Here is a 57,155-nt window from a genome sequence, read left to right as displayed (position 1 = left end):
AACAGCCGAAGCCATGGCCATCAGTGTGGCCCGAGCCCTGCACACCTCCATGCTCTACGAGCAAGAAGCACACCTGGTCGAAGAACTACGTGCCCTGGACCGGGCCAAGAGCGACTTCCTCTCAACCGTCTCCCACGAACTGCGCACCCCGCTGACCAGCATCGTCGGCTACATCGAACTCCTCGAAGACGAAGACACCGGCCCGCTGACCGACACTCAGCACAAGATGCTCGACGTCATCGCCCGTAACGCCCACCGCCTGCGCACGCTCATCGAGGACCTGCTGACCCTCTCCCGCATCGAATCCGGCAAGTACACCTCGCACAAGAAACCGGTCGACCTGCGCCACCTGGTGACTGCCGCGGTCGACGCCATCCGGCCCGCCGCCGAAGCCGCCGCCGTGCACCTCGACGCCGACTGCCCCGACCGGCCGCTGGTCTGCGAAGCCGACATCGACCAGCTCGACCGGGTCCTGATGAACCTGCTCTCCAACGCCGTCAAGTTCACCCCCCACAACGGGCAGGTCCGCGTCCATGCTGCCCAGCAGGACGGACACGCCGTGATCAGCGTCAGCGACACCGGCATCGGCATCCCCGAAGCCGAGCAGAAACAGCTGTTCACCCGCTTCTTCCGCGCCTCCAACGCCAACGACGCGGCCATCCCCGGCACCGGTCTGGGCCTGACCATCGTCCGCACCATCATCGACAACCACGGCGGCACCACCGAAATCCACTCCCGCCAAGGCCAGGGCACCACCGTCACCGCACGCCTGCCCCTCACAGCCACCGACCAGGCCACCACAACCCCCTGACAGAGGTGGCCATGAGACACGAACGGCGCGCTTCGAAAGGCCGGACCTGCGCGTCTGCCGTATCTGTTGTGAAAGGTGATCCCTTCCCCTCACAGGAGGACGTCATGAGAAGACACATCCCCGCGGTCATAGCCGCTGCCGGCGCTGCCACGCTGCTCACCGTCGCGGTGCCCACGAGCGCCCACGCGGCGACCGGAACGTTCACCTACACACACGCCTACACCAAGCTGCCCGTCACGCTGAACAACCCAGCCGACGCCTCGTGCATCCAGACCACCGCCAACGGCCCGACGACCAACAACACCAGCAGCAACGTCACGCTGTATCCCAGCCCTGCCTGCCAGGGCGAGCCGCTGGGCACGCTGCCGCCGAAGGGCTCGGCGAGCCTGGCCTTCGCCAGCGTCGTCTTCACTGCACCCTGACCCACCACCGCACCTCACCGCGAACCCCCATGGTCGGCGCGGCCGTCGCCCCGCCTCGCACCGTCCCGCTGGTCCTGGACATCGACCGGTGGCCCCTTGGACTTCGGGTACAGACCGGCACCCTCTTGGACAAAGCTGAGTGCTGCTTGAACTGCGGCAATGGGCGGCGCTCGACGCAATTCTGGGGAGGAGCTGACCGTACGCGCCCGGCAGGGCCGGCGCATGAGCAGCCCCGGCCGCGAGAGGCACAGAGGGTCCGTGCCGACTTCGTCCGGAACGGACCCTCGTACAGCCTCCAACGCCCGGCTACGCCGCCGCCCCACTACAGCACGAGGCCGGTGAGGGCATCACGGCCCGCATCACCCTGTCCGGCACTCAGCGATACCGCCATCAGCGCAGCCGACGTGACTTCATACAATCCGGCTGAAGAGGTGAGGCAGGACCCCGGCTCCCTCTGCCATGACAGCGCCGGGGCCCCGCGCTGTGCCGGGGAGGCATTCTGCTCAACGAGCCGTGCACCCGGGCGTCACCGCGCCCGGCCGGTCACTGGTTGGTGTGGCAGACGATGACGCTGCCGGCCATAAGACGGGAGCTGCTGGCGCACTGAGCCGGGCACGGGCAAAGTCCCCGACCGGGCAAGGCCGGGCCTACAGGCACAGGCGCCCTGCTTTACGTCCTGGCGGACTTCCTGACCGCCGTTGAGTCCGCTGGTCGGATCCGCAGGCTGCTCGGCGTCCCATCACACCTGCACGATCGTGTCGGCCCGGATCATCTGCACGCCCATGGCCTCGCTGTGCAGTTCCACCCAACACGTCCGCGAGAGCGATCAGGCTCCCTTGTGACGGACGCCGGGGCGTCATGCCGATCGCGTAGGACGTGGTGTGTCCGGGCCGGAGTCAGATCTCTCCGGCCGCCGCGGCGGTGAGCCAGTCGGCGGCGTCGGCGTCGGTCAGAAGCAGTTCCTGCGTCTGGTGGGCAGTGCCGTCTGGACGACATAGACACGGGCCCGGGATCGGGCTGCTCTTCCGGGCTTGGGCTGGCAATCGGGGAGCCGATGCCGGGTGTGGGTGCCGATCCGCGAAGGATCATGGACTGCTCATGGGCGGGGAGTAAGGCCGCGCCGGGGGCTGAACGGTTTTTGTGCCGCCTGGCCCGCCTGGAGGCCGGGCTGATCGACTGGGCCTGCTAGGCCAAGGCAGGCGCGCTCGCCGCCATCGTGGGCCAGCCTGCTCCACGAGAGCTGTCTGAGGAAAAGGGGCTCCGAGCGGTCAGGCGGCCTGTGCGGCGTCGGGGGTCAGCAGAGCGTCGGTCTCGGTCAGGCGCAGCACGCTCGCGGGCTGGGTCTGAAGATCGGTGATGAGGAGCCGGCCGCCCTCGGCCAGCAGGCGGCGGCGCAGGTTCAGCAGGAGGTTCAGGCCGACGGAGTCCATGAAGGACACCCCGGACATCTCCAGGTGCAAGGTCTTCCCGGCGAGGGGGATGACCAGCGTTGCTTCTTCGAGAGCGGGGCACGAGTCGAGATCCATCTCCCCGGCCACGGTGACGACGGTACGGTCTGCGTGCTGTTGGGTCGTGACGGTGAAGTCGTTCATGGTTCGCCCCTCTCGCTTCCAGGGGGTCGAGCCCATCACACCCCGGATTCGGGGGTATCAAGCGCGTGACGTGGGGGCACGCACAGTCGAGCAAGACAACCCGCACCGCCGCCCGGCCACGCAAGGTGACCTTCAGGGGAGGGCGCGAGCCTCCTACCAGACCAGGCTGGTGGTCCGTCCAACGTCGCACAGACTGGGCATCGGCCGCCAGCAGGCATCGGTAAAGGCTGTGCATCCCGGCACACATCGGCCAGGGGCAGAAAGGGTCACAGGCGCGGAACATCGTGCGCGGCTGAGTGGGCAGCAAAAGCGCAGAATGAGGCGGCTGTCCGGTCCGGACAGCCGCCTGACTCATGCAGCGGCGCAAGACGGTGGGTCGATCCTTTCCCGGCGCTCTACCGCACTCGGCGACCTCACACGCTGGGCACGCAACCGGCCCGGCGCCGCCGTCGGCACCACCGACCTGGACTAACCCCGTTTAGCACGGCTTGGTCGATCACCGGTGATGGCATCCCACTGGTGAGGGCTGCTGCGGCGAATATCTGTGGCCTCGCATCGTCGCCTCCGTACTCGCCCAGCAGCATGTGAGTCGGGGGCGGCGGTCAGTTCGGTGTGGTGTCGGTGGGCAGGGTGAGCACGGCGGTGGTGCCGCCGCCGGGTGTCTCTTGGAGGCGGAGGGCGCCGCCGTGTGCTGTGGCGATCCGCTGGCAGGTGGCCAGTCCGATGCCGGAGCCTTCGACGTCCGGGTGCACACGGGTGAAGAGGTCCATCACACGCTGCCGGTCCTGCGGCGGGATACCCCGGCCGTTGTCGATGACAGCAATCTCCCAGCCGTGCCCGTGTGCGTGGGCGGTGATGACGATCTGGCAAGGGCGGTCGGGCCTGCGGAACTTCAGAGCGTTGCTGACGAGGTTTTGCAGCAGCACGCGCAACTGGGTCCCATCCGCGATCACGACGGGCAGGTCCTCGACAGTGACGCGTGCACGGTGGGTGCGCATGGGGCTGTCGAGGTCCTCGATGACGGCGTGGACGAGGGCGTTCAGGTTCACGGGCTCAAGGTGGAGTTGTCCCCCCGCGCTGGCCAGGGCGAGCACATCCTCGATCATGGTGCGCATGCGATGGGCGGAGCCGATGACGCGTTGGGCGCAGAAGGAGGCGTCGGGGTCGTTGGCGATCGCCGGGATGTCGATGAGATTCTCGGCGTGGCCGAGGATGCCGGTCAGCGGGTTCCTGAGGTCGTGGCTGACCTGTCCGGCGAACTGCTGCAGGGCCCGGTTGGAGCGTTCGAGTTCCGAGCGTGCCACATCGGCGGCTTGCAGTGCCTGATGAAGCAGTGCCTGGTGACGGTGCAGGTCGAGGACGTCGACGACCATACGGGCCAGCTTGTCCAGCGCGCCGCGCTGCGAGGCGGTCAGCTGGCGGACCTGGGTGTCGAAGACGCACAGGGTGCCGAGGACCGGTCCCTCGGGGGTGCGCAGCTGGGACGCGGCGTAGAAGCGGATGTCGCCGAGGTCACCACTGACCCAGGGGTTGTCCGCGAAGCGGGGATCCAGCCGGGCGTCCGGGACGAACACGGGGGCGGGCTCGACGATGGTGACCGCGCACATGGAGTCGCTGCGGTCACACACCGTTGGTTCAAAGCCGACCGCGGCGATCAGGTTGGCGTGCTCGGCGGACATGATGTTGATCACCGAATGAGGGACCTGGCAGACATAGGAGGCGAGTTCCACGATCGACGCCAGGTCCGGCGGGACCGGTGCCCTCAGGATGCCGTACCGCTGCAGGACTCGTAGACGCTCGGGCTCATCAGCGGGTACCGGGAACGATGCTTTGGCCACGATGACCGTCCTTTCCTGCCTGTGGGGTCGAAAGATCGTTCCCCGTGCGACACCCACGGCCACGGAGCCGGGGTGCGGATCACCCGACGGGCAGAACACCTTCGGCGGGGCAGCGCCCGCCGCTCACCTTCTGCAACGCCCACCCCGAAGGACGGTGCTCCCCGAGCACCTCGCGGACGCCGACTTGGGCGACGGCTCCAGGCGCTCGGTGGCGACCTGGTCGTAGTCGGCACCGTCGACCGGCCGCACATGGTCGGGATCCCGAACCCACACACCCGGTACTCCGCTGCCTCCACAACTCATCAACGAACGGCTAGAGATGCCCGACGTGTACGCGGGCTCCGCGCTGCCGTCCTCACGGTCTCGGTACGAGGGCAGTCCGATCAGGTAGGCCCAGCCCGACTCCGTTTGCCGCCGCTTCCACAACGGAGAACAACTCTCCTCCCCGCCCGGACGGGATGAATCGTGTGACAGGGTGGCGGGTCGCCGCACTCATCGGACAGGGCGACGGCGCAGCCTGCCGACGAGGCACACCGCGACCCGATCCTCCGGCACGACCTCCAACTGCCGGACTCCTGGTGGGCCGACCTGACGGCGGCGCTGGAGCAAGCACACGATCACGGTGGTGGATTCATCGAGCCGCACGGTGTGGTCCCGATCAGCTACGACCGGCCGTACTACATCGCTCCCGCATCACGGCACGCGGACCGCCCATACGCGCTGCTGGTGGAAGTTCTCTCCAAGACCAGGCTCGTTGGCCAAGGTCGCGATCCGCAACCGCGAACGCCGGGCGGTGGTCAACCCGTACCGGGGACTGCTGCTGTTGCAGACCCTGCGCTGGCCCGTCGCGCAGGGCTTCGAGCTCCAGCGAGAGCCGGTCGGCAAGCGCATTACCGCCCGCATCGCCCTGCCCGACGACCCCGGCGGCGACGTCACCGGACGCCGCCCCCAGTAGCAACCGGCACTCCCCTTGCCCCCTTCCCTGACGGCCTGCCGCAAAGCGGCGCGCTGCAGGGGGGGAGGTCCGGGCGGGCGCGGTGCCAGCGTGCGGGTGGCGTCACCGTTCGGCAGCGTGGCGGGCGACGGTGTCCCCGTACCGGAGGGGCGTCCGGCATCACGCTGCCCTTGCCCTAGGGACTGATTCCGCCGGGTCCACCCTTGTTCCCTCTCACACGTCCTTCACGGTGGACTCGCCGATCCGGCCGCCAGCCGGAGGAAGCAACAATCGATGACCGTTCCCCACCCGTCCGGCGTGCCCCGTCCGGCCGCCGCAGCGGGCAGCTGAGCCGTCGGCCGCCCCCTTCGGGCCTCTGCGCTAGTGTTCGCGCCGATCTTGTGGTGCGCCGGGCGGCTGACGATCGACACCGAGACGGACGCCTACGAGCAGGCGATAGCCGCCGTCCAGGCCGCGTATGGCTTCCCTTTGGCCGACCCGCCAGCGGACTCTTGGCCTGGCCCGCAGGACGCGGTGTCTCGGCGGCAGCGATCGACGGCCAGCCAGGCACTCAACTTCTGCTGGGGAGGGGAAAGCCGTTGGACCTTAAGGCCGCCGGCGGCCTGGACGTGACAGTCCTGAAGAGTGGCGTTGTCACCACAGGGTCAGCGGGACTCCCGCTTCCTCCGCGGCACGGATTCTCTCTTCGATGCGATCTCGAGATTCGTCGGCTCTGAGGCCCGCCAGGATCGCCGAAGCGATGGCCCGTGTTCGGCCAGCAGCCCCGCGTACGTCTGCGAGTGGACCATGGGGATTGTGCCGCCGTCGCGACCACTCGGCTCGGTTCTCTGCAGCTGTCCCAAGCCGCAGGTGGGCGGGGTTGGTGCAGCCGTGGAAGTCACAGGTGTGGCAGATGACAGGATCCTCAGCGGAGGACCATCCCGTCCGGGTGACCACGCCGTTGGCCAACTGGTAAGCGAAGAGGTGAGCTGGCACCGTGCCTCTGCGAGATGGTCCCGGGAGGCTAGCGGCGCGGAATGATCCGTGGCCGGTTGAGCTGACGGCGCCCAGCCATGGCCAGCATTGCGCCGCTGAACGGACGTAGCACTTGGCCTTGAAGCGAGCGACTATGGCCTCGTCAGTCAGCCAGCTCAACCACAGATCGGCCGGCAGTCGGACCGGTGTCGGGTGTCCCAGAAGGGACAGCTGCTCTCCTCGGGTTGCCGGGATCTGTCGGTCCTCGCCGATGTCCAGCAGCGGGAGTTGACCGGTGTACGCCGTCATGGTGTCTGGTCCCCGAGCTGCTTCAGATTAGGCGGATAGCCCTTGGCCCGGAGCCAGGCGTCGAGGGCCAGGGCGACGATGTCCCCGTGGGGTATCTCGGTGTCGGCGTTGCAGCGGCGGATACGCCGTTGGAGCTGAAGGACATCCGGGACGGCGTAGTTCAGCTGGCCGCGCTTGGTGTGCCGACTGTTGAGGACCTTCAGGGTGTCCGGATGGGGAGCAAGCGGATCACCTTGTGACTCCGACTGTGCTTCAAGGGCGTCGGCAACAGCGCGCAGCTGGCTGGCATAGGTAGCGAGGTTGCGCACGGAATGGCTCCCGTCGAGGCGACTAGGCGGCTAGCTAGCCGCCTAGTGGACTAGTGGAATAGTCGCCGAAGCGGGGCGACCAGCCTTTGTGCCGGCGGGTCGCCCCGATCGACGAGCGGTCGTCAGAACCCGCGGCGGCTCAGCCACTCGTCCACTGCCACGCAGACGATGTCACCGATGGGCAGGTGGTCGAGGTCGTTGTCGAGCGCGAAGCGCTTGATCCGCTTCTTGAGCTTCAGCGCTGCGGGGACGGAGGCGTCGAGGCTCTCGCGCGCGATGTGGCGCTGATTGAGGACTGCGGCAGCCTCTGGGATGTCCTTCGGGCGGCCCGCCCCCTGCGTCCACGGCGCACCCTCATCGGATGTCGCCTCCGGTGGAGCCTCCCTCTCGTACGGAGGAGCTGCTGCTCCTGCCCGCATGGGGAATGACGGTCCTTGTGCAGTCGGCGCAGAGTCCCGTACGGCCACTTCGGAGGAGCCGTACGCCGGGGTCGAAGGAGCACCGGGAGAAGGCGGAGCGGAGGCCTGCCTGCTGCCCTGGGGCAAGGGGTCGGGCGAAGGCGCAGTCGGGGGACCCGCCGGCAGCGGCCCGTCTTCGGACAGTCCGGCATCGTCGTGCCGCGTTTCACGTCCCTCGGACGGTGCCTCAGCAGGAGCGGCAACAGGGAAGGCACTCGACGCGCGATCAGCGTCTCCATCGGGCTCCGCGGCGGTCCGCACCTGCTCTGGCTCCTTCGTCGCGGAGGCCTCGTGCGTTGTCGCGGGCGACTCAACGCGGCCGGCAGCCGGCCGAGGCGGGAGTCCACTGTCCGCCGCGGAGGGCGCCGCGAGATCGGTGTCCGCGGGGTGGGCCTGCTCGGCAACCAGGTGCTCACGGGTCAGCTCGGCCGGCGGCGGAGGCGCGGCTGCCGCCTTCTTGACGCCGCCGAGCACGTGGCCCTTCGGGCGGGGGCGCCGAGTCGGAGGCTTCAGCTTGTCGTTGTTCTCGGTCACGCTGCGTCCAGCTCCTTCATCAGCTCGGCGTACTCGCTCAGCTCGGTCGGCACCTCGCCGAAGGCCTCCATGTAGTGCACCCAGGAATGGATCACGGTGTCCGTCAGGGGGAACGGTCCGTCACGGTCCTCGCCGAGCCCCTCGCCCTTCGGGGGGTTCAGCAGGCTTTCCTTCGCCCTGCGGGGCAGGCTGGTGCGGTCGTCCGCCTTGACCAGCACCACGTGGGCGGTGACGTCACGCTCGTTGCGGGCGGCGGCGCGCTCGGCTTCGTCGAAGGTGGCCACGAGCTTGCGGCGCTCGATCTTGGTAGGGGCGACGGGCACGATCAGCCGGTCCGCCTCGGTAACAGCCTCGTGGAAGATCCTGGCGCTGCCGCCGCCGGCGTCCACCACGATCGCGCCGAACTCGGCGCGCTTGGTCTGGATGTACTCGGCGATGTCGTCGAACGGGTACCGCTCGACCACCAGGTTCTCCGGGATCTCGAAGCCCTCCGCCTGGGCGACCTTGAACCAGTCGTAGGCAGACTGGCTGATGGCGTCGGCGTCCAGCAGCAGCGTGCGCAGTCCGAGGACCGCGGCGTAGTAGAGGGAAATGAACCAGGCCGATGTGGTCTTGCCAGCGCCGCCCTTCAGCATTCCGACGACGACCACAAAGGCTTCCCGGCTGCTGGTCTTTGCTGCTGCCAGCGTCTTCTCGCGAGTGAGCTCGTTCACGTGTGCTTGTACTCCTAGAATGCGAAGTTGAGTTCTTTCGCCAGGCAGCGGACAAGGCTTTGTGTGGAGCAACTGCCTGACGGGAGGCCCTCCGGGTGCCTGCCGTTACGGGCAGGCGCCCGGAAGTCGAAGTGATCGCCGGTCCTCGGCGGAGGCCGGGCCGGATGCGGTGATACCTGCGCGTTCTGACTAGGCCTGCTGCGCGGAGTGAGACGGACGTGCGTCGGCGTCTGTCTGATCACGGGTCGGTCCTGTCCCGACGCTGTCCAGCAGCACCGTGCGGCCGCATCTGCGTCTTGGCCTGGTGGAGGAGCCGATAGACGGTTGCGACGGATAGGTGGTGCTCCGCGGCGAGACCCGAGACCGCGGCTCCGTTTTCGTACTTCTTCCGCAGCGCCGTCATCAGCTTCTGCCGTTCGGCGGCCCTCGCCGCGGATCGAATGCGCAGGGTCTCCTGCGCTGTACGCGGCTTGCCGCCGGCCTCGATCAGCAGCTGACGGGCGGCACGCTTGGTCTTGGCCCCCGCGAGAGCGAGCTCCGCTAGGGTGGCGCCGTGCTGTTCGTACAGTCGACGCAGGTGAGAGGCCAAGCGGCGGCGAGCCGGAGCCTCACGCATCCGGCGCGTCTCCCACGGAGTGCGCATCACCGTTCCGGCGCTACGCAGTCGGTTGATGACCGTGCCGTGCGAAAGGCCGCTGATCGCCACGAGTTCCTGGACTGTGGATCCGGCCTCGTAACGCTCCCGCAGGGCCTCGGGAGTGCTGGGCACTCCATGGTCGCCCGGTACTGGGCGTGGTTCGGTCATGCGGCGGACTCCCATTCTCTGAGTGCATCCGTGTAGGCGGCGGTGAGTTCGTCGTACGAGCGCTCGTCGCGCGGGGTGATGAGGATCAAGCGGCCGTCAGTGGCGATCCGCCATTCCGGGTCCGGTGCTCCTGTGACCGGGTCCAGCACGCTTCCGCGAGGCCCGCGCCACTCAGCTGAGACCTCGTCGGGACGGGGGGAAGGAACCAGCACCTGTCGGCCTGCGCGAACGACGACCAGGGCCTTGGCGCGATGCTCCGACAGGCCTTCCAGCGCCTCGCGGTACGCCGCCCTCTCAGCAGCGTGCAGCGCCTTGCGGTTTGCCGAGATCCCTGCGGTTCCGTACTGGTCGGCAATCCGGTCCCAACCGCTCGCAGGTGTGCCTCGGTGGTCGGTAACAGCGTCCGGGTGACTGTTACCGACGCCTTCGAGGGCCTGCGGGGCCAGTGACCAGGTTTCGCCGGTGTGGCGGACCAGGCCATGGGCCAGGAGCCGGTTCAGGGCTCGATAGGCGGTGGCCCGTGAGACGGATGCCGTGACGACGAGCTCGCTGACGGTCTGGTGGGGACGGGCGTGCAGAGCACCGATCACCATGAGTGCCGAACTGCCGAGCGCGTGGTGCGTGAAAGCATCGTGTCCCATGAGGCGACCGATGACGACGGAATCGATGTCGGCAGAGAGGCCCGTCTCAGAGGTGTTCCACTCCTCAAGTGCCGGGTCGGGGGGGAACTGAGTGGTACGGGAACGAGATACGGGTGACTGGATGGCAGACCCCGGCCCGTCACCGAGGTACCAAGTCGAGCCTTCGCGGCCGTGTCCGACCTTCAGCCGGCGCAGCCACCCTCCAGGCTTGAGGACGGTCTCGTACGCCTTGCGCAAGGTCTGCCTGGACACCCCGGCCTCTTCGGCCGCTTGGCGTTCGCTGGCCGCATGCAGGCGCCCGCCGGCGATCTCCGCGAAGTTCAGATGGGCTCGAAGGACACGTAGGGCGGTCCTGCCCCGTTCCCCGCGCCACGGGGTCGTCTCGATACGGGCCCGCAGAGCTGCGAGGTCCTCATAGGACTGTTCGCGTGACTCGACCCTCGCGGTGCTACGGACCGTTTCGCACGCCCTCTCCCAGACTCGACGGATGTATGCGAGGGCGCGAGCCTGTCCGGAGCGCTGTGCTATGTACTGCGGATGCCTACCGCCCTCGTGGTCCGGGTGCATGAGAAGTTGGGTGAGCTGATCAAGGGTTCCTCCGCAACGTGCGACATGGCAGGCGATGGCGGCAGTGACGCGATGCCCGTGCTCAGACAACCCCTGTCGGGCAGTTCGGCGAACGACCTCTCCGTCACGGCCGAGCTTGCTGTAGCTGCCAGCGGCGTAGCGACCAGTGAGGTCACCGAGGAGCACCAAGTCGGCAGCGGCCGACGGGAGGTGGGCGAGCCCCAGGGGTGCGGTGTGACTGTCTGTGACTGCCTCTGCATTGGTTCTTCCTGGAGGTGAAGCCTTCAGCGAGTGCTGCGAATGGGGTACGTCGTATGGCATTCTGGGGTCGTCTCGCGAAAGACATGGACACCACCTTGGCCCGCGAAAAACCACGGGTGATGTCCGGAACCGACCTCCGATCGGTGCCAGCGAAGAGCCTCCAGGATGGCCGTCCTGGAGGCTTTCGTGTGCCTGGCTCCGGGGGAGGCAGGCAGCCCCATCGCGGTTCGACCGGGGAGACCGGGAAGGAGCCCGAGTTGTCGGCCTGTCCGTCCCCGGACTTCCCAGGTCGCTCAGACGGCAGGGACAGAGGGGTTGCCTCTGGCTGCCTCTGAGCGACCCGGGTCGATCCGGGGTCGAATCAGAGCGATTTCCTCTGACTGCCTCCGATCGCCTCTGCGACCCGTCCTAGCAGGTCACAGCCGGTTCGGCCCGCAAAGCCGCAGGTCAGAAGGATGCGTCTGGAGAACCCGGCGTACAGCCCGACTCGTCCTGTCGCACCCCTCTGGCCCAGGTCAGAGGGGTGTCCACGCTTCGGGGCCGGGCCCGCGCACTTTTCGGGGGCCCGGCCCCGACCCCAGCGAACCGGCGCTGCCCGTCCTGTGAGTCCCGCAGCCCTTGCAACTCGGCCGAAGTGCCCAGCAAGGCGGGCCAGTTGCGGTGTATCCGCACGTGATTGGTAAGTAGGCTGCGGCAGTTGCATGTCTGTGGGAGCGTCGGTGCCTCGGAAAAGGCGAGGGGGGACGAGTGACCAACGAGCCACAGCGGCATGTCCGCCTGCGTCTCGCGCGTCAGCGCACCGCTCCGGTCCGCGTGAGAGCACGGATTCCCGAGGAGCCACCCGCACCCGCGCCCGAGCCCGAGGACGAGTCATCGCGAACACTCTGGCAGCGTCTACGTGGCACTAGGTGGTCGCATCACGTCACAGTGGCAGCAACAGTGCTCGGCGCGGTAGCGGCCATCGGCGGCGGGGAATCCGCCTGCTGAGGCTGTCCACGTCGTGAACAGGTCGCCCGACGCGATTTCTATGGTCTTCATCACCATCACAGTCGGTGCCGACCAGGACCAGGACGCGATGCTCACAGTGAAAAAACTCCGCCCCTGCGCCGAGGTCGTGTACCCCGCGGCACAACTGCGATTGTCAGCCAGCGACGGCAGCAGCTCCAAGGGGAAGGAGCAGCTCCTGTCCGATACGAACTGGGAGGTTGCCCGCATGACCTTCGCCGATCGCGACGGGACGGTCTGGGATCGATCGTTGAACGAACTCTCAATCGCTCAGCCCCATGAACTGACAGCACTGGACATCAGCCCGCTCCGGGCGCCGCAGGTGAAGCAGGTTGATCAGTGCGGGAGCTGACGGCTGGGTGAGAAGGTGGGCTGACCGGGACTACCTCGTGCATGCTCGGCCAGCCCCGGATCACCGGGGCTCGAACCGGGCAGGCGGACTAGGGCCCGAACCGGGCAGGCGGACTAGGGCCCGAACCGGCCCCACATGATGACCGCGGCGACGATGAGCAGGATCGCGTTGAACCCGATGGCCTGCGGTTCCTTGCGGCGGGCGTGCAGGCCCATGGCCAGGACCATGATCACAGCCAGGCCGGTGGCGGCCAGCGGGGTGAGCACGGTGGCGATGTCGAGAGCACCCGGCAGGATCAGCCCGAGCGCGCCGGCGAGTTCGGCCACGCCGATCAGACGCACCACGGGTGTCGAGACGTCACTGACCCACGGCAGCTGGGACATGAGCTTTTCGCGGGGCTGGGTGGACTTGGTGACGCCGGCGGCCGCGAACAACGCGGCTAGGACGCCCTGCAGAATCCACAGGAACACGTTCATCCGAGCGGGAACCTTCTTCTTCGGTCGCGCCGCGGCGGGGATCGCCGCGGCGGATGAGGATTGAGCGGATCAGGATTCAACGGGGGAGCGCCGGGAGGAGTCAGACGGGGAAGACGCGCTCGGCTTCGTCGCGTCGGGTGTGCAGGTCCCAGTAGAGAGGGGCGATGTCCTCGGCCTCGGCGGTCGGGACTCCGGGAGGGCCGCCGGCGCCGATCCACGCGCCGATGGCGACGTGCGCGGCCTGGATACCGGTGCCGGCCAGCTCCTTGTGCAGGTTGAGCGCCCAGTTGCGCAGCGCCGCCTGGGCGGGGTTGACGTTGCCGAGCATCGGGATGGGGTCGACCGAGCCGGCGCCGTTGGTGAAGAGCAGGGTGCCCGCGCCGGCCTCACGCATCGCGGGCAGGACGGCCTGGGTGGCGGTGATGGCGCTGGAGAGCAGGAGGTCGATCCATCTCTGCACATCGGAGGGGCTGGTCTGGGACGGGGAGGTGAGGTTCACGGAGTCGATGGCCGGAGCGGGGGAGTGCTCCAGGACGTCGATGCCGCCGAACCGGCTGGCGGCGTCCTTGAGGGCCTGGGTCAGCGCGTCGTGGTCGAGTACGTCCGCCGGGAACGCCGCGGCGGTGATGCCCTCGGCGGTGAGCCGGCCGACCAGGTCGTCGAGCTTGGCGCGGTTGCGGGCGATGAGAGCGACGTCGTAGCCGCGCGAGCCGAAAGTGCGGGCGATGGCGAGGCCCATTCCGGGGCCGGCTCCGACGATGGCGATGCTGGGCACAGTGAATCCTTTCGTGGGAAGGGGCTGGGGTACGGACTGGTCAGGTGACGGTGATCGCGATCGCCCATGTCACAGCGCAGCGCATGGTCATCAACTCCTTGACATCCGTGTCGCTCGATACGGAAAGGGTTATCCGGTTCGAGATCCGGAAAGGCCTGTCCGGTTCCGCGGTGCCTACGATAACACTGAAACTGGATAGGTCATTCCGATTCGGTAGACTGGGTGTCATGAACCTCGGCGCCCGATCCAGCGATGCCCCAGCCGCACAGCCTCTGCGCAGCGATGCCGAGCGCAACCGTGCGCGGATCGTCGCCGCCGCGCGCACGGTGTTCAGGCGGGACGGCCTGAATGCCTCCATGGCTTCCGTGGCCCGCGAGGCGGGGGTCGGCATCGCCACTCTGTTCCGCCGGTTCCCGACCAAGGAGGACCTGGTCGCCGCGGTCTTCGCCGACCGTATGGACGCCTACGTCGACGCGGTCGGCGTCGCCCTCGACGACCCCGATCCCTGGCGCGGTCTGGCGGGGTTCATCGAAACCGTCTGCGCGATGCAGGCCGCCGATTACGGCTTCGCCGACGTGTTGACCATGACCTTCCCCACAGCCAAGGCTCTGGAGGAGCGCCGAGACCAGGCGTACGAGGGCGTCGTCCAGCTCATCGGCCGCGCCAAGGCCGCAGGACGTCTGCGTGAGGACTTCAGCCCCGAGGACCTGGTGCTGGTGCACATGGCCACTGCCGGCGTCGTCAACGCCACCGGCGACGCCGCTCCCGACGCCTGGAAACGCGTCGTCGCCCTGATGCTCCAGTCCTTCGAGGCCCCCGCCCGCGGCCCCCTGCCCGACCCGCCCGAGCCCAGCGCCCTCTATGAAGCCATGCTCCGTGCCAGTCAGGCGTGCTCCGCCTCGCCGGAACCACACAGGAAGGACTGAGGGGCCACGTCCGCCCGACTGTGCATCGTGAGCGTGTGTGTGAGCCGAGTGCGTGGCGGGCCGCGGTTTCGTTTGGATCACCGGTCAGACCCCACTGCTTCAAGCGGTTGATGCACCGCTCGACGGTGTTGCGCTGCTTGCAAGCCTCGCGGTCGAAGGCCGGTGGCCCGCTGGTCCGCCGGGGCGGGAGTCACTGCCCGGGCACCTGCGCAAGCGCGGCATCTCGCGCCCCAGCCGCGTGCTGGTGGGCCGCACGATCGTGAGTCCGCCGAGAGGACCCAGTCGAGGTCCTCGTCGGTGTCTGCCCGGACCATCATCCGAGCAAGCGAAACGGCCCAAGCCACCGGCCAAGGCATCGGATCCAGGCACGCGCCGGTCGCCCGGAGGGTCGGTGCGGTGAATGCGGGTACCTGATCACCTGCCGACAGTGGAGGTGGCACATGGATCAGGGGCTGGTGCTTCTCGCTGCGTGGGGCCAGTTGATCGTGCTGCTGGCCGTCGGCGTCTACTTCGTGGCCAGGGGCCGGTGAAACCCCGCTCACGGCGCGCTGCCGCGGCCGGTGGGCTGGCCGCCCTCCTGTTCCTGGCCGGCTGTGCGGGCTCGTCACGTACGGATGAGGATTACCGGCGTAAGGCCGCCAACACGGTCGAGGCGGCTGCTTCCGCCGTGAACACCGCCCTCATCGGTGTCCATGCTGCGGGGAAGGGCAACGTGACCGGGCCCTACATCTCCAGTCTGCTCGGGGAGGCGGAGACGGATCTTCTGGCGGCGCAGAGCACGTTCGAGTCCCGGCAGCCGCCGAGTGAGAAGGCCGACGCCGTGCGTGACCGGGTCGGCGAGGTTCTCGGGGACGCGGCCGACGCCCTGGCGGACGTCCGGATCGCCGCCCGGCGCGGAGAGGTGCGTGACCTGCCCGAGGCAGGCACGGCCCTGCCCGGTGTGGCGAAGCGGCTGGACAGCCTGGAGCAGGAGCTGTCGTCGTGAAGCGCCTGTTCGCCGTCACGCTCGGCATCCTGACCGCGATCGGCGGCTTCGTCGACATCGGTGACCTCGTCGCCTCGTCGCTGGTGGGCGCGCGCTTCGGCTTCTCCCTCGTATGGGTGCTCGTGCTGGGTGTCGTCGGGATCTGCGTGTACGCGGAGATGGCCGGCCGGGTCGCGGCGGTGGCCGGACGTCCGACCTTCGACCTGGTACGCGAACGCCTCGGGCCCCGGGTGGCACTGGCGAACCTGGTCGGCTCGCTGCTGGTGACGGTGTTGACGCTGGCGGCGGAGCTGGCCGGTGTCGCCCTGGCCATCGAGCTGATCAGCTCCGTCGCCTACCTGCTGTGGGTACCGGCCGTCGGGTTGGTGGTCTGGCTGGTGATCTGGCGGACGAGGTTCGAGACGATGGAACGGGTCTTCGGTCTCGCCGGGCTGGCGCTGATCGTTTTCATCGTCGCCGTCCTCCGCCTCGACCCGTCGTGGAGCAGTGTCCTGCACCGGGTCACGCACCCCGACGTACCAGTCGGGGAGGGCCTGCCGACGTACTTCTATTACGGCATCGCCCTGTTCGCCAGCGCCATGACACCGTACGAGGTGTTCTTCTTCTCCTCCGGCGGCATCGAGGAACGCTGGGGCCGCAAGGACCTGATCACCGCCCGGACGAACGCGTTCATCGGCTTCCCCCTGGGCGGGCTGCTCGCCCTGTCGATCATGACTGCCGCCGCGCTGCTGCTGCACCCGGCCGGGATCGCGGTCGACCACCTGTCGCAGGTCGTGCTCCCCGTCGGATACGCGGTGGGCAAGATCGGGCTCGGGCTCGTGCTGATCGGCGTCTTCGCCGCCACGTTCGGCGCCGCGCTCGAGACGGCGCTGTCCTCGGGATACACGGTGGCCCAGTACTTCGGCTGGATGTGGGGAAAGACCGCCGCGCCGCGTACCGCCTCACGGTTCCATGCTGTGATCATCGTGGCGCTGATCGCGGGGATGATGCTCATCCTCACCGGCGTGGACCCGATCATGGTGACCGAGTACTCGCTGGTGTTCGCGGCCGTGGCGCTGCCGCTGACGTATCTGCCCATCCTGGTCGTCGCCAACGACCCCGAGTACATGGGCGCCTCGGTGAACGGCCGACTCGCCAACATCATGGGCGGCCTCTACCTCGTCGTCGTGCTGCTCGCCGCGGCCGCCGCCATCCCGCTGATGCTCGCCACCAAGGCAGGACTGTGATGACTCGCCACGAAGACCTCCAGCGCGACCGCCGCCGCGCCGGGCGTGCCTACAGCGCCCGCTTCCACCTGCTCGACCGCCAGGTCGTCGATCAGGACGAGAACCCGGTGTGCAAGGTCGATGACCTGGAACTCGAACACGACGAAGACGGCCGCCCCTACGTCACCGCCGTACTCGTCGGACCAGCGGCCCTCGCACCACGCCTGGGCGGCATACCGGCCCGCTGGCTCGCCGCCGTCCAGCGGCGCCTCAAGGTCGGCAACGACGACGGCCCGGCCCGCCTGGGCATCGAGTACCTCACCGCGATCGGCGCCGTCCTCACCATCAGCCTGCCGCAGAACCAGGCCGGCGTCCACGCGCTGGAGGACTGGACGCGCGAGAACGTCATCGGACGCCTTCCAGGAGCGGGCCATGCGTCTGGCTGACCTCATGGGCGCCCGCATCATGGACGCCGACGGCCGGGAAGTCGGCCACGTCAGCGATGTCCGGCTGGTTGAGGAAAGGGTCCTGACCGCGGACGGTGCGGGCTTGCGGATGCGGGTCGAGGGGCTGGTCGTCGCCGTGCGCCGGCGGGGGCGCCTGCTGGCCTATGACCACCGCCCGGTCGACCGTCCGCGCCTCCTTGCGCGGCTGGTCAGCCGGGCCACCGCCCGAGCACGTTACGCGCCCTGGGACCGAGTCGCGGCGCACCAGCCTCCCGCCTCCCTGGGGCAGCGGGGAACGGTCCAGCTCACTGTGCGTGCTCAGGATCTGACACCTCTCAGCGAGGTGCACGATGACTGGAACAGGCGACGCTCCCAGTGACTCCGTAGTCGTCCCCCGCTGCGCCACCGTCGTCGAAGGCCGGTGCGCAAGCGGCGGCGTTAGACACCGGTGGGCACGGGTACCGAGGACGGGCGGCGCGTCACGCTCGTCGGGGACGTCGGCGATCGTCGGGAGGCAGACATGGACGCTTCGACGGATCGGATCGCACAGCCGTGGGGCAGCCGTACTCCGTATGGCCGCGATGAGCCGTGGCCCACCCGTGTGGACACCTATCTCCAGGAGGGTGTCGACCCGGGGGCGGTGCAGCGGTGGGTGCAGGCCGCGTCGATCCTGCACTCGGACGGGGACGCGATGGACATCGCGGTGGTGGACGGGCGCATGGCCGGCGTCCGGGGCCGCGCGGGGGACCGGGTCAACCACGGGCGACTGGGACCGAAGGACCTCTTCGCCTGGCAGGCCAACGCCTCACCGGACCGGCTGACCAGGCCGCTGGTCCGCCGGGACGGACGTCTCGTGGAATGCGACTGGGACACCGCGATGGACCGGATCGTCGCCCGCTCCCGGGAACTGCTGGACGAACGCGGCCCGGGATCCATCGGCTTCTACACCACGGGTCAGCTCTTCCTGGAGGAGTACTACACGCTCGCGGTGCTGGCCCGGGCCGGGATCGGCACCAACCACCTGGACGGCAACACCCGCCTGTGCACCTCCACCGCCGCCGAGGCGCTGAAGGAGTCGTTCGGCTGCGACGGGCAGCCCGGCAGCTACGACGACATCGACCATGCCGACGTGATCGCGCTGTTCGGACACAACATCGCCGAGACCCAGCCCGTGCAGTGGATGCGCATCCTCGACCGGCTGGAGGGCGGCAACCCGCCCCGTCTGGTGTGCGTCGACCCGCGCCCCTCCCCGGTGGCCCGCAAGGCGACCGTGCATCTGGCTCCCCGCGTCGGCACGAACGTCGCCCTGCTCAACGCCCTCCTGAACGAGATCATCCGCAGCGACCGCGTCGACCACGACTACATCGCGGCCCACACGGTCGGCTTCGAGGAACTCGTCTCCCGGGTCCAAAACTGCACACCCGAGTGGGCGGCCGGCATCTGCGACGTACCGGCCGCCCGGATCGGCGAGGCCGCCGAGATCCTCGGCACCGCCGACCGCCTCCTGTCCACAGTGCTGCAAGGTGTCTACCAGTCCCACCAGGCCACCGCCGCGGCCGTACAGATCAACAACCTGCACCTGATCCGCGGCATGCTCGGGCGGCCCGGAGCCGGCGTCCTGCAGATGAACGGGCAGCCCACCGCCCAGAACACCCGCGAATGCGGGGCCGACGGCGACCTGCCGGGCTTCCGCAACTGGCAGAACGACAGCCATGTCGCCGACCTGGCGAAGGTCTGGAACGTCGATCCGAAGACGATCCCGCACTACGCCCCGCCCACCCACGCGATGCAGATGTTCCGCTACGCCGAGCAGGGCTCGATCCGCATGCTGTGGATCAGCGGCACCAACCCCGCGGTCTCCCTGCCGGAGCTGTCCCGCATCCGCTCGATCCTCACCCAGGAGCGGCTCTTCGTCGTCGTGCAGGACCTGTTCCTCACCGAGACCGCCCAGCTCGCCGACGTGGTGCTGCCCGCCGCGACATGGGGTGAGAAGACCGGCACGTTCACCAACGCCGACCGCACGGTGCACCTGTCCGACAAGGCCGTCGAACCGCCTGGTCAGGCCAAGCCGGACCTGGACATCTTCCTCGACTACGCGGCCCGCATGGAGTTCCGCGACAAGGACGGCGGCCCGCTGATCACCTGGCACGACCCCGAGTCCGCGTTCGAGGCGTGGAAACGGTGCAGCGCCGGCCGGCCGTGCGACTACACCGGCCTCACCTACGGCAAACTGCGCGGCGAGACCGGCATCCAGTGGCCGTGCAACGAACAGGCACCGGACGGCACCGAACGCCTTTACACCGACGGAATCAGCTGGGCCCACCCGGACGTCTGCGAGAGCTACGGCAAGGACCTGGTCACGGGCGCGACGCAGGAGGTCGTCGAGTACCGCTCCCTCAATCCGGAGGGCAAGGCCATGATCAAGGCGGCCTCCTACCTGCCGCCGCGCGAGGAACCCGACGAGGAGTACCCGTTCCAGCTGACCACGGGCCGCACCATCTACCACTTCCACACCCGCACGAAGACCGGACGGGCGCCCCAGCTGAACGCCGCCGCCCCCGACGTGTGGGTGGAGGCGTCCGCCTCCGACGCGACCCGGCTCGGACTGGACGAAGGGGACCTGGTGGAGGTGACCACGCCGCGCGGCGCCGTACGAGGACGCCTGCGTGTGACCGACATCCGCCCCGGTCTGCTGTTCGTCCCCTTCCACTACGGCTACTGGGACACCAAAGCCGGCCACGGCCCGGACGGCGACACGCCCGGCCGCGCCGCGAACGAGACGACGATCACCGACTGGGACCCGGCCTCCAAACAACCCCTGTTCAAAACCGCCGCGGCCGCGCTGCGCCGGGTGGAGCGCGGCGACGGCCACAGCGCCCCCGCCCCGACCACCACCGCATCCGCCCCCGCCCGCGCCGACGCGGCACCAGCGACGACCGGCGGTCCCTCCGCCCTCGTCGCCCAGGCGGCCGACGCCTCCCGGGACAACCGCACGGAGGGCACCGCATGAACGGCATCAACCTCGTCCTCCGCGCCCTCCACCACGGCGAGAAGCGCCTGGCCGACCAGTTGACGACGGTGGCCGAACGCCACCGCACCGAGCACGAGGTCCACCACGTCGCCACCGACCTCGCCCAGTGGTCCCGCGCACACGTCCAGCACCTGGCCGACGCCGGTCACGACCGTGGCCTGCGCCTCGGCGATCCCCCGAAGGAACACTCCCTGGGCCTGCTGTCTGCGCTCAGGGAGAAGGCGGCCGAGACGGTGGGACGCCGCCCCGAGGCCGGCCTGCTCCTCCTGCGCGACCTGCGGGACCTCCACCTCGCCGCCGCGCAGAACTCCCTGTACTGGGAGATGCTCGCCCAGGCCGCGCAGGCCGCAAGACAAGAAGACCTCCTCGCCCTGGCCTCCGCATGCCACCCACAGACGCTACGGCAGATGCGCTGGACCAACAGCATGATCAAGATCCTGTCGCCGCAGGCCCTGACGAGTCTGTGACAACGCAGCAGTCTTCACCGTCGCCTCCCCAGGCGGGCGCATAGGGCTGACCGAAGCCGGGTAGACGGCTGTCCGGCATATGCCGGGATGGAGGGGAGTGCTATGCGATGTGCGACCTCGCCGATCCGCGTGTGCGGACACGATGACGGCGCAAGCGATGTCCCCCGTGGCTGACAGGAGCGCGGCAGCGCTGGCGCTGTTGGGCCTGATGCAGGCAAGCCATGCCGCCACGCTGGAAGGCATCCCTGATCTGATCGCCGGGCACGTCGCCGAGGCCGGGATATACGACACGGCCGTATTCGTCGTGGACATCCGCGAGACGGTGCTTCGCCAGCTCACCGGCAAGGGGACGGACGCCGGAAACGGTGGCCAGGAGTTCACGGTCCAGGGCAGCCTGCCGGGTCATGCCTACCAACGGGTGGATCTGCTCGCCGAGCCGGCGACGGATGCCGCGTCGGACGGGCGGCGGCGATGGTGGGTGGCTGTCACCGACGGCGTGGAACGGCTGGGCGTGCTTCGAGCCGATACCGACACCGACGACGAACCGACCCGCCAGACCCTACGGGATCTGGCGTCGATGACGGCCCTGATTCTCCTCAGCAAGCGCTCCTTCAGCGACTCCTACGCACGCCGGGTCCGGACCGAGCCGATGAACGTGGCGGCGGAGATGCAGTGGCACCTCACCCCGCCTCCCGCCTACGCCGGACACAACGTCACCGTGGGCGCGGTCATGGAACCCGCCTACCAGATCGGCGGGGACGCCTTCGATTACGCCGTGGCCGACAGCGTGCTGCACTTGGGCGTCTTCGACGCCATGGGGCACGACACCACCGCGGGGATCACCGCGAACGTCGCCGTGGCGGCCTGCCGCAATGCCCGCCGCCACGGCGCGTCACTGGCCGAGACCAGTGAGCTGGTGGAACAGGCGCTGCTGGAGCAGTTCGGGGGCCGTCGTTACGTCACCGGCATCCTGGCCGACCTCGACATGGACACCGGGCGGCTGACCTGGATCAACCGCGGCCATCACCTGCCCATCCTGATCCGCGGCAACCGGTGGACGACCGAGCTCGCCTGCCCGCCGGCCGGTCCCATGGGCACCGCCCTGGCCCTGCCGGTGACCGAGTGCGTCGCGCAGCTGGAACCCCGCGACCGCGTGTTGCTGTACACCGACGGTGTGATCGAGGCCCGCGACGTCAGGGGCAGGCAGTTCGGACGGGACCGGTTCGTCGACTTCGTCCAGCGTCACCACTCCGGCCGGCACACCCTGCACGAGACCCTGCGCCGGCTGATGGCGGCCGTCATGGATCACCACGGCGGGAAACTCGACGACGACGCCACCGTCTTGCTCACCGAATGGCGCGGCGGCCACCAGAACGAGCTGACCCCATGAGTGCGGGTCATCCCGCTTTCTTCATGGCCGGTCGTATCCGTGACTCTTCCGCGAGCCGGGGCGCTGTCACGCCGCTGCCGCGAACGCGGCGCTGACCGCGGTGTCGGTACGGGCCTGGATGACCAGTCGGGTGCCGGCTCGTGGGCGTTGACCAGGTCGTTGATCTTCGTCAGAAGCATGGCTCGTCCGCCGGCACGCGGGGGCCCTGCCTGCCCTACTCGGCCAGCTGGGCGTACAGTCCGGCCAGGTCGCCGGACAGGCCCGCCTTGACCTGCCGTGTGAGGTCGTCGGCGAGCACCTCGTACGCACCCGTCTCGACCCCGTCGAGGGCCAGGGCGGCGACGGTACGAGGGTCGGCCTTGGGCGCGTCGACGTCCGCCACCAGGTCCGTGTCGACGTATCCGACGTGCAGTCCGGTGACGGCGATGCCGCGCGGCTGAAGTTCCAGGCGCAGGGAGTTGGTCTGTGACCACAGGGCGGCCTTGGAGGCGCTGTAGGAGCCGGCGAGGGCCACCCAGGAGAGCGCGGAGTGGACGTTGAGGAGGTGGCCGCCGCCGTTGCGCTCGATGATCGGCACGAAGGCCCGGGTGAGCAGCAGCGGGCCGTAGAAGTTGGTCTCGAACTCCTTTCGTACGTCGTCGACGGGGGAGTCGAGGAAGGAAGCGCCGACCGAGGCGCCGGCGTTGTTGATCAGCACGGTGACGTCCTGCGCCTGTGCGGCGGCGGCCGCCACCGAGGCCGGGTCGGTGACCTCCAGGGCCACGGGGACCGCGTCGGGGTGCGTCACGGTGCGCGGGTCGCGGGCCGTGGCGTAGACCTTGGCGGCGCCGCGTACGTAGAGCTCTTCCACCAGGGCCTTGCCTATGCCCCGACTGCCGCCGGTGACGAAGACGCGGGCGCCCTTCAAAGCGGTCATGACATGCCTCCACGAGAGTCAGAAACCGATCGGTTTCCATCACGGTAAACCGATCGGTTTCCAAGCGCAAGCCTGAGCCGCCCAGCGCGAATACCGAGGAGCGGCCGTCGAGCCGCGAGCTGTACTCGCCCGGCGTGGGGCCGGTGACACGGCACGTCCGCCGGCGGAGATCGACGCGGCCTGGCTGCGCGAGTATCTGCCGGGCTCCCCCGCGCAGGAGTACGCCCGGCGCCGCTTCCCCCACAAGCCCGTCAAGGAGGTCACCGGCGGCTGGCAGCCTCCGGCGAAGCGTCCGCCAAGGGGCTGCCCCCCTCCGTGTAAAAACCGATCGGTTTCCCTGTGCACCCCTCTGCGTTAACCTCGCGGTATGACCACCGAAGTGAAGCCAAGCCCCAGGGAGCGGCTGCTGGAGGCGGCGGCCGCGCTCACCTACCGAGACGGTGTCGGTATCGGTGTCGAGGCGCTGTGCAAGGCGGCGGGAGTGTCGAAGCGCTCCATGTACCAGCTGTTCGACAGCAAGGACGAACTGCTCGCGGCCAGTCTGGAGCGGCGCACCTCCGCCTATGTGGCGGCACTCCTGCCCGCGGCGGACGACGAGCGTTCCCCCCGGGAGCGGATCCTGCACGTCTTCGAGCAGGTGGAGGCCCAGTCGGGCGCGCCCGAGTTCTACGGCTGCCCCTACCTGGCCGCGCAGATCGAGCTCAAGGACCAGGGACACCCCGCGAGCCGGGTCGCCCATCAGGTCAAGGAGAAGCTGACCGACTTCTTCCGCGCCGAGGCCGAGCGGGGCGGGGCGAGCGATCCCGCTCTGCTGGCCCGGCAGCTCAGTCTGGTCTTCGACGGGGGCAGCGCCCGCGCGGGCATCGGCGCGGACCAGCTGACGGGACTCCTCGCGCCCACGGTGATCACCCTGCTCGACGCGGCGGGCGTGCGCTGACGACGCGTCCCTCCACGACGCGGCGCGACGTGTCCCTCCGCGACGCGGCGTGTCGCGGTCTCCCCCCAGCGCGGACCCTGCCCGGGCGGCCCTCCTCCCCGCTTGTCGCTCACACCTGGACCGCTCGGAAACCGCTCGGTCTATACCCCATGCTCAATCAGGCCGGGGGCCGGCGGCGCGGCGGAGCCGGTTGGCGATCGCCAGTCCCAGTCCCTCCTCTGCCGGCAGGGACGCGACGATGAGGTCACAGCCTCGCTTGTCGAAATCGCGCAGGAACCCGTACAGGCCGCGCGCGTAGGCAGCCGTGGAGGCGGGGACGGCCACCACGGCGTGCGCCTTCACCGGGGTGTCGGCGGCGGAGGGGGGCAGAAGGACGCCGACCTGGTGTCCCAGCTCCTGTGCGAGCTCTGCCTCGGCGACGACTTTCTCCGGTTCGACGAGGACGACCCGCGCCCGGGGGGCGTAGTGCGACGGATGCTGGCCCGGCACCCGGACACGGCTGGTCGAAGGGACGGCGACCGGGCACCCCAGGACCGCTTCGAGGTCCTCGCGTGTCACCCCGCCGGGCCGCAGGATGCTCGGGATCTCACCGGTGGCGTCGACGATGGTCGACTCGACGCCGACCTCGCACGCGCCGCCGTCCAGGACGAAGTCGACGGCCTCACCGAGCTCCGCACGGACGTGAGCCGCGGTGGTGGGACTGACCGAGCCGAAGCGGTTGGCGGACGGGGCCGTGACACCACCGCCGAAGGCCGACAGCAGCGCGAGCGCGACGGGGTGGTCGGGTACGCGTACGGCCACCGTTTCCAGGCCGCCGGTCGCCTCGAGAGGAACCCGTCGCCCGCGCCGCAGGACCAGCGTGAGAGGCCCCGGCCAGAAGTGCTCGGCCAGCAGGCGCGCGGTTGCGGGCACGTCCTGGACCCAGTCGTCCAGCTGCTGCGCGCCGCCGATGTGGACGATCAGCGGGTGGGAGGGCGGGCGTCCCTTGACCTGGAAGATACGCGCCACAGCGGCGGGATCTTCGGCGTTGGCGCCCAGACCGTAGACGGTCTCGGTCGGCAGAGCCACCAGGCCGCCGGTGCGCAGCACCTCGGCCGCCTTCTCGATGTCACTGGTTGTTGCCTTCACAGGCGCAATCTTCCCACCGTGCCGACGACGTCGTGCCGCCCCCCGGTCACCGGCCCGAGCGCGGCTCGGCCCTGTGCGACCTCGGCCGGCCGGCGCTACGCCTCGCGCTGCCGCTCAGCGTCGGCGTGGTCGGTGTCATCGATGTCATCGGCGTCATCCGCGTCCGTTGCCGAGCCGTAAACGGGGCGGAGTGCGCTGTTGCGGCTGGGGCCGTGCCATTCCAGGCAGACGACGGTGGCGTCGTCGACCAGCCGCCCGGCGTGGTGGTCCACGACGGCGCGCATGAGACGGCGCAGGGTTTCGGACACGGGCAGGCCGTCGGCGTGGTGGCGGATGATGAAGTCGGTGAACCGGTGCAGGCCGAATTCCCGGCCGCGTGCGTCGCGGGCTTCGGTGATGCCGTCGGTGTACAGCAGGACGCGGTCGCCGGGTTCGAGGTGTTCGCGGCAGAGGGTGGCGCTGATGCCGAGCTCGGTGCCGAGCGGGTGCGCCGGCGGGCAGGTCAGCGCGGTGACCCATCGTCCGCCCCGGATCAGTACGGGCGGGTGGTGACCGCGGTTGATCCAGCTGAGCAGCCCGCTCGTGGCGTTGAGGTCGGCCAGGACGGCGGTGACGTAGGTGCTGTGACCGAAGTGGTCGACCAGGACCTGCTCGACGCGCTCGCCGGTGGTGACCAGGCCGGTGCCCTGGCGGCGCTGGTTGCGGCAGGCCGACACGGCGAGGTTGGCGGCGAGCCCGGCGTGGCTGTTGTGCCCCATGGCGTCGAAGACGGCCAGGTGGACCTGGTCGTCGGCGATCGCGTAGTCGAAGGCGTCACCGCCGATCTCGTACGCCGGCTCCAGCGCGGCCGCGATCACGACGTCGTGGTTGGCGAAGGAGCGCGGCGGCATCAGGTTCCACTGCATCTCCGCGGCCACGTTCATCGTCTCGGTGCGCTCCAGACGAGCGGCGGCGTCGCTGGCCGGGCGCTTGCTGACCACCATCATGCCGACCAGTGCGGCCAGCGTCTCGAGCTGCTCGGGCCCGACACCGTCGGGCAGATCGGCCCGCAGGACGCCGAGGCGCTCGGTGCCGTCGAGCACCGGCACCCACCAGCGGCCGCCCTCGCCGCCTCCACCGCGTTGACGACGGCTGCCGGCGAAGACCCGGCCGGGCAGCGTGCCCTCCACCAGGAAGACCTCACCGCCGTCAGCGGCGCTCAGTCCCCGCCCGGTGACCTCCCTGAGGACCTGCTGACGCAGGTCGGCCAGGAAGAGCCGTGCATCGGCCATGTCCGCTGCCCCGGCATGCCGGGCGATCAGGCCCGGCAGATGACCGAAGTCCGTCAGGTGCGACTCGTCGAGCATCCCGGTCAGCACCTTCAGCATCCGCTCCGATGGGTCCACGCTCGCCACCTCTTCCGGGCACCCCTTCCAGCATGGCAGCCCCCGCTCGCTGCCGGTCACCTTCGGGCTGCCACGGCCGCGCGGTCACAGCCGGCAGCTGCCGCGGATCGGCGTCGACCGGGTCGGCGCCGGCACCCGGCGGCGACTCGCCCGGCGCGGATGGCTGCTGGAATCGACGGGTAAGCCGCCGACTGGCGCACCGCCGCGGCGGCCGGAGAGATCCGGAAAAGAGGGCCGAGCGGTCAGGCGACCTGTGTGGCCTCGCTGGTCAGCAGCGCGTCCGTCTCGGTCAGACGCAGCACGCTCGCGGGCTGCCTCTGCAGGCCGGTGACGACAAGCCGGCCGCCCTGGGCCACAAGCCGTCGGCGGAGCTTCAGCAGAAGGTTCAGGCCGACCGAGTCCATGAAGGACACCCCGGACATCTCCAGCTGCAAGGTCTTCCCGCCGAGAGGGATGACCAGTGTCGCTGCCTCGAGAGCGGGGCAGGAGTCGAGATCCATCTCCCCGGCCACGGTGACCACGGTGCGGTCGGCGTGTTGGTGGGTGGTGACGGTGAGGTCCTTCATGGTTCGTCCCTCGTCTCCGGGGGTCGAGCCCATCACACCCCGCAGGCTGAGGGGTATCAAGCGCGTGACGTGGGGGCACGCACAGCCGAGCAGGAGTCGACCTTCAGGGGGTAGGGGTGCTCCTGCCAGACCAGGCCGGTTGTCCGTCCAACGTCGCACAGACCGGGCATCGGCTGCCAGCAGACGCGGGCAAAGGCTTCGCTTCCCGCCATGGCGCCGATGACGCCCGGCGGGCCCGGCGGGAGAGGGACGAGGAGCGACAGGCTGCGGCGCGCGGGTGAGACGGGGGTGGCCCGGGGTGTGTCGTCGGTCGGATAAGCGGGGCGATCGGGGGTACAACGGCTTCTGGCTCGTGCGGTTGCAGGGGCTGGAGCACGCCCGGTTGAAGGGCTGTTCCTGGGCATGGACGAAGGATTCGACAGGTATGGCCAGCGGCACCGTGAAGTGGTTCAACTCCGAGAAGGGCTTCGGCTTCATCGAGCAGGACGGCGGGGGCCCGGACGTCTTCGCGCACTACTCCGAGATCAAGGGCAACGGGTACCGCGAGCTGACCGAGGGGGAGCACGTGACCTTCGACATCGGCCAGGGCCAGAAGGGGCCGCAGGCACAGAACATCGTCCGGGGCTGAGCGGGCAACGGAGCACGGAGTGAGGCGGCTGTCCGTTTCGGCAGCCGCCTCACGCATGCGGCGTCCGGGCCCCGCCCTCACCGACCGCCCCGCCTGACGCGGTCAGGCGGTCAGCGCCTGCTCGACGGTGGGATGGCACGGGATGACGGCGTCGACACCGACCAGCTGCAGGACACGCAGCACCGGTTCCTGCGCGCCTGCGATACGGACCCACCCGCCGGCGTCCCGCACCTGCTGGTGGGCGGAGACGAAGACGTTGATGCCGCTGGAGTCCATGAAGGTCACCTCGCTGAGGTCCGCGACAACCCGCGGAGCTGCGGCGTCGTGCTCGACGCGCAGGACTTCGCTCAGCACGGCCCTGACATCGTGGTCGATCTCGCCCCGCAGAGCCACGACACGGATGCCCTCGACCATGCGGTGCTCGGCGGAAAACCGGGCCGGCCGGTCGGCGTTCTCGATGTGGCTCACCGCCTTCTCGACTACGTTCTGCGTTACCCCGGGTCAGGGTGTGCGGGACGATTCTGCCTCACCGTCCCGGCCGAATACACTCGGGCGGCTGTGTCGAACAACACCCCTGCGGCATGCAAGGGAGGAGGGTGGGTACTGGCGTGCGCGGGAACGGGGAATGAGGGCGAGGCCAGTGGGATCTCATGCCAGCGGTGACGGCTGTACCGAGCCGGGCCAGGACCTCCTGCGCGCCGGCTACGCCTTGGGCGGAGACGACGGCTGCATCGCCGACGCCCGTCAACACGCCACATCCTTCCTCGACCAGGCCCACGCCGACCATCAGGTGCCGGTGACGTCCCGAGCGCGGGACCTCACCCAGCTGGTCGTCAGCGAGCTCGTCACCAACGCCCGTAAGTACGCTCCCGGTCCCGTCCTGATGGAGCTGCGCATCACCCCGTGCCACGTGGAGATCGTGGTGTGGGACAGCGACCCCACGGTGCCGACGGCCCGGGCGGCGGATCCCGGCAGGATCGGCCAGCACGGCCTGGAGATCGTCAAGGCCGTCACCCAGAACCTGTTCATGGACCAGGAGCCGGTCGGCAAGCGCATCACGGCGCGCATCGCCCTGTCCGACGCACCCAGCAGCGCGACGGACTCCCGCAGCCCGGCGTAACGGCCGGCCAGGAGCAGGCGCGCGACACCGCTCCGGAAACACTTCGAAACATTCGAAGCTGACGCCTGTCATTTCCCCGGTCAGTGCACCCCCTGCGCATGGCCAAAACCCGCGTGTTACGCGCCTAGAACCATCGAAATATTTCGCTCCAGCGACCGAAACTATTGACGCTTGATGGGGTCAGGTCAACACTGCGAGCACGCTCCTGCTCCTTGTCGCACAGAGGAGGAACCTCGCCATGAACGCCTTCGGACCCGCACACCCGACCACGCGCAGGACCGCCTGCGCCATGCTGCTGGGCGCCGCGTCGGCACTGGTCCTGCCCGGTACGGCCCGGGCCGCCACCGTCATCAACACCAACCAGACCGGCACGCACAACGGCTTCTTCTACTCGTTCTGGACCGACGCGCAGGGCACGGTGTCCATGACCCTGGACTCGGGCGGCACGTACAGCACGAACTGGCGGAACACCGGCAACTTCGTCGCCGGCAAGGGGTGGAGCAACGGTTCCCGCAGGACCGTGCGGTACTCGGGATCCTTCAACCCGTCGGGCAACGCCTACCTCGCCCTCTACGGCTGGACGTCGAACCCGCTCGTCGAGTACTACATCGTCGACAACTGGGGAACCTACCGCCCGACCGGCGCGTACAAGGGCACCGTCACCAGCGACGGCGGCACGTACGACATCTACCAGACCACGCGGTACAACGCCCCGTCCGTCGAAGGCACCAGGACCTTCAACCAGTACTGGAGCGTGCGGCAGTCGAGGCGGACGGGCGGCGCCATCACCACCGGCAACCACTTCGACGCCTGGGCCCGCGCGGGGATGCCGCTCGGCAGCTTCAGGTACTACATGATCCTCGCGACGGAGGGCTACCAGAGCAGCGGGAGTTCCACCATCACGGTGGCGTCGTGAGCGCCGCCGGGCCGCGCCGGACCGGACGCCGCCTGGCAACGGTCCTCGCCGCCCTGGCGCTGGCCGCCGCCGGCACCCTGACCGCGCACGCCACCCCAGCGCAGGCCGCCGCCTGCAACGGGTACGTCGCACTGACCTTCGACGACGGGCCGTCCGGGAACACGCCCGCTCTGCTGAACGCGCTGAGGCAGAACGGACTGCGGGCCACCATGTTCAACGAAGGCCGGTACGCCGCCGCCAACCCGGCCCAGGTCAGGGCCCAGGTCGCGGCCGGCATGTGGGTCGGCAACCACAGCTACACCCACCCCCATCTGACCCAGCTCACCCAGGCGCAGATCGACGCGGAGATCTCCCGGACCCAGCAGGCCGTCGCGGCCGCGGGTGGCGGCACACCGAAGCTGTTCCGCCCGCCGTACGGCGAGACCAACGCGACGGTCAGGGCGGTGGCGGCCAGGTACGGCCTGACCCAGATCATCTGGGACGTCGACTCGCAGGACTGGAACGGCGCCAGCACGGACGCGATCGTGCAGGCCGCCGGACGGCTCACCAACGGTCAGATCATCCTCATGCACGACTGGGCCGCCAACACGCTCGCCGCGATCCCACGCATCGCGCAGGGGCTGGCCGCCCGCGGCCTGTGCGCCGGCGCGATCTCCCCGCAGACCGGCCGCGCGGTGGCGCCCTGACGCAGGGACCAACGCCCGCTCCGGCACGCCGTCGGCACAGAGCACCCGCCCAACCCGCCGAGCCCGAGCGGAAGGGCGGGTGCTCCGCGCCGAGGAACCCCTACCGGCGGTCAACGGTCGGTACGCCCCGTCGATGGAGCGCGCCGAGGGACTCTCTCAGGACCTCCCGCCACTCCCGAGCGACCGCTCCGTCACCCTCCCCACATGCCCCTCCAACACCTCGCGGGCGTCAGGCGTCAGTGTTCGCAGGGCCACCAGCGCCGTGATCACCACGTCACACAGTTCCGCCTGGACATCGTCCCAGCCGTGCGTGACGCCCTTGCGCGGGTTCTGTCCCGTGGCCCCGATCACCGCCTGCGCGACCTCCCCGACCTCCTCCGACAGCTTCAGCAGGCGCAGCAGCAGGCCCTCCCGGCCGCCTGTCGGGTGGTTGCTCTCCAGCCAGGTCCACAGGGCCTCGACGGAGTCCCAGAGGCCGACGGGGCAGGGGGCGGACGTCGCGTGGTCGCTCATGGGGGCAGAGCCTGTCATGAGGGTCTGACACCGGTGGCTCTGCTCCCGGAGGAGAAAGTTCTACTCCTCGAACAGCGGCTCCTGCTCCCCCTCCTTCTTCTCCCGCAACCGCCGCGCCCGAGCCCCGACCACCAACGCCGTGCCCGCCGCCGTGGCCGCCAGGGCCGTCGGCACCATCCAGCCGCGGTCGAAGCGGTGGGCGAGGGCGTGGTCCAGGGACAACCGGCCCGGCCCCGCCACCGCGAGGCCCAGGGCCGCCAGGCCCAGGGAGGCGGCGTACTCGTAGCCGCCGCTCTGGTTGAAGAAGCCGGCCGGGGTGTGGACCGCCGCCGCGCCCGCCATCGCCCCGGCCGCCGCCGCACCGGCCGCCGGGGTGGCCAGGCCCAGGGCGAGCAGCGTGCCGCCGCCGGCCTCCGCCAGGCCCGCCGCCGCGGCGCTGGCCTTGCCCGGGGCGTAGCCGACGGACTCCATGAAGTGGCCGGTGCCCGCGATACCACCGCCGCCGAACCAGCCGAACAGCTTCTGCGCGCCGTGCGCCGCCAGCACCCCGCCCGTTCCCAGCCGGAGCAGCAGCAGGCCCAGATCACGTCGGTCGTACCGCGTCACGTTGTCTCCCTCAATGTCTGAGTCCCTGTCTCCACCGTCGCACCGCCGACGCCGGGGGACATCCGGCGGGCCGGGCCCGGACGCCGTTCGGGTGGTGTGGGTGGCGGGTCGCAGGGGCGGCGACCGTGGAGAAACCTCCCCGGCTCTTGCCTTCGCGTGCACTCCACCTCCTAGCGTCCCCGGCATGGAGACCAACGCAGGCAGCACGACCACCCGGACACTCGGCCGCAGCGGTATCGAGGTCAGCGCCCTCGGCTTCGGCTGCTGGGCCATCGGCGGCGAGTGGCAGGCCGCCGACGGCCAGCCGCTGGGCTGGGGCCGGGTCGACGACGAGGAGTCCGTACGGGCGATCCGGCGCGCCCTCGACCTGGGTGTCACCTTCTTCGACACCGCCGACACCTACGGCGCAGGGCACAGCGAACGGCTGCTGGGCCGGGCCCTCGGCAAGCGCCGGGCCGATGTCGTCGTCGCCACCAAGTGGGGGAACGTCTTCGACGAGCGGACCCGCACCCTCACCGGGAGCGACGACTCACCGGCGTACGTACGGCGCGCGCTGACCGACTCGCTGCGCCGCCTGGACACGGACTACGTGGATCTGTACCAGTTCCATCTCTCCGACGCCGACCCGGAGCGGGCCGCCCGGCTGCGCGAGGTCTGCGAGGAACTGGTGCGGGAGGGGCTGATCCGGGCCTACGCCTGGAGCACCGACGACCCCGCCCGTGCCGCCGTGTTCGCCGAAGGGCCGCACTGCGCCGCCGTCCAGCACGCCCTCAACGTCCTGAACGACGCCCCCGAGATGCTCCGGCTCTGCGAGGACGCCGGGCTGGCGAGCGTCAACCGCAGCCCGCTCGCCATGGGGCTGCTCACCGGCAAGCACACCGACGGGCGGGCGCCCGAGGCGGGGGACATCCGCAGCAGGCCGCCGGCCTGGTTGCAGGGCTTCGGCGACGGGTCCGGCGCCGATCCCGGGTGGCTGGCCCGGGTGGAGGCCCTGCGTGACGTCCTCACCGGCGACGGCCGTACGCTGGCCCAGGGCGCGCTGGCGTGGCTGTGGGCGCGCAGCCCGCGGACCGTGCCCATCCCGGGCTTCCGTTCGGTCGCCCAGGCCGAGCAGAACGCGGGCGCGCTGGACAAGGGACCGCTCAGCGCCCGGCAGATGGCCGAGGTGGAACGCGTCCTCGGGCGGTGAACCGTGCGTTCCGCCCGTGGGGCGGTTCCCTTTCGCAGGTATTGCGGTTCCTTTGAGTACTTTTTGAGGGTTTTGGGCGTCCCGCCGCCGGTCCGCTTCGTACGGTCGCGGGATGCACCACTCGCACCAGACACCGCCGCTGACCAGACGCTCCCTGCTCGCCCTCGCCGCGATCGCACCCCTGGCCGCGGCGACCACCGCCTCCGCCGCCGCTGCCGAGGCGAGCGCGGTCGGCGGGGAGCGGCTGGCCCGCGACGGCGTGCAGGTCGGCGGCGGGGCCGCTGCCGCCGGGCTGCCCGCACGGCTGACCGCCCGGTCCTGGCTGGTCGCCGACCACGACACCGGTGAGGTGCTGGCGGCGTACCGCGCGCACCGGCGCCTGCCGCCCGCGTCCACGCTGAAGATGCTGTTCGCCGACACGGTCCTGCCGGTCTTCCCGCGCACGGCGCGGCACACCGTCACCGCCGCCGACCTGGCCGACATCCCGGCCGGCTCCAGCCTCGTCGGCATCCAGGCCGGGATCACGTACACCGTCGAGCAGTTGTGGCAGGGCGTCTTCCTGCGCTCCGGCAACGACGCCGTGCACGTGCTCGCCCACATGAACGGCGGTGTCGCGAAGACGGTCGCCGAGATGCAGGCGAAGGCGCGGGACCTCCAGGCGCTGGACACCCACGTGGTCAGTCCGGACGGCTTCGACCATCCGGGGCAGCTGTCGTCGGCGTACGACCTCACGCTCTTCGCCCGGTACGGGCTGCGGAAGGCCGCGTTCCGCGCGTACTGCGGCACCAGAACCGCCGACTTCCCCGCCGGTGGCGGGAGGACCTTCCAGATCCAGAACACCGACCGGCTGCTGAGCGGGGCGTGGGGGCTGCGTACGTACCCGGGGCTGATCGGCGTGAAGAACGGCTACACCAGCCATGCCGGGAACACCTTCACCGGCGCGGCGACCCGTGCCGGCCGCACCCTGCTCGTCACGGTCATGCACCCCGGCAACGAGCCCGACGCCGTCTACGAGGAGACGGCCGCGCTCCTCGACTGGGGTTTCGCCCACGCCCGTTCGGCCCGCCCGGTCGGCAGGCTCGTCGCGCCGCTGAGCGAGGGCGGGGGCGGCGGCGGTGACGGGGTGTCGCTCCCGCGGCGGGCGGCGGAGGCGGGCATGCCCGGGACGGGGACGGGCAAGTCCTCGGTGCTGTGGCTGGTGGAAGGCGCGGGTGGCGCGGCCGCCCTGCTGGCGGGCGGCCTGTGGGCCCTGCGCAAACGAGCCGGCGGCGCGGGGCGAGCGGCCACCGGCACCGAGCCCTCGGCGACCAGGGCCGCGCGATCGGCCAGGACCGAGCGGTCGGCCACCGGCACCCCGCGACGGGCGGCCGGCGCCGGGCGGCGGGCCGGGAACCGCGGTGGCAAGGGGCGGCACCGAGGCTGACAGGGAGGCGGCGAGGGGCCGACGAGGCCGGCGTATGCGGCAGCCGTTCCACGTACCGGTGCGTACCCCGCGGTCCCACGCGGGGTCCACCCCCACTCCGGTGCCGTGGAACGGCTGCCGTCCCCCCGGATGAGGTGGCAGCGGAATCCTCCTGCTCCAACTGTGAAGCTTTCGTGGAGGAGGCTTCGAGCATAAGCCTCCCACCGGCCTCGACGCAGCGGAAGATGTGATTCCAGTTGTGCAGGTTGAAGAGGTGACGATCCCGGGCGGGTCCTCAGCCGCGCCCGATGCAGGGCATCGTCGTCGCCCTCACCGTCGCGAACTGGAGGTTTGCCTTCAGCGGCGGTTCGGTCAGATGCCGCACAGCGCGGGCCGCGTCGGCGACGTCCATGACCGGTTCCGGGGTGACCTCCCCGTTTGCCGGCGGGACTCCCGTGCGCATACGGGCCGTCATGCCGGTCACCGCGTTGCCGATGCCGATCTGGCCGACGGCGATGCGGTACGGCCGCCCGTCCAGCGACAGGGACTTGGCCAGGCCGGTCAGCGCAGGAACGCCGGGTGAGCCGGGGCTCAGGCCGGGGTGAGTTCCGGCTCGCCCGTCTCGCTGGGGTAGCGCACGCCGATGCGGTCCCGGATCGCGTCGAGCGTCCGCATCACGGCGAGGGTGCCGTCCAGCGGGACCAGCGGGGACTCGGTCTCGCCGGCGCGCAGGGCGCGCATCACCTCGCGGGCCTCATGGCGGAAGGTGGTGCCGGGCCCGTCCGCGGGATCGGCGGTGAACTCCTGCGGTGCACGGCCGTCGCGGTGCAGCACGAAGCGGTCGGGGTGGAAGAAGCCGTGTGGGAGGTCGATCCGGCCCTGCGTGCCGGTGACGGACGCGGTGCGTGGGGTGTCGCTGACGAGGGAGCAGTGCACCGAAGCGAGAGCGCCGCTCTCCCATGAGAGCACCGCACCCGTCTGGAGATCGACGCCCTCTTCGGAGAGCACCGCTCTCGCCGTGACGTCCGCCGGCTCCCCGAGCAGCAACTGCGCGAACGACACCGGGTACACGCCCAGGTCCAGCAGCGCCCCGCCGCCCTGCTGCGGGTCCCGCAGCCGGTGGGTGGGCGGGAAGGGCCCGGCCAGGCCGAAGTCGGCCTGCACCGTGCGCACCTCGCCGATCGCCCCGTCCCGCACCAGCTCGGCGACGCGCCGGATCACGGGATTGCAGTACATCCACATGGCCTCCATCAGGAAGCGCCCGTGCTCCCGCGCCAGCGCGACCAGTTCCCCCGCCTCGCGCACGTTCAGCGTGAACGGCTTCTCGCACAGCACGTTCCGCCCGGCCGCCAGGCACAGCCCGGCCGCCGCCCGGTGCGCCGCGTGCGGGGTGGCGACGTACACGACATCGATGTCGGTGTCCTCGGCGAGCGCGGCCCACTCGCCGTACGCCCGCGGGATCCCGAACCGTTCGGCGAACGCCCGCGCCGACGCCTCGGAGCGCGAGGCGACCGCCACGACCCGCGCCTCCGGCAGGTCCAGCAGATCCGCCGTGAACGCGGCCGCGATCCCGCCCGTCGCGAGGATCCCCCACCGCACGCTGTCCGCCGTCATCTACGCCCCACCCTCGCCGTTGCGGTTTCAAGCAGTCTGTACGACCTGAGAGCATAGGTGCCGGATCCGTGGAAAGGGGAGGGCCGCATGCCCGAGGGCGGGGCGTCCATACCGAGCACAGCGCAGACGGCACCGACCACAGCCGACACGACACAGACGACAGCGACCACAGCCACCACAGCGGCAGCCACCACAGCGCACGCGGCGGACACCGCGCGTACGGCATCGAGGGCGGCCGGCCCGGCACCGGGTACTGCCGCCGCGACGGTCCGCCGCACGAGCCTGCTGGTCACCCTCGTCCTCGGCGGCCTGACCGCCACGCCCCCGCTGGCGATGGACATGTACCTTCCGGCCCTGCCGGAGGTCACCCGCGCCCTGCACGCGCCGGCCGCGACCGTGCAGCTCACCCTCACCGCCTGCCTGGCCGGCATGGCGCTCGGGCAGCTCGTGGTCGGCCCGATGAGCGACCGGTGGGGCCGGCGCCGTCCACTGCTCGCCGGCCTCGCCGTCTACGTCGTCGCCACCGCCCTGTGCGCGCTCGCGCCCACCGTGGAGTCGCTGGTCGCCTTCCGGCTGGTGCAGGGCCTGGCGGGCGCCGCCGGGATCGTCATCGCGCGGGCCGTGGCGCGCGACCTGTACGACGGCATGGCCATGGCCCGGTTCTTCTCCACCCTCATGCTGATCTCCGGGGTCGCGCCGATCGTGGCGCCGCTGATCGGCGGGCAGATCCTGCGCGTGACGGACTGGCGGGGGGTGTTCGTCGTCCTGACGGTGGTCGGGGCCCTGCTGGCGGCCGTGGTCTGGGCGAAGCTGTCCGAGACGCTGCCGGCCGGCAGCCGGCACGGCGGCGGGGTCGGTGAGGCGCTGCGCTCGATGCGCGCCCTGCTCGCGGACCGGTCCTTCACCGGGTACATGCTCGCGGGCGGTTTCGCCTTCGCCGCGCTGTTCGCCTACGTCTCGGCCTCCCCGTTCGTGATCCAGGAGATCTACGGCGCCTCCCCGCAGACGTTCAGCCTGCTGTTCGGCCTCAACTCCGTCGGCCTGGTCGCCGTCGGCCAGATCAACGGCAAGGTGCTGGTCGGCCGGGTCCGCCTCGACCGGGTGCTGGCCGTCGGCCTCGCGCTGGTCATCACCGCCGCGACCGCGCTGCTGCTGATGTCCCTGGGCGTCTTCGCCGACGTCGGGCTCGCCCCGGTGGCCGCCGCGCTGTTCGTGCTGATGTCCGCGATGGGCGTCACCCTGCCCAACACCCAGGCGCTGGCGCTGATGCGCGTCCAGCACGCCGCCGGTTCCGCCTCCGCCCTGCTCGGCACCTCCTCCTTCCTGATCGGCGCGGTCGCCTCCCCGCTGGTCGGCGTCGCCGGGGAGGGCACCGCCGTCCCGATGGCCGTCGTCCAGCTGGCCGCCGCGCTGGTGGCGCTGGCGAGCTTCGTGGGACTGTGCCGACCGTGGCAGGCGGACAGCGCGCGGCCGAACGCGGAGGGAGCGGGCAACTGAGCGCACCCAGACTGCGCCACGGCACACCCGAGCGGGCGGGCCTGGACCGCGAGGAGCTCCGCCGGCTGGTCCGGGAGGTGCGGATCCTCACGACGGGACGGCGCCCGTGGGCCGCGGGCACCGTCGTGGTCGCCGGGCGCGGACCGGTGATCGCCGTGGAGGAGGCGGCGGGCTGGGCCGTACGGTACGCGGCGTACGACCAGGAGACGGACTCGGGCGTGGAACTGCCCCCCGAGGCCCGTGTGCCGACGCGGGTGGACACCCCGTTCGACCTGGCGTCCCTGACGAAGCTGTTCACCGCGGTGGCGGCCGTGCAGCAGATCGAGCGCGGCACGCTGGGCATCGACGCCCTGGTCGGCGCCTACCTGCCCGACTTCACCGCGGCGGCCCGGCACGGCATCACCGTGCGCCAGCTGCTCACCCACACCTCCGGGCTGCGCCCCGAGCTGCCGCTGTACGACTGCGCCGACGCCGCCGAACGGCTCGCGCTGCTGCGGGAAGAGGCCCCGGTGGGCGCGCCCGGCACGTACTGCTACTCCGACCTCAACATGCTGCTGCTCCAGCACCTGCTGGAGCGCCTCACCGGCCGCACGCTGGACGTCCTCGTCCGGGACGGCATCACGCGCCCGCTCGGCATGACGGCCACCGGGTTCGGCCCGTGCCCGGGCGCGGCGGCGACGGAGGACCAGCGGCGGCCGTGGGCCAAGGCCGACCGGGGCATGCTGCGCGGCGAGGTCCACGACGAGAACGCCTGGGCGCTGGGCGGGGTGGCCGGGCACGCGGGCCTGTTCTCCACCGGCCGGGACCTGGCGGTGTTCTGCCGCACCCTGCTGGCGGGCGGCTCCTACGGCCCCGCCCGCATCCTCGGCCCGGACTTCGTGGACCTGCTGTTCGTCCCGCCCGGGCTGGGCTTCGCGGTGGACCAGCCGTGGTTCATGGGGGAACTGGCGGGCCGGGGAGCGGCGGGCCACACCGGTTTCACCGGCACGTCCCTGGTCCTCGACCCGGCGACCGACACCTTCCTGGTCCTACTGGCCAACACCGTCCACCCCCGGCGCAGGCCCCCGGACAGCACCCCGCGGGCGGCGGCGGGGACCCGGCTGGCCCGGGCGGTGCGCAAGGCCGGCTGACGCGGGACCCGGCGCGGTCCCGGGGACCGGCCAGGGCAGCAGGTGCGGTACGTGGGCCCGCGCCGGGCGCGGCAGCTCCCGCTCCGACGGGTCGACCATCGCGTGGCCCGCCACGGTCACGGTCGGCACGGTCTCTTGCCGCCGGCGCCGAGCGGACCAGCGCACCCCTCGTAGAATCGCCGGGTGAACGCCCCCGCACTCCCGGTCGCCGAGACCCTCCGCACCGCCCTCGCCGGGCTGCTCGACGGGATCCCCCCGAAGCGGGCCGCGCAGGCCGTCGAGCGGTTGATCGCCAGCTACCGGGGGGCCACCCCGACCGACGCGCCCATCCTGCGGGACCGGGCCGACGTGGCCGCGTACGCCGCGTACCGGATGCCCGCGACCTTCGCGGCCGTGCGGTCGGCGCTGACGGCGTTCGCGGACGCCGCCGCCGGGTGGGTGCCCGGCGATCATGTGGACGTCGGCGGCGGCACCGGCGCGGCGACCTGGGCGGTGAGCGCGACCTGGGGCGGGGAGCGGCCGGTGACCGTCCTCGACTGGGCCGAGCCCGCGCTGGCGGTCGGCCGGGAGATCGCCGCGGCGCACCCGGCGCTGCGGGACGTACGGTGGCAGCGTTCGCGGATCGGAGCGGCGCTCACCCTGGAGAGCACCGATCTCGTCACCGTGTCCTACGTCCTCAACGAGCTGACGGCCCCGGACCGGGCCGCCCTCGTGGACGCCGCCGGGGCCGCCGCGCAGGCCGTGGTCATCGTCGAACCCGGCACCCCGGACGGTTACGCCCGTGTCCTGGAGGCCCGCCACCGGTTGATCGGCGCCGGCTTCCACATCGCCGCGCCCTGCCCGCACAGTGCCGCCTGCCCCATCGCGCCTGGCACGGACTGGTGCCACTTCTCGGCCCGGGTCAGCCGTTCCTCCCTGCACCGCCAGGTCAAGGGCGGCTCGCTCGCCTACGAGGACGAGAAGTTCAGCTACGTGGCCGCCGCCCGCTTCCCCGTCACCCCGGCCCCCTCCCGCGTCGTACGACGGCCGCAGATCCGCAAGGGCCAGGTCCTGCTCGACCTGTGCGAGAGCGAACCGGCCCTGCGCCGGTCCACGGTCACCAAGCGCCACGGCGAGCTGTACAAGGCGGCCAGGGACGCGGAGTGGGGCGATGCCTGGCCGCCGGCCGAGGGCTAGGAGAGCCCGTCGTCCGGATCATGCCGTGCCCGGCGAGGGACGGGGCCGGACGCGTGGCGCCGGACCGCCTTGCCCATGTGACGGCTCAGGGCGGTCGCCGCGGCGGTGAGGAAGACGAAGCTGTACAGGATCTGCAGGATGGTGACCAGGCGCGCCGTCTGGCTCTGCGGGGTGATGTCGCCGTACCCGACGGTCGCGAGCGTCACCAGGGTGAAGTACAGGGCGTCCAGCCGGGTCGTCAGGCCGGTGAACGCGCCGGGGCGCTGCGCCAGCGCCTGGTAGGCGGTGGCGAAGACCAGGACGGACAGGCACATCAGCACGGGGATGACCAGACCGGGCCGGCTGTGCGGCCGGTCCAGCAGGACGTGCCGGATCTGCCGCAGGAGCAGCACGGCCACGAGCGCCAGGGCCAGCCCGAACAGGGTCCAGCTCAGGGCGGGGCGGTGCGGGCCCAGACGGTCCAGGGGCAGGACGAAGTAGCAGGTGGTCATGGTGATGGCGAGGGCCGGCGCGGTCAGCCAGGGACAGGCCGACCTCAGCAGCGTGGCGGCCCGTCTCATCACTCGGTGGGGCGACGGGCGGCGCACCGGGACCGGACGACGAGGCCGTGACGCCGTGCCTCCCGCCCGGCCGGACGGGAGCGTCCGCCGCTGACATCGCCGGTCATGCGCCCACCTTCCGGAACACCCGTCGTCCAGGGGTCCGGCCCCGGGCGGCACGACCCCGCCATCAGACTCGCACCGCCAGGGCCGCTCGGCACTCCGGCGGGGTCCGGGCCCCCGCTCCCCGGGTGACCCGGCCCCGGGCGGGGGAGGCGCGAGTGTGTCCAGGATCAGCAGGACTCGTGGCTGGTGCCCTCTTCCTGCCGCTTCTCCTGGAGCCTGCGCAGCAGCTCCCGTTTCCGGGCCTGGGGATCGGTGCCGCCGATCCCGCCCGCCTGGCCACCGCCGCGCAGAGCCTGGCGGCCGAGCTTCCGCCGCGTCCCGCCGACCCCCAGCATGTTCCCTGATCCGTTGCGGGCCATCACTGATCTCCTCGCTCTCGTCGAATACGAGACGGTTCGTCTCGCTCCATGCTGCCTCACTCTCCGGCGAGACGGCCCGTCTTGTCAACCTGATACCTTCGGGCCATGGCCGCACAGAAGTCCCCCCGGTCCGCCTCCGGCAGGCCCGCCCCCGACGCCGCCCGCCGCAGCGAGCGGTCCCGGCGGGCCATCTACGACGCCGCCCTCGCCCTCGTCGTGGAGGTCGGCTACCCGAAGACCACCGTCGAGGGCATCGCCGCCCGCGCCGGTGTCGGCAAACAGACGATCTACCGGTGGTGGCCCTCCAAGGCGGAGGTCCTGATGGAGGCGTTCCTCGACCTCAGCCTGCAGGCCGCCGAGGAGGCGGCGGAGGGGGAGGCGGGGCAGGCGCCGTACGCCATCCCGGACACCGGCGACGTCGCCGCCGACCTCAAGGCCGTGCTGCGTGCCACCGTCGACGAACTGCGCGACCCGAGGTACGAGGCCCCGGCTCGGGCGCTGGCCGCCGAGGGCGTGGTCAACGAGCCGCTGGGGCGGGAGTTCATGGCCCGGCTGCTGGGGCCCTCGCTCCAGCTCTACGTCGACCGGCTGCGCGCCGCGCAGGAGGCCGGACAGATCCGGGCCGACATCGACCCGCGCATCGCCCTGGAGCTGTTCGTCTCGCCGCTGGCCCAGCGCTGGCTGCAGTACACGGGCCCGATCAGCCACGAGTACACCGACACCCTCGTCGACTACGCCCTCAACGGGCTGGCCCCCCGCTGACCCGGACCGCCCGCACCGGATGCCGGGCCAGCCGCCCGGGCGCGTCCGTGATGACGCCGTCGCAGCCCAGCGCGAGGGCGCGGTCGCGCTGCGCGGGCGTGACCACCGTGTGCGCCCACACCCGCGCGATGCCCGAGCGCACCGCCCGCCGCAGGTCCGCGTCCCGCGCCCTGATGTCGACGTCCAGCAGATCGACGTACGACCGCCACCGCTCGGGCCGGTCCGTGCGCAGCTGGTCCGCCGAGCGCCACAGCTGGGACAGCAGGCCCAGGGCGTGCGCGCGGCGGGCCACTTCGGGGTTGTTGGAGTTCACGAAGACCGACCGCGTCAGGCCCCGGGCCCGGATCAGCGCGGCCAGCCGGCCCAGGCCGCGCGGGTCCTTCGCCTCCAGCATCAGCACGATCCGCCCGCCGAACCGGTCCAGCACCTCCGCCACCGTCGGAGGCCGCTCCGACCGCCAGCTCCCCGGCAGCGACGCCCTCGGCCGCAGCCGCACCCCCTGCCACTCCCGGATGTCCAGCCCGCTCACCTCACCACCCAGGTAGGTGGTCCGGTTCAGGGTCGGGTCGTGGAAGACGACCGGGGTGCCGTCGCGCAGGACCCGCGTGTCGAAGTCCAGCACCTGTGCCGTACCGCGCCGGTAAGCGGCCATCAGCCCGGACATGCTGTTCTCGGGGACCTCCCGGGCGCCGCCGCGGTGGGCGACGTACGTGACACGGGGGAGTGCCGCCACCGTCAGCGGGGCCCTGCCCCACTCCAGCGGGGCCTGGACGCCGCCGCCGGGTCCCGTGAGGGTCAGCGAGACCACGGACGCCGCGGAGGCCAGGCCCGTCAGCGCGATCCTTGTGACCATGCCGACCACGGTAGGGCGCCACATCGGCGCACGGCGCGCAATGACACCCGATCCCGTCCCGCGGCACGCGTCCCGCCGAGCCTGTGGCTCCTCGTCCCGCCGAGCCTGGGCCGCCTGGTCCCGCGGCGCCTGCGGCTTCTCGTCCCGCCGGGCCTGGGCCGCCTGGTCCCGCGGCGCCTGGGCCGCCTCGTCCCGCCGGCGTACGTCCCGCCCGACCGGGACCCCCGCCCGCCCGTGACCGTCTCGTCCGGCCGGGACCGTCTCGCCCCAGGGCGGCCCGTCTCGCCCCGAGCTACCCGGGTTGTGGGCACTGGCCCCCCGGCGCGAGGGAAGATGGGACGATAAGGCATGCTGTTCCGCACGACAGCGAGGCGAGGGGATAGATGAGCGCGACGTTCGGCGGCCGGACCGGCCTGCGGGGCAAACTCTCCCAGTGGCTGCGCGGACGCCGCCCGAAGGAGACCGCCGCCGACGACGGCGGCCGGGAGGCCCTGCTGCTCGCCGCCGCCGCCGCGGGGCTGCCCCTCGCGCCCGCCGCGCATCCGGCCGGCTTCCGGTGCTCCTGCGACCGGGTCGGCTGTCCCACCCCCGCCCGGCACCCGGTCTCCTTCGCCTGGCAGACGCAGTCCACCACCGACCGCGCCCAGATCGAGCGTTGGGCCCGCCACCAGCCGCAGGCCAACTTCATCACCGCGACCGGCATGGTGCACGACGTCCTCGACGTGCCCCTGGATGCCGGTCGCGAGGCTTTGGAGCGGCTGCTGGCCGCGGGCGTCGAGGTCGGGCCGGTCGCCGAGAGCGACGACGGCCGCATGCTGTTCTTCACCCTCACCCGCGGCACCCCCGAGGACGAGGACGAGTGGTGGCCCTGCGAGCTGGACTGCCACCCGGAGACCATGGACGAACACCCCGGCCTGCGCTGGCACTGCCGGGGCTCCTACGTGCTCGTACCGCCTGCGCGGCTGCCCGGCGAGGACCAGAGCGTGCACTGGGTGCGCGGCCTCGAGCATCCGCTGCCGGACCCGCTGACCCTGCTGGAGGTCCTCACCGACTCCTGCGCCCGGTACGCCGGCGAGGAGCCCGGCCACGCGGGCACGGCCTGGCCCCTGCACCACTGAACGCACGCCGGCCGCACCGCGCCGCGGACCGCGCCCGTCAACTGCCCTGCGCCGTGGTCAGGCCCTGGATCCGGCCCAGGACCGACACCTTCCCCTTGCCCTTCGCCGGGTCCAGGGCGACCTCGTTGGACGTGAGCTCCATCAGCAGCGACTGCTTGATCTCGCCCTTCGTCAGGGCGAGCACGGCGTCGGTGGGCTCGGGGACCGAGGTGCCCGGGTAGGCGGTCTGCTTCTCGTAGTGGTGCGTGGCGAAGAACACCAGCGCCCCGCCGTCCGCCGTCCGCAGCGCCAGCGGTGCGTACGCGCCGCTCGTCAGCGGCTCGTCGACGTACTGGGTGACCAGGCCCGGCCGTTTGGCGGCCTTGGCGCGGTCCTTGCGCCACTCGCTGGTGTGCGGGCCGTCCGCGAAGGTGCCGCCGCCGCTCTTGAGGTACGTCGCGTACTCCTGGCTCAGCCGGCCGGGCGGGACGGCCAGGCCGGTCGCGTTCACGGGGACGGCCTCGGCCCAGCCGTCCTTGTCCTTCTTGAACTGAGGTACGGTCCCCGGCACCACCAGCGTCAGGTACGTCACCTTCCACGGCTCGCCCAGGCCGTTGCGGACGAACACCAGCAGCCAGCGGGCCGTACCGCCCTTGTTGCCGGCCGCGTCGGCGACGAACCAGCGCGGCCAGCCGGCCTTCTTGGGGATGGTGAACTTCGCGTCCGTCAGCTTCAGCGGGGTGTGGTTCGGGTTGCCGCCCGGGTTGTTCTTCCGCCCGGCCCTCAGCCGTGCCCCGTCGATGGCGGCGAGGGCGCCGGCGGTCTCGTCGGCGTAGAGGGCAGGGTCGTACGCCTGGTCGGCCTTGTTGTACGCGGTCGTGAAGCGCTGGAGCGCCGTCGCGGCCTCCGCGCGCGTGGTGGCCGGGAGCACCTCCCGCTCGCCGTGGACCACCACGCACCCGCTCGCCGTCAACGACAAAGCGATCACCGAGGCCGCTATGAGGACGCCGCGGTCACGTCTGCGGGCCCCTCGAGGGCCGTGCTCCCTGCTCATCGGGTTCCGTCACCTTCCCCTTCCCGGAGGCGAACCCTACCGCGTGCCTGCCGCGGGTGGGCGGGGGGTGGTGGACCGGCCGAGGTGCGTACCGGCACTGCCTCCTGACGGATCGTCAGGCCTTGTCGCCCACCGGCTGCTCCGCCGGCCGGCGCCGGCCGAAGCGCGCCGGGGCGAGGAAGAGCGCGAGCGTCGGGATGAGGTACAGCAGCCACACCGTGACCTGGAGGACCGTCGGGTCGGGCTGGAAGTTGAAGACGCCCTTGAGCAGGGTGCCGTACCAGCTGGCCGGTTCGATGGTGTCGCTGATGTCGAAGGCCTTGTCGTTCAGGCCCGGCAGGAAGTCGGCCTCCTGCAGGTCGTGGAAGCCGTACGCCAGCACACCCGCGGCCACCACGACGAGCATGCCGCCGGTCCACGTGAAGAACTTCGCCAGGTTGATGCGCAGCGCGCCCCGGTAGAACAGCCAGCCCAGGAAGACGGCCGTGAGCAGGCCCAGGCCCGCGCCGATCACCGGGGCCGGGCTGCCGTCCCCGGCCGCGCGCACCGACGTCCACACGAACAGCGCGGTCTCCAGGCCCTCCCGGCCCACCGCGAGGAAGGCGGTGGCGACCAGCGCTCCCGTGCCCATCGCCAGAGCCGCGTCGAGCCTGCCGTGCAGTTCGGACTTCAGGTGCCGGGCGGTGCGCCGCATCCAGAACACCATCCACGTCACCAGGCCCACCGCGATGATCGACAGCGAACCGCCGAGCGCCTCCTGCGCCTCGAACGTCAGCTCCTGGGACCCGAACTCCAGTACGCAGCCGAACCCCAGCGACAGGGCGACCGCGATGCCGATGCCGGTCCACACCGGCCGCAGCGCGTCCCTGCGCTCCGTCTTCACCAGGTAGGCGATGAGGATGCAGACGACGAGGGAGGCCTCCAGGCCCTCGCGCAGACCGATCAGGTAGTTGGAGAACATGGGGCTAGGCCTCCTCGGAGAACAACGTCCGGCCCCACCAGTCGGCCTGGTCGCGGACGCCGGGGGGGATCGCGAAGACGGCCGAACCCACGTGCTGGATGTACTCGTTGAGCGCGTCCGTGGCCAGGTTGCGCTGGATGCGGATGAACCCGGTGCGCGGGTCGCGCTGGTAGGCCAGGAAGAACAGGCCGGCGTCCAGGCGGCCCAGGCCGTCGGTGCCGTCGGTGAAGGAGTAGCCGCGGCGCAGGATCGTCGCCCCGTCGTTGGAGTCGGGGTGCGCGAGCCGCACGTGCGCGTCGGGCTTCATCGCCTTCAGGAACGGCTCGTCGCGCTCCTTGGCCTTGCCGACCGGGGCGCCCTCGCCCTTGTCGCGGCCGAAGACGTCCTCCTGCTCCTGCAGCGAGGTGCGGTCCCAGGTCTCGATGTGCATGCGGATGCGCCGGGCCACCAGGTAGGAGCCGCCGACCATCCAGTCCGGGCCCTCCTTCTCGCCCACCCACACGAACTTCTTCAGGCGGTCGGTCTCGGTGCCCGCGATGTTGCGGGTGCCGTCCTTGAAGCCCATCAGGTTGCGCGGAGTCTGCTCCTCGGGCGTCGTCGAGGAGGTCTTGCCGAAGCCGAGCTGCGACCAGCGGATGACGACCCTGCCCATGCCGATGCGGGCCAGGTTGCGGATGGCGTGCACCGCGACCTGCGGGTCGTCCGCGCAGGCCTGGACGCACAGGTCGCCGTTGCTGCGGTTCTTGTCGAGGTTGTCCCCGGCGAACTTCGGCAGGTCGACGAGCGCCTCCGGCCGCCGGTCCTGGAGCCCGAACTTCGCGAACAGCGACGGCCCGAAGCCGATGGTCAGCGTCAGCCGGGAGGGCTTCAGGCCCAGGGCCTCGCCGGTGTCGTCCGGCGGCGCCTCGGGCAGACCGCCGTAGGCGCCCTCGCCGACCGGCTTGCCCGCGGTCATCCGGCGCGCCGCCTCGGTCCAGTCCTTCAGCAGCTGGACGAAGGCGGCCCGGTCCTCGGTCGTCACGTCGAACGCGGCGAAGTGCAGCCGGTCCTGCACCGGTGTGGCGATGCCCGCCTGGTGCACGCCGTGGAACTCCACCGCCCCGCCCGCCGCGGCCCCGGCCGGCCGGGACTCGTCCCCGGTGCGGGCCACCGCCACCGCACCGCCGGCCGCGGCGGCGCCGAGCGCGAGTCCCGCCCCGCCCCAGCCGAGCAGCGCACGGCGGGAGGGCGCCTTCTCCCCGCCGCCCGCGCCCTCGCCCGTGGTGTCCGTGGCGTCCGCGCCCGTGGTCGCGTCCGTGTCCGTCATGTCGGATCCCCTACTTGACGACGGCGGCGGCGAGCTTCGACAGCGGCTCCGCGAGCGCGTTGACCGCGTCCGACAGCTCCTTCTGCTGGGCCTTGCCGACCTTGTCGTACGAGACGAACTCGTACGACGACTTGTCCGCGCGGTACTTGTCGAGCAGCGTGTTCAGCGCCGCGAACTGCTTGTCGAGGTCGCTCGCCAGCGCCGGGTCGTTCTCCTTGGCGACCGGCTTGAGCAGCTCGTAGGACTTCTCGGCGCCCTCCACGTTGGCCTTGAAGTCGACCAGGTCGGTGTGCGAGTAGCGCTCCTCCTCGCCGGTGACCTTGCCGGTGGCGACCTCGTCGAGGAGTTCCTTGGCGCCGTTGGCCATGGAGGTCGGGGTGATCTCGGCCTTGCCGACCCGCTCCTGCCAGTCCTTCAGGTCGGTGATCAGCTGGTCGGCGAGCTGCTTCTCACGGTCGCCGATCTTCTTGTCCTGCCACAGGGCCTTCTCCAGCCGGTGCCAGCCGGTCCAGTCGGTGGCCGGGTCCTGGCCGTCCTCCAGGCCGTCCTGGCGGACGTCGACCTTCGGGTCGATGTCGCCGAAGGACTCGGCGACCGGCTCGGTGCGCTCCCAGCCGATACGGGAAGGGGCGTACGCCTTCTTCGCGGCCTCCAGGTCGCCGTCCTTGACGGCCTTGGCGAAGGTCTTGGCGAGCGGCAGCGTCTCGTCGGCCTGCTGCTGCACGTAGGCGCGGTACGCGGCGACGGCCTTGTCCAGGCGCGGGTCGCGCTGGACGGCCTTGCCGCCGGTGGCCTTGACGGCCTGGCGGATGCCCTTGCCCTTCATGCCGGGCTTGCAGGCGATCTGGTAGTCGCCGGCCTTCACCTCGGCGGTGACGCGCTGCTTGGTGCCGGGGCCTATGTTCTCCCGCTCGGTGACCACGCGGTCGTCGGGGAAGAGGATGTAGACCTCGGTGACCTTGGAGCCCTTGTTCTCGACGGCCAGTTCGATGTGCCCGGCCGGGAACTCCTTCTTCGACACCTCGCACTTGTCGTCCGTGGCCGTCACGCGGACCACGTGGTCGCCGTCCTTGGTGCTGCCCTTCTCGGTGCAGCCGGTGACGGCGGCCAGCGCGGCCGCGGTGGCGGCGGCGGTGGCGACAGTGAGTCTGGCGGGTCGCATGGGGGCTCCAGTGAGTGGCCGGAAAACGTACGTGCGACGAGCCTCACCTAGGTAGGTAAGGCTCGCCTAACGCACATAAGGATTGCCTAAGTGTCTAAAAATCGACTTCATGGAATGGTCAAGGGAAGGTCAAAAGCTGCCGGATGTGAAGCGGGTCCGCCCGGGAGGCCCCCCGCCCGGAGCCTCGCGACGCGTCGCTGACCGCCCGACGCGGCGGAGGCGGGAGGCTGCTGCGGCAGGCCGACGACGGCCCCGCGCACCTCCACCTGCGGCCCGCACCGGGCCGCCGCTGCGCAGGGCGCGGATGCGTTCCTTCGCCGGCGGCGGGTCCCTTCCGCCGGCTGGCCGAGGGGTGAGGGCCCGGCGCAATGGTTGACCTCGACCTACCGTTCCTCACCGGGTCACCGAGCAAGATCGGCTCCGCGAAGACCGCGGAACACCTCCGCGGTCGCCCATCCGCGCAGCGTGGCGTGGATCGACGAGCGGAATGCCGCCTCGGCCGTGGTGGCGTCGAGGGCCCCGGCCAGTTCAAGGGTCACGAGGCCGTGCAGCGTTGCCCAGATCGACAGGGCGATCGACGTCGCGTCGCCGGCGAGGACGGACGCCGTCAGGGCCCGATCGATCGCCGCGAGGAGCGGACGGACCGGGTCACTGGCACCGACCTCGCCCGACGGGTCGAAGGATTGCACACCGCCGAACAGCACCGTGTACAGGTGACTGTGCCCGCGCCCCCAGCGACGGTAGGCGACGGCCAGCGCGTAGAGGTCGGCGAGTGGGTCCTCGGAGGTCCGCACCGCCGACAGTTCCTGGAACAGTCCGGCGACGGCTCTGTCGCGCACCGCACCGATCAGCCCGTCCTTGCCGCCGAACAAGGAGTACACCGCCGTCGCCGACGCCTCGGCGGCAGCCGCCACGGCGCGGACCGTCACCGACTGGTGCGGACGGGTGGCGAGCATCTCGGTCGCGCACTCCACCAGCCGCTCTCTGACGGCCTCGTCGTTTGTTCTCGGCCTACCCACGTCCAGCAGCCTACCCCTCTGATAACGTCGTTTTGAAACACCGTTCTGAAACTGTCGGAGGTCCGCCGTGCCCACGCCCGTCTTACGTCTCGTCCGCTCCACCGGACGCTTACTGCTGGCCCTGGCCGCCGTCACGACGCTGGTCGTCGTCTTTCTCGCACTGATCGCCCTCACGGACGGGGCGGGTTCGGGGCTCGCCGCGTGGGTGACGACCCTCGGGACCGGGACCGTCTTCGCGCTCTGGCGGGGCCGGCACCGCACCTGGACGCGTATCGTGCCGTTCCTGCCGGTGGTCATCGCGGCGGCGTTGACCGCGACGGTCTGCGTCCCGACCGTGCCCACGGCCCGGCAGTACCCGCCCCCGCTGCCGTTCGTGTCCACGCAGCACTGGAACCTGTCCACAGGCAGCCGGGTCGCGGTGTACCACCACCCGCCCGCAAACTCCGGCCCCCGGCATCCCGTCCCGTTCGTGTACCTCCACGGGGGGCCCGTTCGGGGTATCTCCGTGCAAGACCACCGCTTCCTGCAACTCCTGGCACGCCAGGGCTACGACGTCTACGCCTACGAACAGGCCGGCGGCGGACGAAGTGACCTGCTCCCCATGGACCAGTACACGATCTCCAGGTCGGTCCGTGACCTAGCAGCCTTCGTCGACCGCCTGGACAAGGGCAAGGTCGACGTCCTCGGATTCTCCGGAGGCGGAGTCGTGCTGACCCGAGCCCTGGCCGACCCCGGCGTCGTCACACGCCTGCACCGGGCGATCATCGCCGAGCCCGGGCCCATGGACGGCCCCACCGCGCACATCACCGGGCACAAGGGCCGGGCCTCCGCACGGGGCCTCGCGCCGGCCCCGACCGGACCCCGATCGACGCACATCCCGCGGTACGCCGTGGCATTCGGCCTGATGCGACTCGGACTCCTCCCGCCCGACACCGGACTGATCGGACAGGCCGAGGGCGACAACGCCTTCACCGCCGCAGACCTCGGCAGCGACACCGCATCCGCCTACTGCGCGCGCGACGCGCACCGCATCCCCACCGAGGACACCGCGCGGAACTTCTCCTTCAGCGCCGCCGCCAGCCTGCGCATCCAGCAGACGGTCAAGGACTCACCCTCCATCGCCCCGCAGCTGAGGCGCTCCAGGACCCCCGCCATGCTGATGATCGCCGAGTGCTCCTCCCAGGTCCGTCAGTGGGCGACCGCCGTGCTCGCCCATGACCCCGCCATCCAGCGCACGCAGTACCTGCCCGGAGTCGGACACCACATGTGGAACGGCCTCGACGACAACAACGACCGGGCCGTCGCCGTCATCACCGCGTTCCTCCAGAACAAGCCGGCCCCTCTGCCGAACTACCCGACCCGCGACGAGATCCCTGTCTTCTTGCGCGACCACGCGTGAAGCCGGTTCCGCCGGTGACCGGCGAAGACGGGCGAACCCTGACGCCGCCTCGGCCGCGCGGCAGGTACAGGCAAGGGCGATCTCTTGGTCCGGAAAAGCGTGCTGTCCCTGCGGGAACTGTCAGCCCGTCGCCCTGCTCGTGACGCGTACCGCAGGCATGCGCTTTGAGGACACCCATGGGGGCGGCGAAGGCTCCAAGCACACGAAGGCGCGCCTGAGCCATCAGTGCGTCGAGACATTCGGCACGACAGATCGGTCCCGGGCTACCGGACCGGGCAGCGACGAATGGTCAGGGTGACGTGCTCGGCAGCACTCTCTGGAGGGTCTGGACGGGGTGGTTCCGCCCGGGTGGTGCAACGTCCATGTGGTGATCCACCGGACTGGACAGGTGGTTGCGCTGGACAGCACGGTCTTGCCGATCATGGTCCGCGAGGACGTGTTCGGTGACCCTGTGAAGCCGCATCTGACAGTCGCCGTGAATGCCAATACGCATGGGCCGGTCGTGTTCCGGCTCACGCTGATGCCCGGCTCGAAGTTCGCGGGCACAACGGCGCCCTCCTGCCGTTCTCCGCGCCGGAGACGGTGACGACAGACTGCGGATCCGGTGGCACATAGCCGGGGTCGCAGGTCGCGATGCGACGGGTGCGCCGGGACATGTGCAGCATCTGGGTTCTGCCTTGGTCCCCCTTGAACTGCTTGAAACGAGGGGTTGAGCCAACGCTCTGCCGAGCCATGCTCACTTGCGGAGCCCCCTGCATCCACTCAAAACCCCCGTATTCGCGGCGCGTTGCCAAATCTTGATCTTACGATGCTGTGACTTTGAGTTGACTTGACGATCACCCACCGCATTACGTGATCGCAACAAGTGTGAATACGTTGTGAGTGAGTGAGTGATGATACGTAGACGGGCCCGCTTGCCGGGCCGTAGCAGAGCACTCGGCACACTGCTCGGAGTGACACTAGCTGTCGGTCTGATGCCGGGGAGCAGCTTGGCCGTGGCCCAGCAACAGGTGACGGGTGATCAGGACCCCAACGCCGTTGACGGCCCCGCCGCCGCGGCGACCGAGGCGGAGGCGCTCGCGCAGGCGAGCAAGTCCGGCGAGCCGGTGGAGGTGCTGGCCCGTCGCGGAGAGACCACCGAGGTGTTCGCCACGCCGGAAGGGGACTTCGAAGCCCGCGAGTATCTGCGGCCGGTATGGACGCGCGCCAACGGCTCCTGGAAGCGCCTCGACACCGATCTGGCTCCCGCCGATGACGGAACGGTGGTGCCCAAGGCGGCCACCGTGGGCTTGAGGTTCTCCGGTGGTGGGTCGGAGGATCCCCTGGTGCGGATGGAGCGTGCCGGGCGGACGATGAGTCTGTCGTGGCCGACTGCGCTGCCCGAGCCGCAACTGTCGGGGGCCATGGCGACTTACCCGGACGTCCTTCCCGGTGTGGATCTGCGTATGACCGCGCAGGAGGACGGCTTCACGCAGCTGCTCGTGGTCAAGTCGGCCGAGGCCGCGAAGAACCCGAAGCTTAACGAGCTCCGCCTGAAGCTTGGATCTGACGGCCTGAAGGTCAAGGAAAACGCCCAGGGCGGGCTGCGCGCTGTCGACGGCGCCACGAACGGCACGGTGTTCGAGGCTCCGGAGCCGGTGATGTGGGACTCAAGCCCCGGCAAGTCGTTGAGCGCGGCCCAGAAGACCGCGTCGGGCACGACGGCGCGCACCGAGGCCGCAGGTCCGGCCGCTGAGCCCGGCGCCGGTGAGTCCGGCAAGCTCGCCCCGGTCCGGGTGGACCTCCCGGCTGGCACTGACGAGCTGGTGCTCACCCCGGATCAGAACGTCTTGAACGGAGAGAACACCGCGTACCCGGTGTTCATCGACCCTCAGTGGTACTCGCCGCGCGCCTCCGCGTGGACGATGGCGTCTAAGTACTGGGCGTCCTCACCGCAGTGGAAGTTCAACGGCGAGTCGGACGCGGGCATGGGCTACTGCGGCTGGTACTACTGCCAGCCGTACGACACCAAGCGGCTCTTCTACCGCATCCCGGTCTCGGCGTTCGCGGGCCGGACGATCCTGTCCGCCGAGTTTGTGGTCCGCGAGACCTGGGCCGCTTCCTGCTCGGCCCGTACGGTCGAGCTGTGGAGCACCGACGACATCTCGACGTCCACCACCTGGAACTCGCAGAACGCCAGCGGCTTCTGGAACTCGAAGCTGGGCTCGAAGTCCTTCGCGTACGGCTTTTCGGGCTGCTCCGCTGCCGACGCGGAGTTCAACGTTAAGTCCGCGGTGCAGGCGGCCGCCGACGCCAAGAAGTCCACCATGACCTTCGGCCTGCGGGCGGACAACGAGTCCGACGCGTACGCCTGGAAGCGGTTCTCGGACAAGGCGTACCTGCGGGTGCAGTACAACCGGCCGCCGCCGCAGCCGAAGATGTCTCAGCTCACCATGGAGTACGGCGGCACCTGCAAGACCACCTCGGCCCGTGTGCGCACGTTGGGCAAGATCTACGCGAACAACATCACCGACCCGGACGGCGACAACATCGCGGTCGAGTTCCAGGCGGCGTGGGACACCGGTGACGGCAAGGGCTGGACCGCCCGCTGGAAGCCTGCCCGCACGGGGTACAAGAAGTCCGGTTCCGACTTCTCGATCACCCTGCCGACGTCGATCTCGCCGAACAAGACGATCAGCTGGTACGTCCGGTCGTACGACGGCGCCCAGTACTCCCCGTGGTCTCACGCGGGCTCCGCAACGGGCTGCTACTTCATCTACGACACCAGCGTCCCCAAGGCGCCCGCGATCGGTTCCACGGACTACCCGGCCTCCGACCCGGAGAACCCCGAGGACCCCTGGTACGACGGCGTCGGCAAGTACGGCTCGTTCACGATCGATTCTCCCGAGAGCGACGTGACAAAGTACTGGTTCGGCATCGACGGCGACCCAAGCTCGCAGCACACGCTGACGACCACCAGCGGCGCGGCGCAGCTGGCCAGGATGCTGCCGTCCCGGCCCGGCCTGCACTTCCTGACTGCCAAGGCGTTCGACTCGGCCGGTAACGGCAGTGAGATCCGCACCTATCAGTTCCGGGTGAAGGCCGGACAGCCGGAGCGCGCGATGTTCCAGATGGACGAGGCGGCCGACGCGACCACCGCCACGGCCAGTGCGCAGGAGCGGCCCGCGACGCTGTACGGCAACCCGGTTCCGGGCACGGCGGGCGCGAAGGGCACGGCCGTCGCCTTCGATGGCGTGGACGACTACGCCCGTACCGACATCCCCACCGTGGCAACGGACGGTTCGTTCTCCGTGTCGGTATGGGCACGGCTGTCGAAGGCGCCGGACAACGCGGCGGTCATCGCGGCGCAGCCCGGCAACCACTCCCCCGGCTTCGAGCTGTATTACTCGAAGTACTACGACCGCTGGGTGTTCAACCAGTACACGGCCGACACCTCCACCGCTGGCATCGTCCGGGCCATGGCGCCGACCGCTGGCGGGGCCACCGTCGGCAAGTGGACGCACTTGGTGGGCTCCTACAGCTCCGGCAGCGACGAAATGAAGCTGTACGTCGACGGCGTCCTGGTCGGCACGACCACCTACTCCACACCGTGGGACGCGCGCCGGGGCCTGCAGATCGGCGCGGGCTCCTACAACGGTGCGCCGGGCTCCTTCTTTCCCGGTGACATCGACGAGCTGCAAATCTTCGAGAAGCCGCTGTCACAGACCGAGGTGTCGCGCCTGTACGGCAAGAACTCACTGAACGCCGGGCGCCCCGCGCGCATGGTGTTCACCATGGACGACCAACCCGCCGTGACCGAGCTGATCGGGCGACCGGAGGTGCTCGACGCCGTCTACAAGAACGGCCCGGTCACCGGCGGCGAAGGCGTGGCCGGCAAGGGCGTGACCTTCGACGGCCAGGACGACTACGCCATCACCAACCGGCCGCTGCTGAACAACCAGGCCGGCTTCGCGGTGTCGGCGTGGGCGAAGCTGCCCGCGGCCAAGCCGGACCACGCCGCGGTGATTGCCACGCAGACGGGCACCTACCGCCCTGGCTTCGAGCTCTACTACTCCAGCTCCTACGACCGCTGGGTGTTCAACCAGTACACGGCCGACAGCACCGCTGCCACGGCCGTCCGTGCCATGCAGGTCGACGGCGTCACCGCCAGGGGAGGCGAGTGGGTGCATCTGGTCGGTGTCCAGGACACGGTAGCGGACAAACTGCTGCTGTACGTGAACGGCACCCTGGCGGGCTCCACGAACATCGCCGCGAGCTGGTACGCGGGCGGTTCCGTGCAGATCGGCGCAGGCTCCTACAGCGGCGCCCAGAGCGCGTTCTTCCCCGGGCAGATCGATGACGTGCGGTTCTTCGACCGTCCGGTGTCGGCTGCCGAGGTATCCCAGTTGTTCAAGCAGCGTCCGCTGGTCAAGAGCCGTTGGATGTTTGAGGAGACAGCCGGAACCGGCCCGGTCACCACTCCGGACGCGGCGCGTACGGGCAACTCGCTGACCCTGAAGGGCGGTGCTGTGAAGTCGGCTTCGGCGTGGATCGACTCCGGTTCGATGGAGCTGAACGGCACCACCGGGTACGCGTCGGCCGCCCGGGTCCCAGTCGACACCACGGGCAGCTTCACGCTGACCGCGTGGGCGATGACATCGTCGATGCCCAGTGGGCCGGTGACCGTGCTGAGCGCGGAGGGAGCAAACCGTAACGCGCTCAACGTGCAGTTCGTGCCCGACCCCGTCGACCCGGAGAAGAATCCTGGCCGCTGGCAGTTGTCGCTGACTGACACCGACGACCCCGCCGTGGCGCCCGCCGTGGCGAAGGCGGACAACGGTCTGTTCTCCGACGCACGACTGTGGAACCACATCGCCGTGGTCTACGACGGCTTCGACAAGGAGGCCCGTCTGTACGTCAACGGCAACCTCCAAGAGGTCTTCTGCAAGGACGACGACGGCAACGGCGAGGCGGACGCCGCTGGCTGCGAGGATCTGGTGCCGTGGGCGGAGAACGCCCTCGTGTTCAAGGCCACGTCGCTGCAGATCGGCCGCACCCGCACCGGCACGGCCGCGGGTGCGTACTTCCCCGGCCTGGTGGACGACGCGTGGGCCTTCCAGGGCGCGCTCACGGACGCCCAGGTCACCAAGCTGTCGAGCACGTGGTTCGACGTGCCGACGAAGGTCCCCGGCGACTGACCGGGGTCTGCTGACACAGGGGGCCCGGGGCGATCGTGCCCCGGGCACCCCTGATTTCCCCTGATGGAAGAAACGAGTTCACTTATGTATGGCAGAGCGCGCTCCTGGCGCCTGGCCCCCCTGCGGCGCAGAGTGGCCCTGGGGACATCGGCGGTGATGGTCGCCACGCTGCTCCAAGCGACGGCGTTCGCGCCGGCCGCCGAAGCGGTGGGCAAGGGACGCCCCGAGGTGTCCGAGCCGGACAAGCCGGTCGCGGGCAGTTCGGGCGTCAAGGTGAAGCCGCGGAAGCTCCAGAAGGGCCCGCGCACCCCGCAGGAGGCGCCAAAGGCCGACTGGCCCCAGGCGGGTTCCGCCGTCGTCACGCTGAAGGAACCGGCCGCCAAGGCCAGTTCCGCTGTGAAGGCTCGGGGGCTCCCGATACGGCTGAGCACCCCAGCCGAGAAGGTGCGGTCAGCGACCGGCGGCACGATCGAGGCGAAGGTCCTCAGCCGTGCGGCGGCGCGCAAGGCGGGCGTCGATGGACTCCTGTTCACACTGGGTGCCAAGGACAAGTCGTCCTCCGGGACTGTCGGCGCAACCGTCGACTACTCCGCCTTCGCCGAGGCGTTCGGCGGCAACTACGCCTCCCGTCTGACTCTGGTCGAGCTGCCGGCCTGTGCGCTGACCACGCCTGAGAAGAAGGTTTGCCGCACCGTCACGCCGCTGCCCACAGACAACAACACCGAGGCGAAGACCCTCACCGCCCGCCGTGTGTCAGTGGCGAGCAGCTCGCCGACCCTGCTGGCGGCGACCTCCGGCGAGGCTGGCAAGACCGGTGACTACAAGGCGACCCCGCTGTCGCCGTCGGCCACTTGGAGCACCGACCTCAACACCGGTGACTTCGGCTGGTCCTACAACATCCCGGTGCCCGAGGTGCCCGGCAAGCTGGCTCCGGAGCTGGCCCTGTCGTACTCCTCCGGGTCGATCGACGGCCGGACCGGCAACACCAACAACCAGTCCTCTTGGGTCGGGGACGGCTTCGATTTGTCGCCCGGTTTCATCGAGCGCCGTTACAAGCCGTGCGCCGACGACGGGCAGAAGGCCGCAGACGGCATCAACAAGCCCGGTGACCTGTGCTGGGGATACGACAACGCCTATATCACGTTCAACGGCAAGGGCGGCGAACTTGTCCCCACCGGGGCGACCGACGAGTTCCGGCTCAAGCAGGACGACGGCACGCTCGTCAAGCGGCTGCGCAACACGGCGCTGGCCAACGGCGACGACGACGGTGAGTACTGGCGGGTGACCACCCCCGACGGCGCGCGCTACTACTTCGGTTACAACCGCCCCTCCGGATGGGCGGAGGGCAAGGACGAGACCAACTCGTCGTGGACCGTGCCCGTCTTCGGCGACGACGCAGGCGAACCGTGCAACAAGGCAACTTTCGCGGACTCCTGGTGCCAGCAGACGTGGCGGTGGAACCTGGACGCCGTCATCGACGCGCACGGCAATCGCATGACGTACTACTACGGTAAGGAGAACAACTCCTACGGCCGTAACCTCCAGGCGGCCGACGACACCCCGTACGTGCGGGGCGGCTATCTGAAACGGGCTGAGTACGGTCTGCGCGCCTTCTACGACACGCCGCTGGCCAAGGTGGAGTTCACCAGCTCCGAGCGGTGCATACCCGACGCGAACACCACCTGTTCGTCGATCTCCACGGACTC

General features: G+C 70.5%; 51 protein-coding genes and 2 pseudogenes (2 of these 53 running past the window's edge). 27 read left to right on the top strand and 26 right to left on the bottom strand.

The annotated features are described in order from the left end of the window. Both AB0K80_RS26715 and AB0K80_RS26710 read left to right on the top strand, forming a co-directional pair. Positions 1-811 carry the end of an ATP-binding protein gene (locus AB0K80_RS26715; RefSeq protein WP_365673838.1) on the top strand. It extends 1,298 nt beyond the left edge of the window, so only the last 811 of its 2,109 coding nucleotides appear in the window; the start codon falls outside the window, past its left edge; it ends in the stop codon at positions 809-811. Between the two features lie 104 nt (positions 812-915). After that, on the top strand, positions 916-1,233 hold the full coding sequence (locus AB0K80_RS26710) for a hypothetical protein (protein WP_365673836.1): 318 nt from the start codon (positions 916-918) through the stop codon (positions 1,231-1,233). Positions 1,234-2,501: 1,268 nt separating this feature from the next. Here AB0K80_RS26710 and AB0K80_RS26705 read toward each other — a convergent pair. Both AB0K80_RS26705 and AB0K80_RS26700 read right to left on the bottom strand, forming a co-directional pair. Beyond that, positions 2,502-2,825: an STAS domain-containing protein gene (locus AB0K80_RS26705; protein ID WP_365673834.1), complete on the bottom strand. Its 324-nt coding sequence runs from the start codon at positions 2,823-2,825 to the stop codon at positions 2,502-2,504. 602 nt (positions 2,826-3,427) lie between these two features. Beyond that, on the bottom strand, positions 3,428-4,663 hold the full coding sequence (locus AB0K80_RS26700) for a GAF domain-containing sensor histidine kinase (RefSeq protein WP_365673832.1): 1,236 nt from the start codon (positions 4,661-4,663) through the stop codon (positions 3,428-3,430). A gap of 844 nt (positions 4,664-5,507) precedes the next feature. On the opposite strand from AB0K80_RS26700, the pseudogene AB0K80_RS26695 reads away from it, so the two are divergent. Continuing rightward, positions 5,508-5,618, top strand: a pseudogene (locus AB0K80_RS26695) (ATP-binding protein); the annotation flags it as partial. Between the two features lie 1,259 nt (positions 5,619-6,877). On the opposite strand, the gene AB0K80_RS26690 reads toward AB0K80_RS26695, so the two are convergent. From AB0K80_RS26690 to AB0K80_RS26670, 5 genes are all read right to left on the bottom strand, one after another. Next, positions 6,878-7,189 carry a hypothetical protein gene (locus AB0K80_RS26690; protein ID WP_365673829.1) on the bottom strand — a complete coding sequence of 104 codons (312 nt, stop codon included), beginning with the start codon at positions 7,187-7,189 and terminating at the stop codon, positions 6,878-6,880. 122 nt (positions 7,190-7,311) lie between these two features. Further along, the gene (locus AB0K80_RS26685; protein ID WP_365673827.1) at positions 7,312-7,608 is read right to left on the bottom strand and encodes a hypothetical protein; all 297 of its coding nucleotides are present in this window, start codon (positions 7,606-7,608) and stop codon (positions 7,312-7,314) included. 569 nt (positions 7,609-8,177) lie between these two features. Then, a complete protein-coding gene (locus AB0K80_RS26680) occupies positions 8,178-8,894 on the bottom strand; it encodes a ParA family protein (RefSeq protein ID WP_365673825.1) in 717 nt (238 codons plus the stop codon). Positions 8,895-9,132: 238 nt separating this feature from the next. Next, positions 9,133-9,699 (bottom strand): helix-turn-helix domain-containing protein, encoded by a 567-nt coding sequence (locus tag AB0K80_RS26675; protein WP_365673824.1) that lies wholly within the window; start codon positions 9,697-9,699, stop codon positions 9,133-9,135. Then, on the bottom strand, positions 9,696-10,592 hold the full coding sequence (locus AB0K80_RS26670) for a MarR family transcriptional regulator (RefSeq protein WP_365673822.1): 897 nt from the start codon (positions 10,590-10,592) through the stop codon (positions 9,696-9,698). The genes AB0K80_RS26675 and AB0K80_RS26670 overlap by 4 nt, the downstream gene beginning before the upstream one ends. A 1,603-nt stretch (positions 10,593-12,195) precedes the next feature. Between AB0K80_RS26670 and AB0K80_RS26665 the strand changes: the two genes are divergently transcribed. After that, positions 12,196-12,525, top strand: a complete 330-nt coding sequence (locus AB0K80_RS26665; protein WP_365673820.1) for a hypothetical protein — start codon at positions 12,196-12,198, stop codon at positions 12,523-12,525. 113 nt (positions 12,526-12,638) lie between these two features. Here the strand turns inward: AB0K80_RS26665 and AB0K80_RS26660 are convergent, their stop codons facing one another. Both AB0K80_RS26660 and AB0K80_RS26655 read right to left on the bottom strand, forming a co-directional pair. Then, on the bottom strand, positions 12,639-13,001 hold the full coding sequence (locus AB0K80_RS26660) for a DoxX family protein (protein WP_365673818.1): 363 nt from the start codon (positions 12,999-13,001) through the stop codon (positions 12,639-12,641). Positions 13,002-13,101: 100 nt separating this feature from the next. Further along, complete coding sequence (locus AB0K80_RS26655) at positions 13,102-13,776, bottom strand: SDR family oxidoreductase (RefSeq protein WP_365673816.1); 675 nt, start codon at positions 13,774-13,776, stop codon at positions 13,102-13,104. A 44-nt stretch (positions 13,777-13,820) separates the two neighbouring features. Between AB0K80_RS26655 and AB0K80_RS26650 the strand changes: the two genes are divergently transcribed. The 8 genes from AB0K80_RS26650 to AB0K80_RS26615 all read left to right on the top strand — a co-directional run bounded on the left by AB0K80_RS26650 (position 13,821) and on the right by AB0K80_RS26615 (position 22,226). Further along, positions 13,821-14,702, top strand: a complete 882-nt coding sequence (locus AB0K80_RS26650; RefSeq protein ID WP_365673814.1) for a TetR/AcrR family transcriptional regulator — start codon at positions 13,821-13,823, stop codon at positions 14,700-14,702. A 667-nt stretch (positions 14,703-15,369) separates the two neighbouring features. Then, entirely contained in the window at positions 15,370-15,687 is a 318-nt protein-coding gene (locus AB0K80_RS26645; RefSeq protein ID WP_365673812.1) for a hypothetical protein, read from the top strand. Continuing rightward, the gene (locus AB0K80_RS26640; protein ID WP_365673810.1) at positions 15,684-16,913 is read left to right on the top strand and encodes a divalent metal cation transporter; all 1,230 of its coding nucleotides are present in this window, start codon (positions 15,684-15,686) and stop codon (positions 16,911-16,913) included. Before AB0K80_RS26645 ends, AB0K80_RS26640 begins: the two co-directional genes overlap by 4 nt. Further along, the gene (locus AB0K80_RS26635; protein ID WP_365673808.1) at positions 16,913-17,338 is read left to right on the top strand and encodes a hypothetical protein; all 426 of its coding nucleotides are present in this window, start codon (positions 16,913-16,915) and stop codon (positions 17,336-17,338) included. Before AB0K80_RS26640 ends, AB0K80_RS26635 begins: the two co-directional genes overlap by 1 nt. Next, complete coding sequence (locus AB0K80_RS26630) at positions 17,325-17,717, top strand: PRC-barrel domain-containing protein (RefSeq protein ID WP_365673805.1); 393 nt, start codon at positions 17,325-17,327, stop codon at positions 17,715-17,717. The genes AB0K80_RS26635 and AB0K80_RS26630 overlap by 14 nt, the downstream gene beginning before the upstream one ends. 141 nt (positions 17,718-17,858) lie before the next feature. Next, entirely contained in the window at positions 17,859-20,348 is a 2,490-nt protein-coding gene (locus AB0K80_RS26625) for a nitrate reductase (RefSeq protein WP_365673803.1), read from the top strand. Next, positions 20,345-20,836, top strand: coding sequence for a hypothetical protein (locus AB0K80_RS26620; RefSeq protein ID WP_365673801.1), 492 nt, complete (start codon positions 20,345-20,347; stop codon positions 20,834-20,836). Before AB0K80_RS26625 ends, AB0K80_RS26620 begins: the two co-directional genes overlap by 4 nt. A 166-nt stretch (positions 20,837-21,002) precedes the next feature. After that, the gene (locus tag AB0K80_RS26615) at positions 21,003-22,226 is read left to right on the top strand and encodes a PP2C family protein-serine/threonine phosphatase (RefSeq protein WP_365673799.1); all 1,224 of its coding nucleotides are present in this window, start codon (positions 21,003-21,005) and stop codon (positions 22,224-22,226) included. Positions 22,227-22,440: 214 nt separating this feature from the next. On the opposite strand, the gene AB0K80_RS26610 is transcribed toward AB0K80_RS26615, so the two are convergent. After that, complete coding sequence (locus tag AB0K80_RS26610) at positions 22,441-23,142, bottom strand: SDR family oxidoreductase (RefSeq protein WP_365673797.1); 702 nt, start codon at positions 23,140-23,142, stop codon at positions 22,441-22,443. A gap of 367 nt (positions 23,143-23,509) precedes the next feature. Between AB0K80_RS26610 and AB0K80_RS26605 the strand changes: the two genes are divergently transcribed. After that, entirely contained in the window at positions 23,510-24,079 is a 570-nt protein-coding gene (locus tag AB0K80_RS26605; RefSeq protein ID WP_365673796.1) for a TetR/AcrR family transcriptional regulator, read from the top strand. A gap of 153 nt (positions 24,080-24,232) precedes the next feature. Here AB0K80_RS26605 and AB0K80_RS26600 read toward each other — a convergent pair whose 3' ends face one another. From AB0K80_RS26600 to AB0K80_RS26590, 3 genes are all read right to left on the bottom strand, one after another. After that, the gene (locus AB0K80_RS26600) at positions 24,233-25,207 is read right to left on the bottom strand and encodes an L-threonylcarbamoyladenylate synthase (RefSeq protein WP_365673794.1); all 975 of its coding nucleotides are present in this window, start codon (positions 25,205-25,207) and stop codon (positions 24,233-24,235) included. Positions 25,208-25,302: 95 nt separating this feature from the next. Then, complete coding sequence (locus AB0K80_RS26595) at positions 25,303-26,592, bottom strand: PP2C family protein-serine/threonine phosphatase (RefSeq protein WP_365673792.1); 1,290 nt, start codon at positions 26,590-26,592, stop codon at positions 25,303-25,305. Positions 26,593-26,834: 242 nt separating this feature from the next. Further along, on the bottom strand, positions 26,835-27,158 hold the full coding sequence (locus AB0K80_RS26590) for an STAS domain-containing protein (RefSeq protein WP_365673790.1): 324 nt from the start codon (positions 27,156-27,158) through the stop codon (positions 26,835-26,837). Positions 27,159-27,582: 424 nt separating this feature from the next. Between AB0K80_RS26590 and AB0K80_RS26585 the strand changes: the two genes are divergently transcribed. Beyond that, positions 27,583-27,786 carry a cold-shock protein gene (locus AB0K80_RS26585; protein WP_356466421.1) on the top strand — a complete coding sequence of 68 codons (204 nt, stop codon included), beginning with the start codon at positions 27,583-27,585 and terminating at the stop codon, positions 27,784-27,786. A gap of 102 nt (positions 27,787-27,888) precedes the next feature. Here the strand turns inward: AB0K80_RS26585 and AB0K80_RS26580 are convergent, their stop codons facing one another. After that, entirely contained in the window at positions 27,889-28,254 is a 366-nt protein-coding gene (locus AB0K80_RS26580; RefSeq protein ID WP_365673788.1) for an STAS domain-containing protein, read from the bottom strand. 172 nt (positions 28,255-28,426) lie between these two features. Here AB0K80_RS26580 and AB0K80_RS26575 point away from each other — a divergent pair, with 172 nt between their 5' ends. The 3 genes from AB0K80_RS26575 to AB0K80_RS26565 all read left to right on the top strand — a co-directional run bounded on the left by AB0K80_RS26575 (position 28,427) and on the right by AB0K80_RS26565 (position 30,508). Further along, a complete protein-coding gene (locus AB0K80_RS26575) occupies positions 28,427-28,906 on the top strand; it encodes an ATP-binding protein (protein ID WP_365673786.1) in 480 nt (159 codons plus the stop codon). A gap of 238 nt (positions 28,907-29,144) precedes the next feature. Then, on the top strand, positions 29,145-29,822 hold the full coding sequence (locus AB0K80_RS26570; protein ID WP_365673784.1) for a glycoside hydrolase family 11 protein: 678 nt from the start codon (positions 29,145-29,147) through the stop codon (positions 29,820-29,822). After that, positions 29,819-30,508: a polysaccharide deacetylase family protein gene (locus tag AB0K80_RS26565; protein ID WP_365673782.1), complete on the top strand. Its 690-nt coding sequence runs from the start codon at positions 29,819-29,821 to the stop codon at positions 30,506-30,508. Before AB0K80_RS26570 ends, AB0K80_RS26565 begins: the two co-directional genes overlap by 4 nt. Before the next feature lie 156 nt (positions 30,509-30,664). Here AB0K80_RS26565 and AB0K80_RS26560 read toward each other — a convergent pair whose 3' ends face one another. Continuing rightward, entirely contained in the window at positions 30,665-31,021 is a 357-nt protein-coding gene (locus AB0K80_RS26560) for a MazG-like family protein (RefSeq protein ID WP_365673780.1), read from the bottom strand. Between the two features lie 60 nt (positions 31,022-31,081). Continuing rightward, on the bottom strand, positions 31,082-31,627 hold the full coding sequence (locus tag AB0K80_RS26555) for a DoxX family membrane protein (protein ID WP_365673778.1): 546 nt from the start codon (positions 31,625-31,627) through the stop codon (positions 31,082-31,084). Positions 31,628-31,811: 184 nt separating this feature from the next. Here AB0K80_RS26555 and AB0K80_RS26550 point away from each other — a divergent pair, with 184 nt between their 5' ends. Together AB0K80_RS26550 and AB0K80_RS26545 are read left to right on the top strand one after the other, a co-directional pair. Then, the gene (locus AB0K80_RS26550; RefSeq protein ID WP_365673777.1) at positions 31,812-32,816 is read left to right on the top strand and encodes an aldo/keto reductase; all 1,005 of its coding nucleotides are present in this window, start codon (positions 31,812-31,814) and stop codon (positions 32,814-32,816) included. Positions 32,817-32,928: 112 nt separating this feature from the next. Next, positions 32,929-34,239, top strand: a complete 1,311-nt coding sequence (locus AB0K80_RS26545; RefSeq protein WP_365673774.1) for a D-alanyl-D-alanine carboxypeptidase — start codon at positions 32,929-32,931, stop codon at positions 34,237-34,239. A gap of 274 nt (positions 34,240-34,513) precedes the next feature. Here AB0K80_RS26545 and AB0K80_RS26540 read toward each other — a convergent pair. Then, positions 34,514-34,786 (bottom strand): annotated as a pseudogene (locus AB0K80_RS26540) (3-oxoacyl-ACP reductase); the annotation flags it as partial. A gap of 23 nt (positions 34,787-34,809) precedes the next feature. Next, on the bottom strand, positions 34,810-35,832 hold the full coding sequence (locus tag AB0K80_RS26535; RefSeq protein ID WP_365673772.1) for a Gfo/Idh/MocA family oxidoreductase: 1,023 nt from the start codon (positions 35,830-35,832) through the stop codon (positions 34,810-34,812). Positions 35,833-35,919: 87 nt separating this feature from the next. Between AB0K80_RS26535 and AB0K80_RS26530 the strand changes: the two genes are divergently transcribed. From AB0K80_RS26530 to AB0K80_RS26520, 3 genes are all read left to right on the top strand, one after another. Then, complete coding sequence (locus AB0K80_RS26530) at positions 35,920-37,329, top strand: multidrug effflux MFS transporter (RefSeq protein ID WP_365673771.1); 1,410 nt, start codon at positions 35,920-35,922, stop codon at positions 37,327-37,329. Then, positions 37,272-38,459 carry a serine hydrolase domain-containing protein gene (locus tag AB0K80_RS26525; RefSeq protein ID WP_365673769.1) on the top strand — a complete coding sequence of 396 codons (1,188 nt, stop codon included), beginning with the start codon at positions 37,272-37,274 and terminating at the stop codon, positions 38,457-38,459. The genes AB0K80_RS26530 and AB0K80_RS26525 overlap by 58 nt, the downstream gene beginning before the upstream one ends. 183 nt (positions 38,460-38,642) lie before the next feature. Then, positions 38,643-39,635 carry a small ribosomal subunit Rsm22 family protein gene (locus tag AB0K80_RS26520; RefSeq protein WP_365673767.1) on the top strand — a complete coding sequence of 331 codons (993 nt, stop codon included), beginning with the start codon at positions 38,643-38,645 and terminating at the stop codon, positions 39,633-39,635. On the opposite strand, the gene AB0K80_RS26515 is transcribed toward AB0K80_RS26520, so the two are convergent. Both AB0K80_RS26515 and AB0K80_RS26510 read right to left on the bottom strand, forming a co-directional pair. Next, positions 39,632-40,126, bottom strand: a complete 495-nt coding sequence (locus AB0K80_RS26515) for a potassium channel family protein (protein WP_365673881.1) — start codon at positions 40,124-40,126, stop codon at positions 39,632-39,634. The genes AB0K80_RS26520 and AB0K80_RS26515 overlap by 4 nt on opposite strands. A 341-nt stretch (positions 40,127-40,467) precedes the next feature. Further along, positions 40,468-40,659: a DUF6243 family protein gene (locus AB0K80_RS26510; protein WP_365673766.1), complete on the bottom strand. Its 192-nt coding sequence runs from the start codon at positions 40,657-40,659 to the stop codon at positions 40,468-40,470. Between the two features lie 105 nt (positions 40,660-40,764). On the opposite strand from AB0K80_RS26510, the gene AB0K80_RS26505 reads away from it, so the two are divergent. Next, entirely contained in the window at positions 40,765-41,421 is a 657-nt protein-coding gene (locus AB0K80_RS26505) for a TetR/AcrR family transcriptional regulator (RefSeq protein WP_365673764.1), read from the top strand. Here the strand turns inward: AB0K80_RS26505 and AB0K80_RS26500 are convergent. Further along, positions 41,399-42,274, bottom strand: coding sequence for a glycerophosphodiester phosphodiesterase (locus tag AB0K80_RS26500; protein WP_365673762.1), 876 nt, complete (start codon positions 42,272-42,274; stop codon positions 41,399-41,401). The two genes, AB0K80_RS26505 and AB0K80_RS26500, sit on opposite strands and share 23 nt — an antisense overlap. A gap of 383 nt (positions 42,275-42,657) precedes the next feature. On the opposite strand from AB0K80_RS26500, the gene AB0K80_RS26495 reads away from it, so the two are divergent. Next, positions 42,658-43,392: a bifunctional DNA primase/polymerase gene (locus AB0K80_RS26495; protein WP_365673760.1), complete on the top strand. Its 735-nt coding sequence runs from the start codon at positions 42,658-42,660 to the stop codon at positions 43,390-43,392. A 37-nt stretch (positions 43,393-43,429) separates the two neighbouring features. Here AB0K80_RS26495 and AB0K80_RS26490 read toward each other — a convergent pair whose 3' ends face one another. The 5 genes from AB0K80_RS26490 to AB0K80_RS26470 form a co-directional block, all read right to left on the bottom strand. Then, positions 43,430-44,425, bottom strand: coding sequence for a hypothetical protein (locus AB0K80_RS26490; RefSeq protein WP_365673758.1), 996 nt, complete (start codon positions 44,423-44,425; stop codon positions 43,430-43,432). A gap of 115 nt (positions 44,426-44,540) precedes the next feature. Beyond that, on the bottom strand, positions 44,541-45,386 hold the full coding sequence (gene efeU, locus AB0K80_RS26485; protein WP_365673756.1) for an iron uptake transporter permease EfeU: 846 nt from the start codon (positions 45,384-45,386) through the stop codon (positions 44,541-44,543). A 4-nt stretch (positions 45,387-45,390) separates the two neighbouring features. Then, the gene (gene efeB / locus AB0K80_RS26480; RefSeq protein ID WP_365673754.1) at positions 45,391-46,692 is read right to left on the bottom strand and encodes an iron uptake transporter deferrochelatase/peroxidase subunit; all 1,302 of its coding nucleotides are present in this window, start codon (positions 46,690-46,692) and stop codon (positions 45,391-45,393) included. A 10-nt stretch (positions 46,693-46,702) separates the two neighbouring features. Then, entirely contained in the window at positions 46,703-47,854 is a 1,152-nt protein-coding gene (gene efeO / locus AB0K80_RS26475; RefSeq protein ID WP_365673752.1) for an iron uptake system protein EfeO, read from the bottom strand. Between the two features lie 401 nt (positions 47,855-48,255). Beyond that, positions 48,256-48,873 (bottom strand): TetR-like C-terminal domain-containing protein, encoded by a 618-nt coding sequence (locus AB0K80_RS26470; RefSeq protein ID WP_365673750.1) that lies wholly within the window; start codon positions 48,871-48,873, stop codon positions 48,256-48,258. A 67-nt stretch (positions 48,874-48,940) separates the two neighbouring features. Here AB0K80_RS26470 and AB0K80_RS26465 point away from each other — a divergent pair, with 67 nt between their 5' ends. The 3 genes from AB0K80_RS26465 to AB0K80_RS26455 all read left to right on the top strand — a co-directional run. Further along, positions 48,941-50,272, top strand: a complete 1,332-nt coding sequence (locus tag AB0K80_RS26465; RefSeq protein ID WP_365673748.1) for an alpha/beta hydrolase — start codon at positions 48,941-48,943, stop codon at positions 50,270-50,272. Positions 50,273-51,186: 914 nt separating this feature from the next. After that, a complete protein-coding gene (locus AB0K80_RS26460) occupies positions 51,187-55,449 on the top strand; it encodes a LamG-like jellyroll fold domain-containing protein (protein WP_365673746.1) in 4,263 nt (1,420 codons plus the stop codon). An 84-nt stretch (positions 55,450-55,533) separates the two neighbouring features. Then, positions 55,534-57,155, top strand: partial view of a polymorphic toxin-type HINT domain-containing protein gene (locus AB0K80_RS26455; protein WP_365673745.1) — the 5' portion only. It continues 5,185 nt past the right edge of the window; 1,622 of the gene's 6,807 nt are visible here — the first part of the coding sequence; the start codon lies at positions 55,534-55,536; its stop codon lies off the right edge, out of view.

The organism is Streptomyces sp. NPDC052682, from assembly GCF_040678435.1.
GTDB lineage: Bacteria > Actinomycetota > Actinomycetes > Streptomycetales > Streptomycetaceae > Streptomyces.
This window is presented reverse-complemented; position numbering and strand designations above follow the sequence as displayed.

Bases quoted from the DNA above. Each gene is read 5' to 3' on its own strand.
- AB0K80_RS26710 (WP_365673836.1), top strand. From the start codon at position 916: ATGAGAAGACACATCCCCGCGGTCATAGCCGCTGCCGGCGCTGCCACG.
- AB0K80_RS26705 (WP_365673834.1), bottom strand. From the start codon at position 2,825: ATGAACGACTTCACCGTCACGACCCAACAGCACGCAGACCGTACCGTC.
- AB0K80_RS26685 (WP_365673827.1), bottom strand. From the start codon at position 7,608: ATGCGGGCAGGAGCAGCAGCTCCTCCGTACGAGAGGGAGGCTCCACCG.
- AB0K80_RS26675 (WP_365673824.1), bottom strand. From the start codon at position 9,699: ATGACCGAACCACGCCCAGTACCGGGCGACCATGGAGTGCCCAGCACT.
- AB0K80_RS26665 (WP_365673820.1), top strand. From the start codon at position 12,196: ATGGTCTTCATCACCATCACAGTCGGTGCCGACCAGGACCAGGACGCG.
- AB0K80_RS26660 (WP_365673818.1), bottom strand. From the start codon at position 13,001: ATGAACGTGTTCCTGTGGATTCTGCAGGGCGTCCTAGCCGCGTTGTTC.
- AB0K80_RS26635 (WP_365673808.1), top strand. From the start codon at position 16,913: ATGACTCGCCACGAAGACCTCCAGCGCGACCGCCGCCGCGCCGGGCGT.
- AB0K80_RS26630 (WP_365673805.1), top strand. From the start codon at position 17,325: ATGCGTCTGGCTGACCTCATGGGCGCCCGCATCATGGACGCCGACGGC.
- AB0K80_RS26625 (WP_365673803.1), top strand. From the start codon at position 17,859: ATGGACGCTTCGACGGATCGGATCGCACAGCCGTGGGGCAGCCGTACT.
- AB0K80_RS26620 (WP_365673801.1), top strand. From the start codon at position 20,345: ATGAACGGCATCAACCTCGTCCTCCGCGCCCTCCACCACGGCGAGAAG.
- AB0K80_RS26610 (WP_365673797.1), bottom strand. From the start codon at position 23,142: ATGACCGCTTTGAAGGGCGCCCGCGTCTTCGTCACCGGCGGCAGTCGG.
- AB0K80_RS26605 (WP_365673796.1), top strand. From the start codon at position 23,510: ATGACCACCGAAGTGAAGCCAAGCCCCAGGGAGCGGCTGCTGGAGGCG.
- AB0K80_RS26590 (WP_365673790.1), bottom strand. From the start codon at position 27,158: ATGAAGGACCTCACCGTCACCACCCACCAACACGCCGACCGCACCGTG.
- AB0K80_RS26585 (WP_356466421.1), top strand. From the start codon at position 27,583: ATGGCCAGCGGCACCGTGAAGTGGTTCAACTCCGAGAAGGGCTTCGGC.
- AB0K80_RS26570 (WP_365673784.1), top strand. From the start codon at position 29,145: ATGAACGCCTTCGGACCCGCACACCCGACCACGCGCAGGACCGCCTGC.
- AB0K80_RS26560 (WP_365673780.1), bottom strand. From the start codon at position 31,021: ATGAGCGACCACGCGACGTCCGCCCCCTGCCCCGTCGGCCTCTGGGAC.
- AB0K80_RS26550 (WP_365673777.1), top strand. From the start codon at position 31,812: ATGGAGACCAACGCAGGCAGCACGACCACCCGGACACTCGGCCGCAGC.
- AB0K80_RS26545 (WP_365673774.1), top strand. From the start codon at position 32,929: ATGCACCACTCGCACCAGACACCGCCGCTGACCAGACGCTCCCTGCTC.
- AB0K80_RS26535 (WP_365673772.1), bottom strand. From the start codon at position 35,832: ATGACGGCGGACAGCGTGCGGTGGGGGATCCTCGCGACGGGCGGGATC.
- AB0K80_RS26530 (WP_365673771.1), top strand. From the start codon at position 35,920: ATGCCCGAGGGCGGGGCGTCCATACCGAGCACAGCGCAGACGGCACCG.
- AB0K80_RS26515 (WP_365673881.1), bottom strand. From the start codon at position 40,126: ATGACCACCTGCTACTTCGTCCTGCCCCTGGACCGTCTGGGCCCGCAC.
- AB0K80_RS26510 (WP_365673766.1), bottom strand. From the start codon at position 40,659: ATGGCCCGCAACGGATCAGGGAACATGCTGGGGGTCGGCGGGACGCGG.
- AB0K80_RS26505 (WP_365673764.1), top strand. From the start codon at position 40,765: ATGGCCGCACAGAAGTCCCCCCGGTCCGCCTCCGGCAGGCCCGCCCCC.
- AB0K80_RS26500 (WP_365673762.1), bottom strand. From the start codon at position 42,274: ATGGTCACAAGGATCGCGCTGACGGGCCTGGCCTCCGCGGCGTCCGTG.
- AB0K80_RS26495 (WP_365673760.1), top strand. From the start codon at position 42,658: ATGAGCGCGACGTTCGGCGGCCGGACCGGCCTGCGGGGCAAACTCTCC.
- AB0K80_RS26490 (WP_365673758.1), bottom strand. From the start codon at position 44,425: ATGAGCAGGGAGCACGGCCCTCGAGGGGCCCGCAGACGTGACCGCGGC.
- efeU (WP_365673756.1), bottom strand. From the start codon at position 45,386: ATGTTCTCCAACTACCTGATCGGTCTGCGCGAGGGCCTGGAGGCCTCC.
- efeB (WP_365673754.1), bottom strand. From the start codon at position 46,692: ATGACGGACACGGACGCGACCACGGGCGCGGACGCCACGGACACCACG.
- efeO (WP_365673752.1), bottom strand. From the start codon at position 47,854: ATGCGACCCGCCAGACTCACTGTCGCCACCGCCGCCGCCACCGCGGCC.